At 69.1% G+C, this 55,825-nt stretch carries 53 protein-coding genes (1 of these 53 cut by a window edge); 22 read left to right on the top strand and 31 right to left on the bottom strand.

The window, feature by feature from the left end; genetic code table 11:
- Positions 1–220: the 3' end of a TetR/AcrR family transcriptional regulator gene (locus tag M8A51_RS22065; protein ID WP_251780700.1), read on the top strand. Its footprint begins 500 nt before the window's first position; 220 of the gene's 720 nt are visible here — the last part of the coding sequence; the start codon falls outside the window, past its left edge; the stop codon is at positions 218–220.
- On the opposite strand, the gene leuE is transcribed toward M8A51_RS22065, so the two are convergent.
- The 3 genes from leuE to M8A51_RS22050 form a co-directional block, all read right to left on the bottom strand.
- Positions 179–823: a leucine efflux protein LeuE gene (gene leuE / locus M8A51_RS22060; RefSeq protein ID WP_251780699.1), complete on the bottom strand. Its 645-nt coding sequence runs from the start codon at positions 821–823 to the stop codon at positions 179–181. The two genes, M8A51_RS22065 and leuE, sit on opposite strands and share 42 nt — an antisense overlap.
- A gap of 164 nt (positions 824–987) precedes the next feature.
- Positions 988–1,899, bottom strand: coding sequence for a fructosamine kinase family protein (locus tag M8A51_RS22055; protein WP_251780698.1), 912 nt, complete (start codon positions 1,897–1,899; stop codon positions 988–990).
- A 39-nt stretch (positions 1,900–1,938) separates the two neighbouring features.
- Positions 1,939–2,853, bottom strand: coding sequence for a LysR family transcriptional regulator (locus M8A51_RS22050; protein ID WP_251780697.1), 915 nt, complete (start codon positions 2,851–2,853; stop codon positions 1,939–1,941).
- A 70-nt stretch (positions 2,854–2,923) separates the two neighbouring features.
- On the opposite strand from M8A51_RS22050, the gene M8A51_RS22045 reads away from it, so the two are divergent.
- The 6 genes from M8A51_RS22045 to M8A51_RS22020 all read left to right on the top strand — a co-directional run bounded on the left by M8A51_RS22045 (position 2,924) and on the right by M8A51_RS22020 (position 8,325).
- Positions 2,924–3,766 carry an amidohydrolase family protein gene (locus tag M8A51_RS22045; RefSeq protein WP_251780696.1) on the top strand — a complete coding sequence of 281 codons (843 nt, stop codon included), beginning with the start codon at positions 2,924–2,926 and terminating at the stop codon, positions 3,764–3,766.
- Positions 3,763–4,557 (top strand): SDR family NAD(P)-dependent oxidoreductase, encoded by a 795-nt coding sequence (locus tag M8A51_RS22040; RefSeq protein WP_251780695.1) that lies wholly within the window; start codon positions 3,763–3,765, stop codon positions 4,555–4,557. The genes M8A51_RS22045 and M8A51_RS22040 overlap by 4 nt, the downstream gene beginning before the upstream one ends.
- A gap of 25 nt (positions 4,558–4,582) precedes the next feature.
- Positions 4,583–5,539: a Bug family tripartite tricarboxylate transporter substrate binding protein gene (locus tag M8A51_RS22035; RefSeq protein WP_251780694.1), complete on the top strand. Its 957-nt coding sequence runs from the start codon at positions 4,583–4,585 to the stop codon at positions 5,537–5,539.
- A complete protein-coding gene (locus tag M8A51_RS22030) occupies positions 5,536–6,057 on the top strand; it encodes a carboxymuconolactone decarboxylase family protein (protein ID WP_251780693.1) in 522 nt (173 codons plus the stop codon). The genes M8A51_RS22035 and M8A51_RS22030 overlap by 4 nt, the downstream gene beginning before the upstream one ends.
- A gap of 2 nt (positions 6,058–6,059) precedes the next feature.
- A complete protein-coding gene (locus M8A51_RS22025) occupies positions 6,060–6,581 on the top strand; it encodes a DUF4286 family protein (RefSeq protein ID WP_251780692.1) in 522 nt (173 codons plus the stop codon).
- Between the two features lie 115 nt (positions 6,582–6,696).
- Positions 6,697–8,325 (top strand): helicase-related protein, encoded by a 1,629-nt coding sequence (locus tag M8A51_RS22020; RefSeq protein WP_251780691.1) that lies wholly within the window; start codon positions 6,697–6,699, stop codon positions 8,323–8,325.
- A gap of 9 nt (positions 8,326–8,334) precedes the next feature.
- Here M8A51_RS22020 and M8A51_RS22015 read toward each other — a convergent pair whose 3' ends face one another.
- From M8A51_RS22015 to M8A51_RS22000, 4 genes are all read right to left on the bottom strand, one after another.
- The gene (locus M8A51_RS22015; protein ID WP_251780690.1) at positions 8,335–8,547 is read right to left on the bottom strand and encodes a SlyX family protein; all 213 of its coding nucleotides are present in this window, start codon (positions 8,545–8,547) and stop codon (positions 8,335–8,337) included.
- Between the two features lie 69 nt (positions 8,548–8,616).
- Positions 8,617–9,111 carry a DUF6152 family protein gene (locus M8A51_RS22010; RefSeq protein WP_251780689.1) on the bottom strand — a complete coding sequence of 165 codons (495 nt, stop codon included), beginning with the start codon at positions 9,109–9,111 and terminating at the stop codon, positions 8,617–8,619.
- Positions 9,112–9,124: 13 nt separating this feature from the next.
- Entirely contained in the window at positions 9,125–9,580 is a 456-nt protein-coding gene (locus M8A51_RS22005; protein WP_251780688.1) for a hypothetical protein, read from the bottom strand.
- A gap of 51 nt (positions 9,581–9,631) precedes the next feature.
- The gene (locus tag M8A51_RS22000; protein ID WP_251780687.1) at positions 9,632–10,732 is read right to left on the bottom strand and encodes a glutathione S-transferase; all 1,101 of its coding nucleotides are present in this window, start codon (positions 10,730–10,732) and stop codon (positions 9,632–9,634) included.
- A gap of 152 nt (positions 10,733–10,884) precedes the next feature.
- Between M8A51_RS22000 and M8A51_RS21995 the strand changes: the two genes are divergently transcribed.
- The 4 genes from M8A51_RS21995 (at position 10,885) to M8A51_RS21980 (ending at position 15,623) form a co-directional block, all read left to right on the top strand.
- Positions 10,885–11,760 carry an endo alpha-1,4 polygalactosaminidase gene (locus tag M8A51_RS21995; RefSeq protein WP_251780686.1) on the top strand — a complete coding sequence of 292 codons (876 nt, stop codon included), beginning with the start codon at positions 10,885–10,887 and terminating at the stop codon, positions 11,758–11,760.
- Between the two features lie 438 nt (positions 11,761–12,198).
- Positions 12,199–13,131: a porin gene (locus M8A51_RS21990; RefSeq protein WP_251780685.1), complete on the top strand. Its 933-nt coding sequence runs from the start codon at positions 12,199–12,201 to the stop codon at positions 13,129–13,131.
- A 378-nt stretch (positions 13,132–13,509) separates the two neighbouring features.
- Positions 13,510–15,075: a serine/threonine-protein kinase gene (locus M8A51_RS21985; RefSeq protein WP_251780684.1), complete on the top strand. Its 1,566-nt coding sequence runs from the start codon at positions 13,510–13,512 to the stop codon at positions 15,073–15,075.
- A gap of 101 nt (positions 15,076–15,176) precedes the next feature.
- Complete coding sequence (locus tag M8A51_RS21980; protein ID WP_251780683.1) at positions 15,177–15,623, top strand: SRPBCC family protein; 447 nt, start codon at positions 15,177–15,179, stop codon at positions 15,621–15,623.
- 24 nt (positions 15,624–15,647) lie between these two features.
- Here M8A51_RS21980 and M8A51_RS21975 read toward each other — a convergent pair whose 3' ends face one another.
- The 5 genes from M8A51_RS21975 to M8A51_RS21955 are packed head-to-tail and all read right to left on the bottom strand — an operon-like array spanning position 15,648 to position 23,146.
- Positions 15,648–16,664, bottom strand: a complete 1,017-nt coding sequence (locus M8A51_RS21975; RefSeq protein ID WP_251780682.1) for a porin — start codon at positions 16,662–16,664, stop codon at positions 15,648–15,650.
- A 29-nt stretch (positions 16,665–16,693) separates the two neighbouring features.
- Complete coding sequence (gene mrtJ, locus M8A51_RS21970; RefSeq protein WP_251780681.1) at positions 16,694–17,116, bottom strand: JDVT-CTERM system glutamic-type intramembrane protease MrtJ; 423 nt, start codon at positions 17,114–17,116, stop codon at positions 16,694–16,696.
- The gene (locus M8A51_RS21965; RefSeq protein ID WP_251780680.1) at positions 17,113–19,563 is read right to left on the bottom strand and encodes a choice-of-anchor D domain-containing protein; all 2,451 of its coding nucleotides are present in this window, start codon (positions 19,561–19,563) and stop codon (positions 17,113–17,115) included. Before M8A51_RS21965 ends, mrtJ begins: the two co-directional genes overlap by 4 nt.
- A gap of 30 nt (positions 19,564–19,593) precedes the next feature.
- Positions 19,594–20,874, bottom strand: a complete 1,281-nt coding sequence (locus M8A51_RS21960) for an OmpA family protein (RefSeq protein WP_251780679.1) — start codon at positions 20,872–20,874, stop codon at positions 19,594–19,596.
- Positions 20,875–20,917: 43 nt separating this feature from the next.
- The gene (locus M8A51_RS21955) at positions 20,918–23,146 is read right to left on the bottom strand and encodes a hypothetical protein (protein ID WP_251780678.1); all 2,229 of its coding nucleotides are present in this window, start codon (positions 23,144–23,146) and stop codon (positions 20,918–20,920) included.
- Between the two features lie 375 nt (positions 23,147–23,521).
- On the opposite strand from M8A51_RS21955, the gene M8A51_RS21950 reads away from it, so the two are divergent.
- Both M8A51_RS21950 and M8A51_RS21945 read left to right on the top strand, forming a co-directional pair.
- Positions 23,522–23,875: a DUF1428 domain-containing protein gene (locus M8A51_RS21950; protein WP_251780677.1), complete on the top strand. Its 354-nt coding sequence runs from the start codon at positions 23,522–23,524 to the stop codon at positions 23,873–23,875.
- A gap of 45 nt (positions 23,876–23,920) precedes the next feature.
- Positions 23,921–24,298: a VOC family protein gene (locus tag M8A51_RS21945; protein ID WP_251780676.1), complete on the top strand. Its 378-nt coding sequence runs from the start codon at positions 23,921–23,923 to the stop codon at positions 24,296–24,298.
- Here the strand turns inward: M8A51_RS21945 and M8A51_RS21940 are convergent.
- Genes M8A51_RS21940 through M8A51_RS21925 form a run of 4 tightly spaced genes read right to left on the bottom strand, consistent with a single transcriptional unit; the run spans position 24,273 to position 30,223 of the window.
- Complete coding sequence (locus M8A51_RS21940) at positions 24,273–27,455, bottom strand: type I restriction endonuclease subunit R (protein WP_251780675.1); 3,183 nt, start codon at positions 27,453–27,455, stop codon at positions 24,273–24,275. The genes M8A51_RS21945 and M8A51_RS21940 overlap by 26 nt on opposite strands.
- Entirely contained in the window at positions 27,455–28,120 is a 666-nt protein-coding gene (locus tag M8A51_RS21935) for a restriction endonuclease subunit S (RefSeq protein ID WP_251780674.1), read from the bottom strand. Before M8A51_RS21935 ends, M8A51_RS21940 begins: the two co-directional genes overlap by 1 nt.
- The gene (locus M8A51_RS21930; protein WP_251780673.1) at positions 28,113–29,624 is read right to left on the bottom strand and encodes a type I restriction-modification system subunit M; all 1,512 of its coding nucleotides are present in this window, start codon (positions 29,622–29,624) and stop codon (positions 28,113–28,115) included. Before M8A51_RS21930 ends, M8A51_RS21935 begins: the two co-directional genes overlap by 8 nt.
- The gene (locus M8A51_RS21925) at positions 29,621–30,223 is read right to left on the bottom strand and encodes a restriction endonuclease subunit S domain-containing protein (protein WP_251780672.1); all 603 of its coding nucleotides are present in this window, start codon (positions 30,221–30,223) and stop codon (positions 29,621–29,623) included. Before M8A51_RS21925 ends, M8A51_RS21930 begins: the two co-directional genes overlap by 4 nt.
- Positions 30,224–30,334: 111 nt before the next feature.
- Here M8A51_RS21925 and M8A51_RS21920 point away from each other — a divergent pair, with 111 nt between their 5' ends.
- On the top strand, positions 30,335–30,634 hold the full coding sequence (locus M8A51_RS21920) for a DUF3892 domain-containing protein (protein WP_251780671.1): 300 nt from the start codon (positions 30,335–30,337) through the stop codon (positions 30,632–30,634).
- An 18-nt stretch (positions 30,635–30,652) separates the two neighbouring features.
- On the opposite strand, the gene M8A51_RS21915 is transcribed toward M8A51_RS21920, so the two are convergent.
- On the bottom strand, positions 30,653–32,002 hold the full coding sequence (locus M8A51_RS21915) for a lactonase family protein (RefSeq protein ID WP_251780670.1): 1,350 nt from the start codon (positions 32,000–32,002) through the stop codon (positions 30,653–30,655).
- A gap of 117 nt (positions 32,003–32,119) precedes the next feature.
- On the opposite strand from M8A51_RS21915, the gene M8A51_RS21910 reads away from it, so the two are divergent.
- On the top strand, positions 32,120–33,022 hold the full coding sequence (locus M8A51_RS21910) for a LysR family transcriptional regulator (RefSeq protein ID WP_251780669.1): 903 nt from the start codon (positions 32,120–32,122) through the stop codon (positions 33,020–33,022).
- A gap of 44 nt (positions 33,023–33,066) precedes the next feature.
- On the opposite strand, the gene M8A51_RS21905 is transcribed toward M8A51_RS21910, so the two are convergent.
- A complete protein-coding gene (locus M8A51_RS21905; protein ID WP_407062259.1) occupies positions 33,067–34,197 on the bottom strand; it encodes a DJ-1/PfpI family protein in 1,131 nt (376 codons plus the stop codon).
- A 43-nt stretch (positions 34,198–34,240) separates the two neighbouring features.
- Here M8A51_RS21905 and M8A51_RS21900 point away from each other — a divergent pair, with 43 nt between their 5' ends.
- Positions 34,241–35,236, top strand: a complete 996-nt coding sequence (locus tag M8A51_RS21900; protein WP_251780667.1) for a GlxA family transcriptional regulator — start codon at positions 34,241–34,243, stop codon at positions 35,234–35,236.
- A 7-nt stretch (positions 35,237–35,243) separates the two neighbouring features.
- On the opposite strand, the gene M8A51_RS21895 is transcribed toward M8A51_RS21900, so the two are convergent.
- From M8A51_RS21895 to M8A51_RS21880, 4 genes are all read right to left on the bottom strand, one after another.
- Complete coding sequence (locus tag M8A51_RS21895; RefSeq protein ID WP_251780666.1) at positions 35,244–35,999, bottom strand: hypothetical protein; 756 nt, start codon at positions 35,997–35,999, stop codon at positions 35,244–35,246.
- Between the two features lie 427 nt (positions 36,000–36,426).
- Positions 36,427–37,077: a GNAT family N-acetyltransferase gene (locus tag M8A51_RS26625; RefSeq protein ID WP_251780665.1), complete on the bottom strand. Its 651-nt coding sequence runs from the start codon at positions 37,075–37,077 to the stop codon at positions 36,427–36,429.
- A 1,325-nt stretch (positions 37,078–38,402) separates the two neighbouring features.
- On the bottom strand, positions 38,403–39,584 hold the full coding sequence (locus M8A51_RS21885; RefSeq protein ID WP_251780664.1) for an MFS transporter: 1,182 nt from the start codon (positions 39,582–39,584) through the stop codon (positions 38,403–38,405).
- Positions 39,584–40,858: an SGNH/GDSL hydrolase family protein gene (locus M8A51_RS21880; RefSeq protein WP_251780663.1), complete on the bottom strand. Its 1,275-nt coding sequence runs from the start codon at positions 40,856–40,858 to the stop codon at positions 39,584–39,586. Before M8A51_RS21880 ends, M8A51_RS21885 begins: the two co-directional genes overlap by 1 nt.
- A gap of 71 nt (positions 40,859–40,929) precedes the next feature.
- Here M8A51_RS21880 and M8A51_RS21875 point away from each other — a divergent pair, with 71 nt between their 5' ends.
- Positions 40,930–41,823 (top strand): LysR family transcriptional regulator, encoded by an 894-nt coding sequence (locus M8A51_RS21875; protein ID WP_251780662.1) that lies wholly within the window; start codon positions 40,930–40,932, stop codon positions 41,821–41,823.
- Between the two features lie 117 nt (positions 41,824–41,940).
- On the opposite strand, the gene M8A51_RS21870 is transcribed toward M8A51_RS21875, so the two are convergent.
- The gene (locus M8A51_RS21870) at positions 41,941–42,888 is read right to left on the bottom strand and encodes a DMT family transporter (protein WP_251780661.1); all 948 of its coding nucleotides are present in this window, start codon (positions 42,886–42,888) and stop codon (positions 41,941–41,943) included.
- Between the two features lie 281 nt (positions 42,889–43,169).
- On the opposite strand from M8A51_RS21870, the gene M8A51_RS21865 reads away from it, so the two are divergent.
- The 3 genes from M8A51_RS21865 (at position 43,170) to M8A51_RS21855 (ending at position 44,766) form a co-directional block, all read left to right on the top strand.
- Positions 43,170–43,601: a RidA family protein gene (locus M8A51_RS21865; protein ID WP_251780660.1), complete on the top strand. Its 432-nt coding sequence runs from the start codon at positions 43,170–43,172 to the stop codon at positions 43,599–43,601.
- Positions 43,602–43,663: 62 nt separating this feature from the next.
- Positions 43,664–43,864 (top strand): Fic/DOC family N-terminal domain-containing protein, encoded by a 201-nt coding sequence (locus M8A51_RS21860; protein ID WP_455423532.1) that lies wholly within the window; start codon positions 43,664–43,666, stop codon positions 43,862–43,864.
- 302 nt (positions 43,865–44,166) lie between these two features.
- Complete coding sequence (locus M8A51_RS21855; protein WP_251780659.1) at positions 44,167–44,766, top strand: hypothetical protein; 600 nt, start codon at positions 44,167–44,169, stop codon at positions 44,764–44,766.
- Positions 44,767–44,885: 119 nt separating this feature from the next.
- On the opposite strand, the gene M8A51_RS21850 is transcribed toward M8A51_RS21855, so the two are convergent.
- The 8 genes from M8A51_RS21850 to M8A51_RS21815 form a co-directional block, all read right to left on the bottom strand.
- Positions 44,886–46,682 (bottom strand): DEAD/DEAH box helicase, encoded by a 1,797-nt coding sequence (locus M8A51_RS21850; RefSeq protein ID WP_251780768.1) that lies wholly within the window; start codon positions 46,680–46,682, stop codon positions 44,886–44,888.
- A 168-nt stretch (positions 46,683–46,850) separates the two neighbouring features.
- Positions 46,851–47,606, bottom strand: a complete 756-nt coding sequence (locus M8A51_RS21845) for a hypothetical protein (protein ID WP_251780658.1) — start codon at positions 47,604–47,606, stop codon at positions 46,851–46,853.
- Between the two features lie 94 nt (positions 47,607–47,700).
- Positions 47,701–48,162: a hypothetical protein gene (locus M8A51_RS21840; protein WP_251780657.1), complete on the bottom strand. Its 462-nt coding sequence runs from the start codon at positions 48,160–48,162 to the stop codon at positions 47,701–47,703.
- A 54-nt stretch (positions 48,163–48,216) separates the two neighbouring features.
- Positions 48,217–48,603, bottom strand: coding sequence for a hypothetical protein (locus M8A51_RS21835; protein WP_251780656.1), 387 nt, complete (start codon positions 48,601–48,603; stop codon positions 48,217–48,219).
- Between the two features lie 151 nt (positions 48,604–48,754).
- A complete protein-coding gene (locus tag M8A51_RS21830; RefSeq protein ID WP_251780655.1) occupies positions 48,755–49,042 on the bottom strand; it encodes a DNA polymerase III subunit beta in 288 nt (95 codons plus the stop codon).
- Positions 49,043–49,069: 27 nt separating this feature from the next.
- Positions 49,070–50,149 (bottom strand): DUF6708 domain-containing protein, encoded by a 1,080-nt coding sequence (locus tag M8A51_RS21825; protein WP_251780654.1) that lies wholly within the window; start codon positions 50,147–50,149, stop codon positions 49,070–49,072.
- Positions 50,146–53,613, bottom strand: a complete 3,468-nt coding sequence (locus M8A51_RS21820) for a T6SS effector BTH_I2691 family protein (RefSeq protein WP_251780653.1) — start codon at positions 53,611–53,613, stop codon at positions 50,146–50,148. Before M8A51_RS21820 ends, M8A51_RS21825 begins: the two co-directional genes overlap by 4 nt.
- A gap of 39 nt (positions 53,614–53,652) precedes the next feature.
- Positions 53,653–54,651, bottom strand: a complete 999-nt coding sequence (locus M8A51_RS21815) for a DUF4123 domain-containing protein (protein WP_251780652.1) — start codon at positions 54,649–54,651, stop codon at positions 53,653–53,655.
- Positions 54,652–55,198: 547 nt separating this feature from the next.
- Here M8A51_RS21815 and M8A51_RS21810 point away from each other — a divergent pair.
- The gene (locus M8A51_RS21810; protein ID WP_251780651.1) at positions 55,199–55,387 is read left to right on the top strand and encodes a hypothetical protein; all 189 of its coding nucleotides are present in this window, start codon (positions 55,199–55,201) and stop codon (positions 55,385–55,387) included.
- A gap of 31 nt (positions 55,388–55,418) precedes the next feature.
- Positions 55,419–55,658 carry a hypothetical protein gene (locus M8A51_RS21805; protein WP_251780650.1) on the top strand — a complete coding sequence of 80 codons (240 nt, stop codon included), beginning with the start codon at positions 55,419–55,421 and terminating at the stop codon, positions 55,656–55,658.
- Positions 55,659–55,825: the final 167 nt, after the last annotated feature.

Genomic DNA, 55,825 nt, shown 5'->3' with positions numbered 1-55,825 from the left:
GGTGCACCGGTGGCTCGAATCCCGGGCCGGCGCGCTCGGCATCGGCGATGCCGCGCTCGCGACCCGCACGCTGCTGACGGTGGGAGAGGGCCTGGTGCACCAGGCCGTGCTGAACCCGCCGCCGGGCGTCAGCGACACCGCGCTCGCGGATGAGATCGCCCGCGCCCTGTGCGGCTACTTAACCGAGGCTAGCACTCGCAAGCTTGGCCCCGAAGCCTAGGAACAGGCCGCCGACGCTGCCCGTGCCGGCGGCCGCCAGCCGGCGCCGGCGGCGGAACTGCTGGGCCAGATAGGCGCCGCCGAAAATCAGCAGCGACAGGTAGGCCGCGCTGCAGATCTGCACGATCGCACCCAGCAGCAGGAACGACAGCTCCGGGTGGGCATAGGCCGGGTCGACGAACTGGATGAAGAAGGACACGAAAAACAGGATGGCCTTCGGATTCATCAGGCTGATGACCAGCGCGGCGCGAAAAGGTCGGCTGGCGTCAGGCGCCGCCTCGGGAGCCAGTTCGCCGCGGCCGCGCCATGTCGCCACTGCCGAGCGCAGCAGGCCGATGCCGACCCACGTCAGGTAGGCGGCGCCGGCGTATTTGAGGGCCAGGAACAACGCAGGCGTGGTTTTCAGCAGCGACGCGGCACCGCCGGCCGACAGCAGCATCAGGATCGCGTCGCCGGCAAACACGCCGCAGGCGCCGCGGTAGCCGGCCGCCACCCCCCAGCGCGACGCGACCGACATCACATAGAGCGAGTTGGGGCCGGGCAGCAGCACGATGAAGACAGTGCCGAGGATGTAGGTGGTGAGGTCGGTGATGCCGTAAATCATGGCGCAGCTCGCGTGGCACAAGACAGGCGTCGATTCTTCCACGGCAGCGGCCGGCGCAGTGCCGCCCGGTGCATACGCCGGCGACGGGTTCTCGTGCTTCGCCGGTCCCGGCGCCACCGCTGGCGTGCCGTATCAGCGGCGCTGCTGCCGCATGAATTCCGCTTTCAACCGCTGCCCTTCAGCAGCCGGTGCGCACACGCCAACGCCTGCTGTTCGTACGAGCCGCCGAACAGCAGCACGTGATTGAGCAGGTGGTAGAGCTGGTACAGCGCGCGCCGGCGGGGGTAGCCCTCGTGCAGGCCTGCGGCCTGCCGGTAGGCCTGCCAGAAGCCCGATGGCGGGCCGCCGAACAGCTCCATCATCGCGAGTTCCGCCTCGGCGTCCGAGCACGAAACGGCCGGGTCGTAGACCACCGGCGTGCCGTCGGTCAGCATGGCCCAGTTGCCGGACCACAGGTCGCCGTGGACCAGGCTGGCGCGCGGCGCGTAGCCGTCGTCGAAGCAGCCGGGCAGGGCCGCGATCACCTGGTCGACCGCGGCCCGCAGTGCGGCCGGTGCGCCGCGATGGGCCAGCCGCGCGTTCAGGGCGCCGAGCCGCTCGTGCGCCACGAAGGCGATCCAGCCGTTGCGACCACCGTGCGCGCTCCACCGGTTGCGCTGCGGTGTGCCGCCGAGCATGTTGTCACGATGCCATCCGAAACATCCGCCCCCTGCGGGCGGCAGGGCCCGGTGCAAGGCACCGAGCGCCCGCCCGAAGCGTTCACCGAAGCCCGCGTCGGGCAGGCGCAGCGTCATCCACTGCATCGCCAGCACGGCGAGTCCGGCCTCTTCGTCGCACCAGCAGCCGTGCACCGCCGGCACTGCGACCGTGCGAGTGGCCGCCAGCGCGTCGAGCCCGTCCGCCTCGGCTTCGAGCACCGGCGCCGACGACATCGGCAGCGACTTCACGAACGCGTCCATGCCGCGACCGCGCGCGTGCCACGTCGAGCAGAAGCTGCTGGCGCGCAAGGGCTGTGCGGACCACCGGCCACCGAAGCGGCGCGTCAGTGACCGGGCCAGGGTCTCGGAGTCGTTCATCGCGCTTGCTTTCGCGGTTGCAGACGACAGCGGCCCAGACTACCGCGGTTGGCCGCCACGCGCACGGGTTCCGCCGAAATCCAGCTCGCACAGCAGTTGCGCGGTCTCTCGCGTCAGCCGCGTGGCCGGCCGGGCGCGCGGCACCGCAAGCACCAGGCTGTTGCGGATCACCGGCGGGCCGATGCGTGCGCATTGCAGTGCCGGCCGGCCGTCGGCCAGTTGCACCGCCGTCTCGGGCAGGAGGGTGCAGCCGACACCTTGCGCCACCAGCGACAGCACCGTCTGCACCGCCCCCACCTCGGCCACCACCTGCAACTCGACACGCCGCGGCCGCAATGCCGCGTCGACCAGGCTGCGGATCGCGTTGGGCGCGCTGGGCAGCACCAGCGGATAGTTCGACAGCGCCGCCAGCCCCACGCGGGCGGGCAGCCTCGGGTGCCCTGGGGGTGCCACCAGCACCAGCGGGTCGTGCGTCAGCACCCGGTAGTCGAGTTGCGGTGACGCCGGCGGATCGAACAGCAGCGCCAGGTCCAGTCGGCCGGCGACCAGCCATTCGCGCAGGTGCAGGCTCAGGCCCTCGGACACCGTGATCACGGCCCGCGGAAACTGCGCCCTGAAGCGCTGCACCAGCGGGGCGCTGACGCGCGAGGCCACGCGCGGCGGCAAGCCCACGACCACACGCCCACCGGGACTGGCATGCAGCTCGCGCAACTCGTCGCGCGCCCGCTGTGCGATGTCGAGCATCGCGCGGGCGTGCACCAGCAGCGCCTCGCCCGCCTCGGTCGGCGTGACGCCGCGGCCGGTGCGTGTCAGCAGCCGCTGGCCCAGGTCGGCCTCCAGCAAGGCGACCTGACGGCTCAGCGACGGCTGCGCGAGGTTCAGCGCCGCCGCCGCACGGCTGAAGCTGCCGGCGTCGACGATGCTGGCGAAGTACTGCAACTGCCTCAGGTCCATAGCCGGCAAGCATAGCTGCTATAGGCACCATGCCCTTACGCTCTGGCGCTGCGCTGCCCAGAATCTGCACATGACGTTCACCCTGCCTGCCGGCGCCTGCAATGCCCACTGCCATGTGTTCGGGCCGCGCGACCGGTTTCCCTACGCCGCCGAGGCCAGCTTCGTGCCCGCGGAAGATGCCCCCAAGGAGACGCTGTATGCGCTGAACGACCGCCTCGGGCTGCAGCGCTGCGTGGTCGTGCAATCGGCCTGCCACGGCTTCGACAACGCGGCCACCGAAGATGCGTTGGCCGGGCGCCCGGGCCGCTACCGCGGCGTCGCGCTGCTGCCGACCGAGGTGTCCGATGCCGAGTTGCGCCGGCTCGACGCGGCCGGCTTGCGCGGCGTGCGCTTCAACTACATGGGTCACCTCGGCCGCGCGACGCCCATCGACGATGTGCTGGCGCTCGGCGCGCGGCTGGGCCCGCTCGGCTGGCACCTGCAGCTGCACGGCGCACCGTCGATGCTCACCGAGCTGGGCCCCGCACTGCGGCGTTCGCCGGTGCCCGTGGTGATCGACCACATCGGCCGCATCGATGCCGGCCTGGGCCCGGACCAGCCTGCCTTTCGTGCCCTGCTGGCGCTGATGGAAGACCAGCGCTTCTGGGTCAAGGTCAGCGGCATCGACCGCATCAGCCGCGCCGGCCCGCCGTATGCCGACGCCTTGCCGTTCGCCCGGACGCTGGTGCGTGAGTTCGGCGACCGCGTGCTGTGGGGCAACGATTGGCCGCACCCCAACCACGCCGGCCCGGTGCCCGACGAGGCGCAGTTGGTCGCGCTGATCGCGCAGATTGCACCGGACGAACACGCGCGGCAACGCCTGCTGGTCGACAACCCGCAGCAGCTGTACCGCTTCGAGGAGCCTGCGGTATGAGATTCAAGGACAAGGTGGCCATCGTCACCGGCGCCGGCTGCGTCGGCGAAGGCTGGGGCAATGGCCGCGCGGTGGCGGTGCGGCTGGCGCAGGAAGGCGCCCGCGTGCTGGCGGTCGACCGCGAGCCGGCGCGGCTGGAAGAAACGCTGGCGCGCGCCGGCGAGGCCCGCACGTCGATCCGCAGCTTCAGCTGCGACGTGACCAGCAGCGACGGCGTCGCGGCGATGGCCGCGGCGTGTCTCGAGGCCTACGGCCGCATCGACGTGCTGGTCAACAACGTCGGCGGCTCGGCGCCGGGGGGCCCGGTCGAAATGAGCGAAGAGGTGTGGGACACGCAGGTCGACGTCAATCTCAAGAGCGTGTTCCTGACCTGCAAGCACGTGCTGCCGACCCTGCTGGCGCAGCGCTCGGGCGCGATCGTCAACGTCGCGTCGACCTCCGGGCTGCGCTGGACCGGCAGCGCGCAGGTGGCCTATGCGGCCACCAAGGCCGGCGTGATCCATTTGTCGCGCGTGGTGGCGGTGCAGCACGCACCGCACGGCGTGCGCGTCAACTGCGTGGTGCCCGGGCAGCTGCACACGCCGATGGTCGAGGCGCGGCTGGCGAAACAACGCACCGGCGGCGACGTCGACGCGCTGCTTGCACAACGGCAGCGGCGCATCCCGCTCGGCTTCATGGGCGACGGGCGCGACACCGCGAGCGCAGTGCTGTTCCTCGCCAGCGACGAGGCCCGTTTCATCACCGGCACCGAACTGGTCGTCGACGGCGGCATGACCGCACGCTGCGACTGACCCCCATCTACGACAGGAGACAACCATGATCAATCGCCGCACCTGGATCGCCGCGCTGGGCCTGGCCGCCTGCACGGCCGCCTCGGCACAGGCGCAGACCACCCGCATCGTCGTGTCCTTCCCGCCGGGCGGGCCGGTCGACTTCGTCGCCCGCGCGCTGGCCGAGCAGCTCGGCAAGGAGCTCGGGCACACGGTGGTGGTCGAGAACAAGGGCGGCGCCAACGGCGCACTCGGGGCGGCCGAAGTGGCGCGCTCGACGCCGGACGGCAGCACCTTGTGGATCACCAGTGTCGGCGCGGCCGCGATCAACCCGTCGCTGTACGGCAAGCTCGCCTACGACATGCAGCGCGACTTCACCCCGGTGTCGCTGGTGGTCAACAACGTCGAGCTGCTGGTCGTCAATGCCAAGGACCCGGCCCAGGACGCCGCCGCGTTCGTCGCCGGCAGCAAGCGGGCGGCAGAGCCTTACGCCATGGGCTCGTCCGGCATCGGCAGCATCCCGCACTTCGCGATCGAGCAGCTCGTCGACGCGACCGGCGCGAAGATCACGCACATCCCCTACCGCGGCGCCGCCCCCGCCATCACCGACCTGATGGGGGGACAGGTGCAGGGCTTCTTCGGCGACATCCCAGGCCTGATCGGGCATGTGCGGGGCGGCAAGCTCAAGGCCATCGGCCTGGCGTCGACCCAGCGGCACCCGGCGCTGCCCGACGTGAAGACGCTGGCCGAGCAGGGCATCCCCGGCGTCGACACCAACAACTGGTATGCGCTGTTCGCGCCGGCCAGGACGCCGCCCGCCACCATCGCCAGCCTGAACCAGGCGGTGCGTCGTGCGCTGAACGACCCGGGGCTGAAGGACAAGCTGCTCAACACCGGCGCCGAGCCGGCACCGTCCACGCCCCAGGAGCTGGCCAGGCTGCTGCGGCGTGACACCGAGAAGTGGGCCGCGCTGATCAAGGCCAAGAACATCAAGGCCGAATGATGAGCGTGCGTGTTCCCCTCGTGCAGCCCGGCACCCGGGCCGAACTGGCCGACACCGAGGCACGCATCCTCGCCGAGCGCGGCCGCGTCTCGCTGCTGTACCAGGTGCTGTTGAACAGCCCGCCGGTCGCGGCCGGCTGGGAACGCCTGCTGACCGCCGTGCGCAACCAGACCGGCGTGCCGGCCGACCTGCGCGAACTGATGATCCTGCGGGTGGCCGTGCTCAACCGCGCCGGCTTCGAGTTCGACGCGCACGTGCCGCATGCCGAGCGGGCCGGCCTGGGCGCCGACAAGATCGCGGCGGTGCGCGAGCCCGGCCTCTCGGCCGTCTACAGCCCGCTCGAGCGCCTGGCGCTCGAACTGACCGACGCGATGACGCGCGACGTCGAGGTGCCCGACGCCCTGTTCGCGCAATTGCAGGCGCATTTCGATGCACAGCGCCTGGTCGAACTGGTGGCCACCGTGGCGGCCTACAACATGGTCTCGCGCCTGCTGGTGGCACTGAAGGTGGAGCATTGAGCATGTCGAGTGCGCCCCCGCCGCTGTGGCTGCTCAAGTTCACCTGGAGCACGGCCGGCGAGGCCATGACGGCAGCGCTGCAGGGCCGAGCCGACGCCGTTCTGTGCCGCGCCCTCGACGCCGACCTCGGCCACGCCTATCTGCACGACACCGCCTCACCGGGTGCCGGCTGGCTGCCGCTGCACCCGCTGCTGCACCTGCGCGGCGCGGCGGCGGGCGGCGACGCGCGCTACCACTACGTCGTCGAGACCGACGTGCTGCCGGAGCAGGAAGCCGACTTCAACGACTGGTACGACACCGAACACCTGCCGGGGCTGGCCGCGGTGCCGGGCACCGTGCACGCCGCGCGCTACCGCTGCGACACCGCATCGCCCCGCTACTACGCCTGCTACGACCTGGCCGACCGCGCCACCTTCGGCAGCCCGGACTGGCTGGCCGTGCGCGGCACGGCATGGAGCAGCCGCGTACGCCCGGCATTTCGTCACACGCGCAGGACGATGTTCGAGCGGGTCGCGCTGGAATAGGGCACCGTCGCCATCGGCGGTTATGCTGCACGGCGTGCCCCGGTCTTGATTTCGAGGCACGCGCCCCCAGTTGTCAGCGTTTGACGAAGTAGCGGCGCCCACGAAGCGCCCCGTGATGAAGACACCCTCCCTGCTGCTCCCCCGAGACCCCGCCTCCGCCTCCATCCGACGCGTGCCGGCCCAGGCCGACACCGAAGAACACCGGGCCGTGCAACGCCGGAACCGCCGCGCCGCCGAACTGGCGCACCTCGACAGTCTCAACACCGAGCTCGCGTTCCACGGCTACCCGGACAGCTTTGCCACCGCGCGCCGCCTGGGCCGCCGCGTGACCCTGTTCGTCGGCCCGCCGAACAGCGGCAAGACGCACGCCGCCTTCGAGCGGCTGGCGCAAACGGAATCGGGTGCCTATCTCGCACCGCTGCGGCTGCTCGCGCTCGAAGGCCGCGACCGGCTCGAAGCGCGCGGCGTGCCGTGCTCGCTGCTGACCGGCGAGGAGCACGTGCCGTCCCCGGGTGCGCGGGCGGTGTCCAGCACCGTCGAGATGGCCAACACGCGCGAGATGGTCGACGTCGCGGTGATCGACGAAGCGCAGATGCTGTTCGACCCCGATCGCGGCTGGGCCTGGACGCAAGCCATCGTCGGCGTGCCGGCCTGCGAGCTGATCGTGATCTGCTCGGCCTATGCGGTCGACGCCATCCAGCGCCTGCTGGAGGTGTGCGGCGAGACCGCCGAGGTGCGCCACTTCGAGCGCAAGCAGCATGTGCAGCTGCTGAAGACGCCGGTGCCGCTGGCGTCGCTGAAAAAGGGCGACGCCGTGGTGGCCTTCAGCCGGCGCGACGTGCTGATGCTGCGCGACCGCATCGCCGAGAACGGCCACCCGGTCAGCGTGATCTACGGCGCGCTGCCGCCCGAGGTGCGACGCGGCGAGGCCGAGCGCTTCGCCAGCGGCGAGTCGCACGTGCTGGTGGCCACCGACGCGATCGGCATGGGCCTGAACCTGCCGATCCGGCGCGTGCTGTTCAGCACCGTCAACAAGTTCGACGGCGTCGCCGACCGCGACCTGACCGAGAGCGAAGTGCACCAGATCGCGGGCCGCGCCGGCCGCTTCGGGCTGCACGAGGAAGGCTTTGCCGGCGTGCTGCGCGAAGCCGACGGCAGCTCGCTGCGCGTGCTGCAGCACCTGCTGCAGCGCCAGCCCACGGCGCCCGCCGGTTTCAAGGCGCGCGTCGCACCCACCGCATGGCATGTGCAGACCATCGCCGAGCGGCTGGGACGCCAGCGCCTGCGCGACGTGCTGGGCGTGTTCATGGAGCAGCTCGAGCTCGACAACCAGCACTTCGAGGTTGCCGAGCTGGAGAACATGCTGCAGATCGCCGACCACCTCGACCGCATCGCCGGCACGCTGACGCTGCGCGAGCGCTTCGTCTATGCGCAGGCGCCGGTCGATCCGGACGCCGGCTACCAGCTCGACCACTACCTGGCCTGGGCCGCCCACCATGCCCGCAACGGCACGGCAGGCGAGCCGGGCTTCCTGTACGAAGTCGACGGCCAGAGCCGCCTCGACCGCATGGAACAGGCCCTGCGGCTGTGTTCGCTGTGGCTGTGGCTGGACCTGCGCTTCGAAGGCGTGTACGGGCACGTCGAGTCGGTCACCGCGCTGCGCGACGAACTGAACCGCGGCATCGAACGCCAGCTCAAGAGCCGGCGGCCGCTGTGGCAGGTGCGCCGCGGCAGGCGCAACTGAAGCACCGGTTCAATAGTGCGGCGGCAGCTCCTCGCGCAGGCTGCGCGGCGCCGCCCCGGTGCTGTCCTGCGTGCGCTGGCGCAGGCCGGTCAGCTCGCGTGCCAGCGTCTCGAGCTGCGCCTGCTGGCGCACCACCACCTCGTTGAGCCGGTCGATCATGTCCTCGGCATAGCTGGCCTTGATCTCGAGGTCGATCAGGCGCTGTTCGATGCGGTCTTCCATGGCCGCTATTGGACGCGAGTTTCGGGCGCGGGTTTTCGTCTCGGCGCCGGGCTCGCTCCGGCAGCCCGGTCAGGCGGGCGACGAACGCATGCCATAGGCCTTGCCGCCGACGAACACGTACTCTGCGCGGAGCACCGGCTCGCCCTTTTCGCCGTCGAAGCCGAAGCCCAGCACGGCCAGCGGCGTGCCAGGCTGGATCTCGGGCACCTGCCAGGCCTGCACCCGCGTCAGCGGCGCCAGCTCGATGGTCCAGCGCTTGTCGCGGCGGGTCGGCAGCTGCGCGGCGGCCAGCAATGCCGGGCCGTCGACCGGGGCGGTCTGTCGCGGCAGCACGCGCTGCTTCAGGTCGGCCGGCAGCTGCAGGTCGCCAGCCAGCTCGAGCACCAGTTCGACGTGGGGGTTGCGCCATTGCACGGTGGCGGCCCGGCCCTCGAGATAGAGCGGGCGGGTCTGGTCGAAGCTGCTCCAGCCGTGGTGCGCGCGGGCCGAGCCGGCCCACCAGGGCCACAACGCAGCGCTGCCGGCGGCGAGCACGCGCCGTCGTGAGACTGGGCAGGTCGTCATCGCAAACTCCTCTTCAGAGGTAGGCCATCCAACGCCCGCAGATGATGACAGCGAGCCATATCCCCAGCGACAGCACGGTCTGCGCCCGCGCCAGCGCATCGGCCCGGTGCACCCCGCCACGCAGGTGGAACATCGCCGCGTTGAGCCCGGCGAACGCCAGCAGGCCGATCTTCCAGACAAAGGCCCGGTTGGCCAGCAGCTCGCCGGGCTGGCTCGCGAACATCAGCAGGCCGCTGGCGGCGGCGAGCAGAAAGCCGGCCACGCTGAGACGCAGCGACAGCCGCGCAAGCGCCGCCGTCGGCAGCTCGCTCGCAAAGCCCCAGACACGCAACTCGAAGACCACCAGGCTGCCGAGCAGCAGCGCGATGCCGACGATGTGCACCACCTCGAGCGCCGGGTAGGCATCAGGGTGCGCGGCGACCCACGACAGCCCGTCGAACTCGGCCAAACGCTGCAATGCAGTGGACATGGAGGTGAACGGTAGCAAAACCGCGCGACCCCGGCGCCCGCGACCGCGAATTCACGCCGCGGGGGCGACGCTCAGCCCGTCGCGCCGCAGCCGCGGCGGATCGTCGAAATGGGCGAAGCGCTCGCCGCCGATGCGGGCCAGCAAGGCGTCGGCACGGCCGCGGTCGGCGGGTGCCAGCGCGCGATAGGCGTCGCGCGCACGCTGCAGCATCCACAGGCTGTAGGGCCGCACGATGCGCTGCCCTTGGCACCCTTCGAGTTCGAAAGCGTGCATGCCGAGCGTGCGCGGCAGCGGCTCGCCGGGGTGCCCCGCCATGCGCGCAGCGACACGGCGTGCCGAATCTTCCAGCACCGGCATCTGCTCGCGCATCATGCGGCGCAGCACCGGCAGCAGCGTGTCCGGAATCTCGTCGCCGGGCAGGAACGCGCCGCTCGCCGGCGGCGGCGGCCCGGGCCTTTGCATGCATTCCACCCAGCGCGCCACCCGGGGCGCCAGCCGCTTCATCAGCTCGCCGCTGGCCGGGTCGCGGTACTGGTGGGCATAGAGCGGCCCGACCAGGCCGAAGTCGCCGATCGACGGGCCTGTCCCCAGCAGATGGGAGTGCCGTGCGAAGTGCCGGTCCAGCTCGCCGAGCAGCGCTTCGTACGAGGCCTCGACCGCTGCATGCATCGACGGCTCGGCGCCCAGCAGCACCGCCGCCTGTGCGAACGGTTGCGCCAGCTTCGCGCCGATGCGGCGCTGCTCGTCGGGTGCGGCCGCCGGCGCATTGAGTTCGCCGAAGCCCTGCATCGCCCATTCGCGGTTGTGGTGCCAGCGGTAATGCATGGCCGGGATCACCAGCCACTCGTCGCCATAGAGTTCCAGCAGCAGTGACGCCAGGTGTTGCACGGGGCCGGGCGGGTACACCGGAGGCCCCGGGTGCCGGTGCTCCAGCGCATCGATGATGTCGGTGCTGTCCTGCAGCGTTTCGCCGGCGGGCGTCACGACGACCGGGATGACCGGAAAGCCCACGCGCGGCAGGATGACCTCGCGATAGACCTGCGCATCGGCCGGCACCTCGTCGTGCGGCAGCCCCTTCCAGCGCAGATAGGCGCGCACCTTGCCGGTGAAGTAGCTGATCTCGGCACCGTAGAGCGTGTAGCGGTTCGTCATGTCGGAGGGCTTTGCAGGGCGACAGGCCGCATCGTCGCTGCTGCGCGCGGTGCACGCTGTCCTGTGCATGACATGGCGGCCGGCACGGCCGGTTTCGCCGCCCGCACCGCTGCGCGTAGACTGCCCGCCGACCACAGGACAGAGGGCCGACCATGAAGCTGCCGACCTGGCAAGGACCGTTCTTTCGACGCTGCACCCGCGTGACCACGGCGTGGCTCGTCGCCACCGCGCTGGCGTCGTGCGGAGGCGGAGGCGGGGGCGGCAACAGCCACCCCGAGCCGCCGGCCGGCGTCTGGTGGCGGCCCGCCGTCGACACGACCTGGCAGTGGCAGCTGACCGGCACGCTGCAGACCGCGCACGACGTCGCGATGTACGACGTCGACCTGTTCGAAACCTCGGCAGCCGCCATCGCCGGGCTGCAGTCCGCGGGACGCAAGGTGGTGTGCTACTTCTCCGCCGGCAGCTCCGAAGACTGGCGCGACGACCACGCACAGTTCGAGGCCGCGGATCAAGGCAACCCGCTCGACGAGTGGCCCGGCGAGCGGTGGCTCGACGTGCGGTCGAGCAATGTGCGCCGCATCATGAGCGATCGCCTGGAGCTGGCGAAGACCAAGGGTTGCGACGGCGTCGAGCCCGACAACGTCGAGGGCTACACGCACGCGACCGGCTTTGCGTTCACCGCACAGGACCAGCTCGACTTCAATCGCTACCTCGCCGAGCAGGCCCACCAACGCGGCCTTGCGATCGGCCTGAAGAACGACATCGCCCAGTTGGCTGCGCTCGAGCCGCACTTCGACTTCGCCGTCAACGAACAGTGCCACGAGTACGACGAGTGCGGCAGCTATGCCGTGTTCACGTCCAACGGCAAGCCGGTCTTCAACGCCGAATACCTGGCGGTGTATCGCGACAACACCGGCGGCGCGCGCGACGCGTTGTGCACGGCCGCACGTGCCGCCGACCTGCGCACGCTGGTGCTGCCGCTCGCGCTCGACGGGTCGTTCCGTCACAGCTGCGACGCAACGCCGTAACGTCGACGGCGCATCGTTCACGCTGGCGGCAGCGGCGTCGAGCCGCGTGCGCATCGACGCGTTGCGCATTGCTTCGATGACGCGAGGCGCAGCCTAAAACCAGCTGAGAACGAGGCGCGTTTTTCGCACGCGCAGCATCGTTGCGATTTTCGGAATGGCTCTTTGCGGGCTTTGCAACGACGCTGTTTTCGACGTGTCGCAACAGCACATGCACCCCGCGCAAAGCCGCACCAGTGCTGGCTTTGCGGCGGGTGGCCCACATCTGCCGCGCGCACTGCACAGGCTGTGGCGTCGCAGATACAGCCAAACTTGACCAGGGGGATTCCACCTAGAAGTGTCATGCACGCATGGTCCACTCGCGCACGCCTACCGCTTCAAAAAGAGCAAGGGCTCGGCACCCGGTGCCGACTCATCAACATAACCCCTGAGGTTGAAGTCATGAAAAAGACGCTCATTGCCATGGCCGCGCTCGGCGCGCTGTCCGGCGCTGCACAAGCGCAGTCCAACGTCACGCTGTACGGCCGTGTGGACCTGGGCCTGGCTCGCAACATCGGCGAAGACCACTTCGTGATGCAAGAAGGTTCCGGCAGCCGTCTGGGCGTGCGCGGCGCCGAAGACCTGGGCGGCGGCCTGAAGGCGGTGTTCAATATCGAGCACCGCTTCAAGGCTGACACCGGCGTCGCCAACGACACCTTCTGGGCCGGCCGTTCGGTGGTCGGTCTGCAAGGCGGCTTCGGTGAAGTGCTGCTCGGCCGCGAATACGTGCCGGCCCGCAACATCGCCAACAAGACCGACCCCTGGGGCGGCGACACCGTGGCGAAGATGGAACCCATCCTGTTCGGCGGCATCCTGCCGGCACGCCAGCCCAACTCCATCACCTACTCGACGCCCGACTTCAGCGGCCTGAAGGCGCAAGCCCAGGTCTCCATCGACGAAGTGGCCGGCAACGACAACAAGGCCTTCTACAGCGTGAACGTCAGCTACGCCGCGGGTCCGGTGTGGGCCGGCTACGGCTACAGCAAGTCCGGTGTCGACGACAACACCTGGCACATCGTCAGCGGTTCGTATGACTTCGGCATGGCCAAGCTGATCGCGGCTTACGGCCAGGGCACGCCCGAAGGCGCCGGCGCCGCCGACAAGCACCGCAGCTACCTGATCGGCGCCACCGCCCCGATCGGCGGCGGCGACTTCCGCGTGGCCTACGGCAAGCTGGAAACCGTCGATCCCGACGAAGACGTGTCGAGCAAGTTCGGCATCGGCTACCACTACCCGCTGTCCAAGCGCACGACCGTCTACGTCGACGTCGCCAACGACAGCGAAGCCGACGAAGACAAGACCGGCGTCGACTTCGGTATCAAGCACAACTTCTGATGACCGCGGGCCTGCAAGGGCCCCCGTCATTTCGATTGCAACTGTCTCCTGGGTGCTAAACCATCCAGTGAGAATTTCGGCCCCCACCTGGGGGCCGTTTTTTTTCTGTTTCTGGCCCACCCCCTACTGGCTGCGCCGGCCCCCTCGAAGGGGCAACACCAGCGGACCGGCGAAGCCGGATCCGCGGTGTTCGCTGGGCCGGCACAAGCCGTGCGCGAGCGCGGAGGCTGCCGAGATGCCGCAGCGTGCCGGTCTCTTGCAGATCGGCAAGAGAGCTATTTCTGCCCGCAGCGTGGCATGCTTCGATCCTGGGCGCCTGTGAACAGGATGGAGGGCCGAGGGCGTGTCGACCACAGGCCACGACGAGAGGGATCGCCAATGACCTTGCCGATGGGCAGCCGGATCGCCGAATTCGAGGTGAACGAAATCCTGGGAGAAGGAGGCTTCGGCGTGGTCTATCTCGCCGCCGACACCCAGCTCGGCAGGCGCGTCGCGTTGAAGGAATACATGCCGGCCAGCCTGGCGGTGCGGCGGCCGGACCAGTCCATCGCGCCGCGCTCGCAACAATGCGAGGAAGCGTTCGAGCTGGGCCGGCGCAGTTTCGTCAACGAAGCGCGTCTGCTGGCGCAGTTCGAGCACCCGGCGCTGGCGAAGATCTACCGCTTCTGGGAAGAGCGTGGCACGGCGTTCATCGTGATGCCGTACTACGAAGGCGAGACGCTCAAGAGCTACCTGCGCGCCCATCCCTATCCGTCACAGGCATGGCTGCTCGGCATCCTGGCCCCGCTGATGGACGCGCTGGCCACCTTGCATGAGCGCCAGTGCTACCACCGCGACGTGGCGCCCGACAACATCCTGCTGCTGCCCAACGGCCGGCCGCTGCTGCTGGACTTCGGCGCGGCACGGCAGGTCATCGGCCAGGCGACGCAGGCGCTGACGGCCATCCTCAAGCCGGGCTTTGCACCGCTCGAACAATATGCCGACACGCCGGGCATGAAGCAGGGCCCGTGGACCGACGTCTACGCGCTGGCGGCCGTGCTCTACAGCGCCGTCACCGGCAAGGCGCCTCGCGCATCGGTCTCGCGCGTGCTGCACGACGACCTGGAGCCGGCCGCCCGCCTGGCCGGCTCGCAATATTCGCCGGGTTTTCTGGCCGCCATCGACGCCGGGCTCGCGCTGATGCCGGAAGCGAGGCCGCAGACGATGGCCGAGTTTTCGGCGCTGCTCAAGAGTTCGGCGCCGCCGCCCGACGAGCGCACCGTGGTGCTGCCCGCCACCGCCTCGCACGCGGCGGCGCCGGCCCCGCGCAGCCAGCCGGCCAGTGCACCGTGGACAGCCACCGCACCGGACACCGGTGCCACGGTGGTCGAACACCGGGCCCCTCGCAGCGAACGGCCCGCCGCCCCTGTTTCCGCGATGCCTGCCTCGGAGCCGCCGCACCGCCGCATCTGGCCGGCGGTGTCGATCGCCTTGGCACTGGCGGCAGCCGGGGGTGGCGGGTGGTGGTGGTCGGCTTCGCGCGGGCCGCAAGAGGCCGGCGCCCGGACGACCGCCGCACAGCCCCCTGCCGCAGCCCCTGCTGCGGCGCCATCGGCCCAACCCGCCGCGGCGGTGACCGTACCGCCCGCACCGGCAGAGGTCGATGCGCCGGCCAGCCGGCCTGCCGCGGAACCGGTCTCCGCCGCTCCCACCGCCATTCCAGCACCCGCCCCCGCACAAGAGGCCGCCGCACCGCCGCCCCCGGTGGCCGCGCCGAGAGCCGCCCCGGCGCCGCGCCCGGAAGCGCGCAAGCCAGCCGCTCCCAGCCGGGCCCCCGCGGCCGAAGCACCGGCCGGCCGGTCCACCGCCGACGCCGCCGCGTGCGCCGAAGTGCTGCAGCGCTTGTCGATGGGCGAGGACTCCCCCGCGCTGCGCCAGAAACTGCAGTCGCTCGATTGCGGTTGAGCCGGCTCGCGCCGGGATGGAACACGCGATGTCGATTTCGGCGGCGCTGGTTCGTCGTGAGCTTGTCATCCCTCAAAAACCTGATGAAAGGACCCCCCACCATGGCCACCGGTACCGTCAAGCTCCACCGCGTCCTGCGCGCCCCCCCCGATCGGGTCTATCGCGCTTTCCTCGAGGCCGATGCCGTCGCCAAATGGCTGCCTCCGTATGGCTTTACCTGCCAGGTCCACCACCTGGAGGCCAAGGTCGGCGGCACGCACCGGATGTCCTTCCGCAACTTCAGCACCGGCCACAGCCACTCCTTCGGCGGCGAGTACCTGGAACTGGTGCCGTCCGAGAAGATCCGCTACACCGACAGCTTCGACGACCCGAACCTGCCCGGGCAGATGAGCGTGACCGTCACGCTGCGCAAGGTGTCCTGCGGGACCGAGCTGAGCATCGTCCAGGAAGGCATCCCCGAGGCCATCCCCGCCGAGATGTGCTACCTCGGCTGGCAGGAATCGCTGGTGCAGCTGGCGCGGCTGGTCGACCCGGAGATCCCGGACTGACCGGCCAGCGCCGCGCAGGGGGGATCAGAACCGCGTGCGCACGCCGACCGCCACCGAGCGGCCCTTGTCCTGCCGACGCACGCGGTCTTCCATGCCGACGATGTAGAGCTCGGTCTCGCTGTCGTACGACCACAGCAGTGCACCGCTGAACGTCGTGTGCCTGCGGTCGACCGCCGCGCCTTCGCTGCGTGTCTGCGCCACCTGGCCCAGCAGCGTGAAGTCGCGCACCGGCACCGACAGGCCCGCCGAGCCGGTGCGCGTGCGCACCTCCAGCGTGTGGTCGCTGGTGCCGCCGAACTGACCGAAGGCCTTGAACAGCCCGAAGCTGTACGACGCGTTCAGCATCCATGCGGTTTCGTCGAGACCGTCGCGGTAGCCGTCGTCGACGGTTATCTTCTGGGCTGCCGCCGCCAGCGACAGCAGGCCGAAGGCGTAGTAGCCGTTGACGCCCCAGTAGTCGCCGCGCAAATCGCCCGGGCCGCGCGCGTAGGTCAGCGTGCCGGCGGCGCTGCTTTCCTCGAAACGGGGCAGCGTGTACGAGACGGCGCGGTCCCAGTAGAAGTCGCCCTGCACGCCGTCGAGCCCGCCGCTCGCGAACATGTGTCGCACGGCCGGCGAGAAGAACACCGAATTGCCGAGCGCATTGAAGCGGGTCACCGTCTCGAACAGCGGGGTCTGCACCCGCCCGGCACGCCACAGCCCCCAGGGCGAGCCGAGCGACGCGAAGGCGTTGCGCGAGAACAGCGGGTCTTCGTCGTTGCGGCCGGTCTTCAGGTCTTCGAGCCGCAGAAAGGTCTCGAGCGTGATGCCGGGCGCCAGGCCGTTCTCGAAGGTGTACTTGCCGGTCACGCCGGCGAACGAGGCCGTCATCGAGTTGCTGGCGAAGCGGTGCTCGCGCTCGGTGCCGGCCGGCTGGAATTCGCCGTACGAGAAGTCGATCACGCCGTAGTAGCTGCCGTCGGCCTGGGCGTGCGCCGCTGGGGCGCCGAAGGCCGCCAGCAGCACTGCCACCGCAGATGCTCGCGAGCGTTGTCGACTCATGCCTGTCCTCCTTCGGGGATCGATGTGTTTCATGCGAACGCTGCCGCCAGCGCCACCGCGTTCATCACGGCGTGCAGCGCGATGCACCGGCCCAGACGTCGGTCGCGCTGATAGACGATGCCGACCAGCAGCGCCGGCACCGCCACCCACCACCCGGCGGCGTGCTGCCAGGCCCAGGCGTGCGCCGCACCGAACGCTGCCGCCGTCAGCGCGTTCGCCACCCTCGGTGTCACGCGACGCCGCAGCAGTTCTTCGTGCAGGCCGGCCCGGAACACCGTCTCTTCGGCCAGCGGAGCCAGCAGCAGCCACACGGCCGCGCGTGTTGCATCGGCCGGCGACAGCACGGCGCCACCGGCGGCCAGCATCAGCAGCAGGGCACCGCCGCTGAGGGCCCGTGCCGTGGGCGCCGGCATCGAACGCTGCGTTGTCGCGCGGGCGAAGACGATGCTCATGCCCGTCTCGCGCGCTGCGCCTGCCATCGACGCCAGCCGAGCACCGCGGCCGCCAGTGCGACCAGCAGCCACAAGGTGGGGTCGCGCAGCGTCGTGCCGCGCGCCATCGAGCAGCCGCCGCCCGAGCCGCCGGAGGCCTCCTCGGGCCGGCCGCTCAGGCTCACCTCGGCCGGCTGCGCATTGCTCTCGACCAGCAGCGTGCCGCTGCCCGTGGCGGTGGAGGTCGGCACGAAGCTGACCGAGACCGAGCACTCCTGCCCCGGCGTCAGCGAGAACGGCCACTGCGAGCAGGTGCGCGGGCGCACCTCGAACGGCCCGTCGATGGCGATGCCGGTGACCTGCAGCGTGCCGGAGCCGGCGCTGCGCAGCGTGAGTTCGCGCGGGGTCGACTGCGAGCCGACCTCGCTGCGCCCGAAGTCAAGCGCCGTGGCCGACAGCTCGAGCCCTGGCGCCGGGCCGGCCAGCCCCGTGCCCGCCAAGGTCAGCGCCGCAGGAGCGGTGCCATTCGACGCCACCTGTACCTGGGCCGTGCGTGCACCGGCAGCGTTGGGCGAGAAGCTCACCCGCACATTGCAGCTGGCACCCTCGAGCAGCACGTCGTCGAGCGCACAGCCCGACAACGTGACCAGATAGTCGCTGCTGGCGGTACCGATCGCGTTGACCAACTGCAGCAGGGCGTCGCCCGGGCCCTGGTTGCGCAGCACTGCGGTCTGCACGCCGGAGCTGCTGCCCACCGCCACATCGCCGAAGTCCAGCGACGCGACCGCCGGTGACCACACCAGCGACGGCATCGACTGCGCGACGCCGCTGCCACTGAGCGCCGCCTGGTGCGGCGCGCCGGCGGCGTTGTTCTCGACCACCACGGCGCCGGTGTAGGGGGCGCCTGCGGCGGCCGCATGGAAGCGCACCGGGATGTCGCAGTGCGCCCCGGCCGCCAGCGAGCTGCCGCACGGCGAAGCCTGTGCCAGCGTGTAGCCGCTGCCTTCGACCCGCACCGCCGTGATCAGCATCGGCGCGTTGCCGGTGTTGCGCAGGCGCACGCTGCGCGCGGGGTAGTCCCAGCCCGCCGTCTGGGCGCCGAAGTCCAGTGCCACCGGGTCGAACTGTGCAATGGGCGCCGGCACCGGCACCCCAGCGCCGCGCACGAACACCGACGCCGTGCCGCCGACGGCGTTGGATGCGATCTGCAGCGTCTGCTGCGGCTTCACGCCCACCGTCGTGGGCTGGAAACGCACCGTGACCGAGCAGGTCTGGCCGTTGGCCAACGGCGAGCGCGTGGTGCAGTCTTCGACGACGCTGTAGCCGTGGGCCACCGCGTTCGTGACGCTGACGCTGCTGATCTGCAGCGGCTCGTTGCCGGTGCTGGTGACCACCCGCGCGGGCAGCGAGGCCTGTTCGTGGATCACGACCTCGCCGAACTCCAGCGGCGAGGTGTCGAGCACCAGGTTGGCGATCGCCGCCGACGTGGCGTCGATGTTGACCGTGTGCGGCGAGCCGGACGCGTTGTCGGTGATCTGCACCTGGGCCGTCCGCGCGTCGCCGTCGACCGGCGGCGTGTAGACCACCTGCAGCGTGCACGACTGGCCCAACCCGGAGGTCGCCAGCACCAGGCCGTTGCTGCAGGTGTTGGCCGGCCCGAAGGCGAAATGCGTGGTGTCGGTGAGCGCGAGGCTGGACAGCGTCATCGGTGCGGTGCCGACGTTGGAAATGGTCGACGCGCCGCTGACCGGCGTGGTGCCCACGGTCGCCAGCGGCAGCAGTGCCGGGTTGGCCTGGAACACCGGCACCGGCGTCACGCCGTTGCCCGACAGCGGCACCTGGCGCGGGTTGCCCGCGCCGGTGGCCGGCGACGGGTAGGTGCCGCCGATGGTGACCGACAAGGTGGCGTTGCGTGCGCCGGCAGCGGCCGGGTCGAAGGTCACGGTCAGTGTGCAGGTGCTCTGCGCCGGCACACTGCTGCCGCAGGTCGACGCGGTGACCTGGAACTCGTTGGGAGCTGCGTTGCCGCCGCCGATCGAGGTGCTGAAAGACGCCGCTTCTTCGCGCAGGTTGGCGATCTGCACCGAGCGGGTCGACGTGGCATTCGTCAGCGTGTCGGCAAAGCTCACCGACGAGGTCACCACCAGCTCGCGCACCGCGCGCAGGAACACCTGGGCCGCCTGCAGGTCGGCGGTGCTGAGCGCGCCGATCTGGGGCGCCATCGACGTGCCGGCCACAGCCGCCTCCATCGCGGCGCGGTCGGCGGCATAGAGAAAGGCAGTGTTGGTGACGAAGCTGCGGCTGGCCGTCAGCGAGCCGCCATGGCAGCTGGCGCACACGCTGTTGTAGGTGCTGGCGCTGGGCAAGCTGAGCTGAGCCTGCGCAGCGCCGGCCGCGGCCAAAGCCACGGCCGCCAGCCACGCCCGCGCCGCCCGGCCCAGCAGGCGGCCCGTGATCGATGCCCTCATGATCTCCCCCTCTTGTTGGTCTGTGGCGGCTCAGGTGCAGTGGTCCACCTTGAACTCCACCCGCCGGTCGAGCGCGTCGCGCGCGTCGTCGGTACCGATGCCGATCAGTGCCTCGCGCGAGCCCTTGCCCGCCGGGCGCAGCAGGCGCGCCGAGATGTTGGCGTGGCGCTTGAGCAGACGCTCGACCGCTTCGGCCCGCTGCAGCGACAGCGCCTGGTTGCGGCTGGCCGAACCGGTGCGGCTGGTGTGCCCTTCGACGCGAACGCAGCTCGGTGCCTGCCCGATCTCGCGCGCAACGGTGGCCAGCCATTGCTGGTATTGGTTGCCCAGTGGCTCGACGAACTCGGTGCCGCCCGGCTTGAAGAGGATCTTCAGCGGCAGGCGCCGGTGCTCGAGGCCGGAACTCACCAGCCGCGCGAACGCCTGGTTGGCGGCGTCGGGCTGCCGCAGCTTGAGGCTGGTGGTGTACAGGCCGTTGAGCACGCGCAAATCACCCGGCTCGGCCAGCGGCAACGCTTCCTTGTACAGGCGGTTGGCGCCGGCGTAGTCGCCCTGCTCGTAGGCGATGATCGCTTCGTTGACGGTGGCGGCGGCATGCAGGCGACTCAGATAGTCCGGGTCGGCCGGATCGCCGATCTCGGTCAGGCGCTGGCACGACTTGATGTAGGCGGCAACCGTCTTGTCCTTGCTCCAGGTCGGGCTGTCCTGGTAGACGGCGAGCGGCTCTGCGTTGACCGATTCCAGCGTCGAATACTGCTCGCGCTTGGCCACGATCTTGTTCGTCTTCAGGTCGATCAGCGTGACCCACAGCCGCACGCTGTCGGCCGGGCTGTCGGCCACCATGGCGCGCTTGGCCACCGGCGTGACGGTGCCGATCAGCAGCAGCGGGTCGGCGGCCAGGTTGGCGCGTGTCAGCGGCACGACCTTCCAGTTGGGGTACAGCGATGCCACCTGCGCAGCGAGCTGTTCGCCCATCGACACCGTGCTGCGCGTCTGCGAGCCGGTGTTGGCGTCGATCAGCGGGTCGATCACGACGGTGCGCGGCGAACGACCCAGCTCGGCGGCCGCATCGGTGAACAGGTGGTTGCCGGCCAGTCGCACGGCCTGGTCGAAAGGCTGCGGCGCGCTGTCCTCGGCGGACGCGGCAGCCGGTCGCGCGGCAGGCGCGGCGCCGGTTGCGGGTGCGGCAGGGGCGGGCGCCGATGCGGTCGGTGCCACGGCGGGCGCGGTACATCCGGCGCTCCACAGCGAGGCGGCCAGCAACGCCGCGATCGGCAGCGGCTGGCGGCGAGCGGGGGTGGGCAGGTTCATGGTCGGCTCCTTGGCTTTCAGGATCGGCGCGGACGGGCCAGCGTCAGCGCTTGGGATACACCGGGTCGTCGACCGGCGCGTCGCATCCCAGGAAGGTGCGCAGCAGCTGCGCCAGCGCCGGGTCGTCGCGCGTACGCTCCAGCAGGCGGTCGTACGACACCAGCGCGTTCGGCATCGAGGCGTTGACGCTCACGTCGGCGCTGCCGCCGCACACATGGGCCACCGGCGTGTCGGAATTCAACGCGCGCGGCAGGTTCAGGTCCCAGTTGGCGCTGTCCTTCATCGCGACGTGGCAGGTGCGGCACGAGGTGGCGATCACTTCGCGGTAGAAGGTTTCCGCGCCCTGGCCGCCGGGCTGGTTGGCGGCCTGGCGCCACACGTCGGGCACGTAGCCGTGGTTCTGGTCGTTGCCGCCATGCGCGTACCAGCCGGCGACCAGGTTCTGCGTGGCGGTGGTCGGCGAGGTGGCGAGCACGAGGTCGTTGAGGCGCTTGAGCGCCGCCGCCTGCGAAGCCTCGGTCAGGTTCGCTCGCTCCGAGAACAGGAAGTTCGCGGTATCGAATGGCAGGAAGGTCGAGCCCAGGTAGGGCGACGGGTTGCCGCGCTCCGGGAAACGCCCGCCGTAGCGCGCGCCGCCGTGGCAGGCCACGCAGGCGCCGGGCATGTATTTTTCGCCGCGACCGTCGAGGTTGACCGACGGCAGCAGGCGGCCGTCGGGGCCGAAGGTGAGGAACTTGGTATAGGGCTGATCACCATGGGTGCCGGGCGTGACCGACCATTCCATCGCCACGCAGGCCACCTCGTTCTCGTTGTCGAGCGCGACGCGGAGGGTGTCTTCCAGCTCGGCACGCGTGCGCCCTTCGGGACCGGGCGAGTTGCACACGTAGAACGCGACGTGGTCGTCGGCCACCTGCGTCGCGACCATGCGCCGCACCAGGTTCAGGTCCATCTTGTTGACGTAGGTCGCGCGGGCCTCGGTGTTGCCTTGCGCATGCGCGCCGAAGCGGTGCTGGCGTTTCCAGGTCTGGAACGAGATGGGGTCGACCATGTTGCCCTGGTCGTCGCAGTCGCGCACGGCGCCGAAGGCCCGGTAGTACATGCAGGCACTGCGGCGGGTGTCCTTGCCCTTGAAGGTCAGGAACTGCTCGGCGCCCGGCAGGCCAAGCGACGGTGCATCGTCTTCCACCTCGACCATCTGACCGCGGACATTGCCGTCGGGGCCGTTGGCGACCATCTTGCGGATGCGCGGGCGTCGGTTCGCGAAGCTGTGCGACAGCTCGACCGCCTGGCTGCTGATGTAGCCGGCGGGGTCGGGCGACGCCGGCACCGGCACCACCGCCTGCAGCGACTCGCACTGCACCCGCAGCTTCAGCGGCCCGTGCACCGGCGCGGCCGCCTCGAAGGCGTAGTCGCCATAGCGGTTGACGCGCACCGGCGCCGCCAGCGCCGTCTCGTCGTCCGCCAGCAGTTGCACGGTGGCGGCGGAACTCAGCCCGAACAGCTCGTCCTGGACGCCGCACACGCCGCCGTCGGAAAACCCGACGTGGCCGTACAGGCGCAGGTTCAGCGTGACCGGGATCTGGCGCACCGGGCGCACGATGCTCGAGGTGGCGGCCCCGCCCAGACTGCCGCACGGTGCGAACACCGGGGCGGTCGGCGTGGCGCAACGCAACTCGTAGTTGGCGCCGATCTCGAGTTCGGGCAGGTTGAGCTCGCCGCTGGCATCACTGGTGCCCGAGAACACCAGCTCCTGGCCCGGCAGCCTCAGCACCCGCACCTGAACGTCCGGCTGGAACACCGTGCGCGCCTGCGCGGTGCCCCCGTTGGGCGGCGTGAACCGGGTGTCGTCGCGGCTGAAGAAGACCAGCCGGGCAGTGCCGCCGGCGGCGGCGGCCGAGGCCGGCGCGGCATGCTCGACGTCCGGTCGCGCGGGCGCCGAGGTCTCGAGCGCGTCGGAGGAGACAGCGTATTGCTGCTCGACATAGCCGCCCTTGCCGTCGGACACCTTCACGTACGCGAAGTGCAGGCCCGGCCCGTCCGGCAGGCGCCATACGGTTTCGGGCGCATCCCGGTTCTCGATGGTGCCGGCGGTCGCGCGCCACTGGTAGTGCAGGCGATCGGCGTCGCCGTCCTGCGCCTCGACCGTCAGATAGGTCAACTCGGCCCCGGAGCGGGAGCCCGAGCCGCCTCCGCCGCCGCAGCCCGCCAGCAGGCTCGCGCCTGCCATCGCGGCAGCCAGCCAGCGCTTCGTGTGTATCGTTCTCGACGCCATCGCCGCAGCCTCCATGCCTCGCTTGACGCGGATCATGCTCGGGGACGGCGCGGTCGTCGTCCTCCAAATTAGGGGCCTCGCGTCCCTCTTTTGGAGGACAGGCCCCGTCCTCGGTCCTCGCCATGTAGCAAGCCGGCCGAGCCCCGGTCGGGCGGCCTGGGGCGAGTTGCTCCCGGTCACATCGCCGCGATGCTACGGAATTCCGGAGTCGCAAGATGCCCTGAAACTTAGGGGGGTGGGCCCGGCCCGGGCGGCCGGCGGCGCGCTGCGTCTTCTTGCAATTTCGTCGTGCCCCGGCTGTCGATCCGGGCGCCGCCCGTTCGTCGTGTTCTCGAGGCCGCTGCAATGTTGCAGGGCCGCAACCGGAGATCTCACATGACCTACGTCGATGGATTCGTCGCGGCCGTCCCCACGGCCAACCGTGAAACCTACCGCCGGCACGCCACCCTGGCCGCCGGCGTGTTCAAGGAGTACGGCGCGCTGAGCGTCGTCGAGTGCTGGGGCGACGACGTGCCCGAAGGCAAGCTCACGTCCTTCCCGATGGCGGTGAAGCGCCAGCCGGACGAGACCGTCATCTTCTCGTGGATCACCTGGCCGTCGAAGGCGGTGCGCGACGAGGGCATGAAGAAGTCCATGGAAGACCCGCGCCTGCAGCCCGAGACCAACCCGATGCCGTTCGACGGCAAGCGGCTGATCTACGGCGGATTCGAGGCCATCGTCGAAGCCTGAGACGGCCTGAACGCACGGTCCCCCGGGGCCGAACAGGAGACGCACATGCTGCAGTCCTACCCGATGTACGCCTACATCCCCGCGCGCGACCTGGCCCGCGCCCGCCAGTTCTACGAGCAGCGCATCGGCCTCGTGCCGAAGCAGGAGATCAACGGCGGCGTGGCCTACGAGTTCGCCGGCGGCACCGCCTGCTTTCTGTACCCGACGCCGAACGCCGGCACCTCGCAGGCCAGCCAGGCCTTCTGGTCGGTCGACGACGTCGACGCGCTGATCGAGCGCCTGAAAGCGCGAGGCGTCACCTTCGAAGACTACGACATGCCCGGCGAGCGCAGCCCGGCCGGTGCGGTGATCGCCGGCGGCGCGAAGGCCGCGTGGTTCAAGGACAGCGAAGGCAACATCATGGCGCTGGTGCAGAGCCTGTAGGCCGCCCCGGGTCGGTCCGCACCAGCCGCATCACCTGCTCGGTCACCTGCCGGGCCGCGTCGAGTCCGATCAGCGGGTACAGGCGGGGCAGCAGGGCTTGCCTGATCGCCGCGTCGACGTTCTGCAGGTTCAGCGAGTTCTCGGCGACCGCGCGGCCCACGACCGCGTCGATGTGGCGTGCCTCGTCCTGCAGACGGGCGGTGCCGAGGCGCTCGCATGCCGCTTCGCCGAGCACCAGCCGCAGGATGCCGAAGCAGGCCTGCGCGCGCGGCTGGCTGGCCAAGGCCTCCGGCAGGCCGGGCAGTGCGCGCTGGGCCACGCGCTGCTCGAGCTCGTGCAGCAGCGCATACTGCCGGCGCGGGTGCTCGAACATCGCGCGGGCCTTCGCGATGGCCTGCTGCAGCAACTCGCCGAACACCTGCTGCGCATACGGATCGCCGGCCAGCTCGACCCGTATCGCCCGCGTCAGGCGTGCCCGCGCCAACGCCGCCTCGGTGCGGGCCTGCTCGGCACTGCAGTCGTCGGGCAGTTCGGCCGGCCCGGCGAGCCGGTGCACGGCGTACACGGCACCCGGCTCGTGCACGGTCTGCGCGGTCACTTCCCGGTCGAGCAGGCGCGAGATCTGCGCTTCGCACTCCCGGTCGCCCCGCTCCTCCATCGCATCGCGCGACACGGTGGCGCACAGTTCGGTGAGCAACGCCAGGTCGGCCTTGTAGCGGGCGATGGTCGACGGCGGCACCTCCGGGTCCTGGTGAAAACCGCGCGAGGCGAGGGCCGTCTGCAGGCACCGTCCGAAGCGGCGCAACGCAGCGTAGAAGGCGGCACGCACCGGCCGATGGCGGTCGTGCGTGCCGCCATGTTCGTCGTCTTCGAGCAGCGGCACCAGCCGTTGCCGCAACTGCTCGCGGTCGGTCCGGTCCGGCACGCCGGCAAAGACGTCCCACAGTGCCTGGTGCAAGGCCGGCAGGCGCCGGTACTCGGCGCGCAGCGGCCGGTACAGCCCTTCGAGGTCGGCACCGTCATAGCCGCCCGGCGTGCCTGCTTCCAGCTGCTGGTACGCGCGCAGCGTGGTGTCCAGCGTTTTCAGAATGCCGCGGTAGTCGACCAGCACGCCGTGGCGCTTGGCCTCGTGCAGACGGTTCACCCGTGCGATCGCCTGCAGCAGGTTGTGCCCCGCAAGCGGCTTGTCGATGTAGAGCACCGCGTTGCGCGGCTCGTCGAAGCCGGTGAGCAGCCGGTCCACGACGATCAGCAGGTCCGGCTCGTCGTCGCTCGCAAAGCCGTCGAGCACGCGCCGTTCGTAGCCGGCGGCGTCCTGGCCGACGTGGTCGCGCCACCATTGCTGCACCTCGGGCAGCGCTCCCTCGTCGACATCGCCTTCGCGCGTTTGCGGCGCGGAGATCACGACGGCGCTCGTCACCAGACCCGTGTCGTCGAGGCAGCGCTTGTAGCGGATCGCGTCGAGCTTGCCGGCCGTCGCCACCTGGCCTTTCAGGCCCAGGCCGAGCGCCTTGACGTTCTGCTGGAAATGAGTGGCGATATCCCACGCGATCAGTTGGATGCGGGACACCGCGCCGCACACCGCGCGCCGGCTCGCGAACTTGCGCTTCAGCTCGTCGCTGCGAGCCGCGGGCAGCCCGGCGGTGATCTGGTCGAACCAGCGGTTCACCGCCGCGTCGTCGACGCTCAACGCGGGCACGCGCTCCTCGTAGAGCAGCGGCACCACGGTGCCGTCGTCGACGGCGCGCTGCATGGTGTAGGCGTGCACGATGGGACCGAACCGGTGCGCTGCCTTTTCGCGCTTCAACAAGGGGGTGCCGGTGAAGGCGATGCACGCCGCACGCGGCAGCGCGCGGCGCATGCGCTGGTGCAGTTCGCCGCCGTGGCTGCGGTGGCTTTCGTCGACCAGCACGACCAGGTCGGCCGACGGGTTGTAACACTCGGGCAAACGCGAGGCGGTCGCGAACTTGTGAATCAGCGAGAACACGATGCGCTCGGTGCCCTGCCCGATGCGGCGCGCCAGCTCCTTGCCCGAGGCGGCCCTGGCCTTCTCGCCTTCCTTGCGCGCTGCGCCGGTGACACCGAAGGCGCCGGCCTGCAGGAAGTTGCGGGCCAACTGGTCTTCGAGGTCCAGCCGGTCGGTCACCACCACAACGCGGCAGGCCTTCAGGCTGTCGTGCTGCAGCAAGGCCTTGGTCAGGAACACCATCGTGTAGCTCTTGCCCGAGCCGGCGGTGTGCCAGACGACACCGCCTTCGCGCCCCCCGTCGGGCCTTCGTTGTTGAATGCGCCGCACCAGCGTGCGCACCGCGAAGAACTGGTGGCTGCGGGCGACCACCTTGCCATGGCGGCGGTCGAACAACACGAAATGGCGCAGCAGCTCCAGCAGCCGCGACGGCTGCAGCAGCGAGGCGACGAGCCGGTCCTGTTCGGTGGGCGTCGACGGCTTTTGCGTGCCGTGCTGCCACGCCGCATGGTGCTGGTCGGTGAATTCCTCGTCCCGCCAGCGGGCCCACAGGCGCCCCGGCGTGCCGGTGGTGCCATAGCTCGCGCGTGCGCCGTCCACGGCGAGCAGCAACTGCGCATAGGCATGAATGGCCGGCACCTGGTCGGGCCGTTGATGGCCGATCTGCCGTGCCACCGCCGTGGGCCCGTCTTCCACGATGGCGAGCGGGATGCCGTTGACATAACACACCAGCCCGAGGCGGTGCTCGCCTTCGCCATGTGCCGCCGGCACCTCGACCGCGTCTGCCACCTCCCAGTGGTTGGCGGCCGGGTCGTTCCAGTCGACCAGCGCAATGGTCGGCTGGTGGCGCTTGCCGTCGGGCATGAACTCGGTGACCGTGATGCCGAGCACGAGCTTGCCGTAGAGACGCTGGTTGGCCGGCAGCAGCCCGTCGGCCAGGCTGATCGAGGACAGCTCGCGCAGGATCTGCTCGATGCCGGCCGGCGACAGCGGGCACGGCCGGCCCTTGTAGTCGAAGCGGCGCGTCTGCAGCACGTCCACCAGGCGCGGCTTGAGCAGCAGCTCGCGCGGGCTGCCGCGCCACTCGGCCACGGTCTGCCGGTCGGCATGGCGCCAGCCCAGCGCGCACAGCATGCGCAGGGCTTGCTGCAATGCGGCCGACGGTGCTGCCATGCCGGCGGGGACGGGCATCACGCGCCTGCGTGTTCTTCCAGCAGCATGCGGCCGGGCGGCACACGCCGCCGCCCGCTCATCAGGTCCTGCATCAGCGCGAGCTTTTCCTTGCGCAGGCGTTCCAGCTCGCGCTCGTGCAACGCGATGGCTTCGTCCCAGACGCCGAACATGCGCGACATTGCGCGCTGTTCCTCGATGGGCGGCAGCACCACCGGGAAGGCCTTGAGCTGCGTCGAGTTGATGCTCGCCAGATTGGTGCTGCGCTTGGCACACGCCATGAAATAGGCGCGGCCGTGCGCGCTGGCCGACAGCGCCGACAGGTAGTGCGCATCCAGCACGCCGGCCTTCGGCCGCACGACGAACAGGTGGTTCTGGTGCAGGCAGGGCGCGATCTGGCCGCCCCAGACGGCGCCGCGACCGAGCTTGTCGAAGTCGCCGCCCTCGGTCATCAGCACGTCGCCGGCCTTCAGCGAATAGCGCTCGACGTCGGCGCGCTCGACGGCGATGGTCTTCACTTCGTCGAGGTCGAAGTAGCCGTCCTGCACATTCGCCACCCGCAGGTAGGGCAGCGACACCGGGTCGCGCAGGCCCTGCTTGCCCTTGGCGATACCGGTGCGGATCTCCGCCACCTCGTGCAGGGGCACCTGCGTCCAGCCGTCGGGCAGGCCGCCGTGTTCACTCATAGCCCAGCTCCTTCAGGTAGCTCGCCATCTTCTCTTCCAGCACCAGCAGCTCGCCCTTGAGCTGCTCGCGCTCGGCGCGCACCGAGTTCAGGTCGACGCTCTGCTGCGGTTCGAAGCCGCTGACGTAGCGCGGGATGTTCAGGTTGTAGTCGTGCGCGGCGATCTGCTCGCGCGTGGCGAGGTGCGCGTACTTGTCGACGTCCTGCCGAGCGGTGCAGGCGGCGACGATGCGGTACAGGTCCTGCGCGCGCAGCTGGTTCTGGTTCTTGCCTTCCTGGTAGTCGCGGCTCGCGTCGACGAACAGCACCCGGTCGTCGCGCTTGTTTCGCCGGAACACCAGGATGGCCGCCGGGATGCCGGTGCCGTAGAACAGCTTCTCGGGCAGCCCGATCACCGTGTCGAGCAGGTTCTCGTCGACCAGCTGTTTGCGGATCTTGCCTTCGGCCGCGCCGCGGAACAGCACCCCGTGCGGCACCACCACCGCCATGCGGCCGGTGCCGGGTTTCATCGTCTCGACCATGTGCAGGATGAAGGCGTAGTCGGCCTTGGTGCGCGGCGGCACACCACGCTTGAAGCGCCGGTACTTGTCGGCAGCCGCTGCCTCGTGGCCCCACTTCTCGAGCGAAAAGGGCGGGTTGGCGACCACCACGTCGAAGTGTTTCAGCTGCCCCTGTGCGTCGAGCAGCTTGGGGTTGCGCAAGGTGTCGCCCCACTCGATGCGGTGGTTGTCCTCGCCGTGCAGGAACATGTTCATCTTCGCCAGCGCCCAGGTGCTGCCGATGGCTTCCTGCCCGTACAGCGCATAGCGCTTGCTGCCACCGCGCTCGCGGATCAGCTGCCCGCATTTCATCAGCAGCGAGCCCGAGCCGCAGGTCGGGTCGCAGATCTCGTCGCCTTCCTGCGGGTCGACCAGCCGCGCGGCGAGTTGCGAGACCTCGGGCGGCGTATAGAACTCACCGGCCTTCTTGCCGCTGGTGGAGGCGAAGTGCTTGATCAGGTATTCGTACGCATTGCCGATGATGTCGAGCGAGCCGACGCGGCTGGGGCGCAGGTTCAGCTCGGGCCTGGCGAAGTCTTCCAGCAGGTGGCGCAGGATGTCGTTCTTCTGCGCCTCGTCGCCGAGCTTGTTGGAGTTGAAGCTGATGTCCTGGAACACGCTGCCGAGCTTGGCGTAGTTGCTTTCCTCGATCAGGTGCAGTGCGCGGTCGATGCGCTCGCCGTTGCCGGGTTCGTGGCGGGCCTGGTACAGCGCATGGAAGCCGGCGGGCGGCGGCAGCACGAAACGCTCGCTCTTCAGCAGCTCGTCGATCAGCTCGGGGTGGTCGCCATGCTGCGCCTGGTACTGCTCGTGGTGGTCTTGCCAGAGGTCGGAGATGTACTTCAGGAACAGCATCGTCAGGACATAGTCCTTGTAGATGCTCGGGTCCACCACACCCCGGAAGGTGTCGCAGGCGGCCCAGACGGCGGCGTTGATGGTGTCCTGGTGGATCGGGGAAACGGTCATGCTTGGGGCCCGGCAGCCGCGGGCGCGTCGTGTTCGAACAACTCGAAGGCCAGGGCGTCGAGCTGCCGCTGGCGGTTGCGCGTCAGCGCCTCGAAGGCCTGCTTCTCGCGCAGTGCGGCGTCGGCCAACTCCACCGCCAGGCGCTGACGGGCCAGCGGTGGCACCACCAGCGGCAGCGCTTCCAGCACACCGCGGCGGATGCTGAGCTGGTCGGAGCCTTCGGCATTGGCCGCCAGGTAGCGTTGGGCCGGCGCCCGGTTGAGCTGCCAGGCCAGGAATTCCGGCAGCAGCGCGGCAGAGCGCACACGCAGCAGGAAGAAGTAGGGCGAGCACACCGCCCGCACCGGCACCTGCTGCAGACACACCGCCTGGTTGCGTGTGCCGCGCGCGACGAACAGCACGTCGCCCGGCTGCAACCACTGCGGGCGCTTGCGCTCGTCCACCTGCGTGGGGACGAGCCCGTCCCAGCCGACCAGCCCGTCGGACGTGAGGTCGCGCATCTGTAGCGCATGGGCGTTGCCGCCCTCGACCACCGGTACGCTGCCCCGGAAAGGGTGGCCCGCCCGCACGTCGACCAGCTCCGACAACCTCTGGATCACATTGCACCAATCGAAATGATGCGCGATTTTGTTTGCGCCCGACCGGGGCCGCAACTATCATCGTTCCTGCTTGCATCATTCGACTTGATGCAGCAATTCTAGGGAGCACGAATGAAAGAATACGAAGTGACCTGCGTCACCCTGGCCGCGCCCGGCACCCGCCACGAGCACGTCACCCACATCGGCGACAACCGCCGCCAATGGCGGCTCGAGGTCGATTCCGCGGTGTCGCGCATCGACTACCAGCTCGAAGTCTTCTACATCACCGACCCGGCCACCCGCGACCGGGCCTACCTGCGCATCGTGCGCGAAGAAGGCAAGCCGCCCTATCTGCGCGCCCGCTGCGGCGGCCAGTGGAACGACGGACTGATCAAGCTGCCGGCCTGCGACGAGCATTGCGTGCTGCTTTGAAGGCGCCGCCGGGCGGCGTCACCTCGTCACGTCGACGTGGTGCGCCCCGTGCGGCAGCGCCAGCCGGCCCAGGTGCCGCAGCCCGGCCTGCTCGCCTTCGCCGATGCCGAACACCTCCAACCCACCGCCCGCTTGCCGGCCCGCGGGGTACTGGAACACCGTCACCAACAAATGACGCGACGAGCGGTCGAAGCTGGCCCCTTCGGGCAGCACGCCTTCGAAACGGTGTTCGGCGGCTTTGACCAGGCGCCCGGCGACAGCGTCGAAGCGCAGCAGCGTGACGCTGGCTTCGCGGTCGAAGCGCGCGCTGTCGGCCGGCAAGGCGGTGCCGCGCATGTTGACGGTCGCCACCCAGCGGCCGTCGGGGCTGACCGCCAGCCCTTCCGACGACAGGTCGGTCGGCACGTGGCCCAGGCGCCGGTGTTGCGCCTCCGCGGGGCGGGCACCTGGCGCGGCCAGGCGGATCACGCTCACCGACGACGGCTGGGTGGGCAGGCGGCCTTCCAGCGTGGTAGCGGCAAAGTCGCGGCCCCAGTCGGCGGTGAGGTAGTGGCGCCCATCGGGCGTGAAGCGCCCCACGAAGGGGTCGCGGCCGGTCGACACCGCAGCGCCCCAGGGTTGCAGTTCGACGCGATCACCGTCCAGCGCGACGCGCACGAACAGCACGCGGTCCAGCGTGTTGAGGTTGACCGCCAGCGCTCGGCCCGAAGGGTGCCACTGCACATTGGTGGCGGTGATGCCGTTGCGCGGTGCGCCCAGCCGGCCCTCGACGCCCAGCGTGTCGACCCGGAAGCGCGACACGGCGGCAAAACGGGCGCCATCGAAGCGCACGATCTGCAGGTAGCTCGCCTCCGGCGTGTTGGACACCACCGCCACGTGACGGCCGTCCGGGCTCACGTCCAGCGCTTCCGGGTGGGGCTCGACCCACGCCGTGTCGAGCAGGCGCGGCTCGCCCTCCACCGCCACGGCAAACAGGCGCCGGCCCGGCGCCAGGTCGGCCGAGCGGGTGGCTTCGGCGGTGCGCGGCGCCAGCCGCTCGGTCACGAAGGCGACGCGGCCGTCCGGCGACAGGCGCAGCACCTCGGGCGCGGCCGTCACCGAGTTGGACACCTCGATGCTGCTGCGTGCCCAGCCCGAATCGCTGCGCTTCAGCACGGTCAGCGTGTCGCGCCAGCCGGCCGCCGGGTCGGCCAGGCGGCCGGTGGCATAGGTGTGCGCTTCGAAGTCGCCGTCCGACAGCACGGCGATCGTGCCGGCGTCGATGTGGCGCGCCCAGCCGGGCTCCTCTCGTGCGGCGGCAGGCGCGAGCGCCATCGTGGACGCGGCGATCAGCGCGATGGGCAGGCAGGCAAGCGCAGGCAGGTGCATGGCGGTGAACTCCCGGGGTGAAGGCGGTGAGGGCGATACGCTGCAGTCTGGTCACAATGCTGATCGCCATCCAATTCAAAATCACCCGTCTGTGATTTGAAGAACCGATCACCGCCCATGGACATCCGCAGCCTCGCCTGCTTCATCGCCGTGGCCGAGGAATTGCACTTCCGGCGCGCTGCCGAGCGGGTGTTCCTGTCGCAGCCTGCCTTCAGTGCGCGCGTGCGTGCGCTGGAAGACGAAGTCGGCGTCGCGCTGCTCGAGCGCGACCGCCGCCACGTGGCGCTGACATCCGCGGGCCTGGCCTTCCTGGAGCCTGCCCGCGCGGCGGTGCGGCATGCCGCCGAAGCGCGCTCCGCGGCGCAGCGCGCCGCGCGCGGCGACACCGGCCGCCTGCGGCTGGGTTTTTCGGTGGTGGCTTTTCACGGGGCGCTGCCGCAGATGCTGAACGAATTCCGCGGGCGGCACCCGGGCGTGGCACTCGAGCTGGTCGAGATGAACTCGCCCTCGCAGGAGCTGGCGCTGGCCGCCGGCGAGATCGACCTCGCGGTGCTGCACCCACCGCTCGACACACCGGGCTTGTCGACCCAGGCGCTGCCCGGCGAGCCGCTGGTGCTGGCGCTGCCCTCGGCTCACCCGCTGGCGCGACGCCGCACCGTCAAGCTGCGCGACCTGCACGGCGTGCCGCTGCTGGTGGCGCCGCGCAGCGTGGGGCCCCATGTGTACGACCGCCTGATCGGCGCCTTCCTGCAGGCCGGCGTCACGCCGCACATCGTGCAGGAGGCCACGCCGATGACCACGCTCATCGGGCTGGTGGCGGCAGGCGCCGGCGTCGGTTTCGTGGCCGGCAGCGTGGCGGCGGCGGGCCGCGCCGGCGTGGCGTTCCGGCCGGTGAGCCCGGCTGCGCCCGAGTTGCCGGTGGCCCTGGCGTGGCGCGAGGGGCGCCTGCCGCCGGCCGGCCAGTTGCTGCTGGCGCTGGCGAAGGCATCGAAAGCGGGCAAACGGCTCGCGTCGTCTTGAGACTGCGACGGTCGCGCCGCCGACGCGCGGCACGGCCGCCCGGGTCAGGACGGGCAGGCGCCGGGCATCGCCGGGTACTCCATTTCCTGCATCACCCACTCGCGCCGGGCGTCACCATACCGCTGCTCGATCTCGCACAGCGTGCGGTCCAGCTGCTGCACCGGCTTGAGCCCGGTGGCCAACGGCAGGCGGGGCCGCTCGCCGGAGGCAGGTTGCGTGGCCAGCACCAGCCCGCTGCGCAGGCTCACCGGCCCGGAGCTCGACACCGGCTCGACCTCGATGTGCCCGGTGCGCGACCAGGCGTCGACGGCCAGCGCCAGCGCGATGTCGTCCGTGCCGTCCTGCATGTCGACGTGCCAGCGCTGGTTGCGCCAGAAGGCCGCCTTGTTCAGCACGTACTCCCAGCCCCTGCCGGCCGTGAGGCCGAAGGGCGCGCTGTCGTGCGCCGGGCTCCATGACGCGACGCCCAGCTCGTCGGCCAGTGCGTGCGCTTTCGCGCGGCCACCGAGGGCCTCGACCAGCGCCAGCATGGTCGGCACCGATGCGGTGATGCCGGTGGTGGTGGCGACACCGCGGTCGACGACATAGCGCTGGTGCGGCACATGCGTGGCGCCGGGGTGCCGTTCGAGCAGCGTGCTGCGGTCGTACCAGTGGCCCGCGAAGCGCCGGCCGTCGAGCAGGCCGGCCTGGCCGACGACACGCGCGCCACTGCACACGCCGATGACCTTCGCGCCGCGCTGCGCCTGCTGTCGCAGCCAGCCCAGCACGGCGGGGTCGTTGTCGACCTCCATCGCCGGCACGACAACGTAGTCGGCCCCGCCGGGGTGCGCACGGTCGAAGCCGGCGAAGTCCTGCTCGGCCTCGACCTGCAGCGCCGGGTACAGCGCCACCGGGCCGCGACGCGGCGCGACCACCAGCACGTCGGCGACGTCGGCGCGTTGCAGCACCGCATGCGGCAGCAGCAGGTCGGTGATTTCAGTGCCTTCGTTGCGGGCCAGCACGGCAATCACCGGGCGGCCTTCGCGGTGCGGCTTCAGCGCGTCGACAAAGGCCTGCGCCTGCCGCTCCACGGCGGCCGCGTCGGGCGGCGGCGGCAGCGGCGCCCGCGAGCCGCAGGCCGCCAGCCCGAGGGCTAAGATCGCCGTGCCGATCAACGCGCTCATCTGCCGGGACATCTGCATTTCCGCTTCCTGGAATCTCGATGCCTTGAGCCTACAAATGCCCCGCCTGCCCCACAAGGACGAAGAAGCCGCAGTTCCTGCCAGCGACATCGTGCTGGTCGCGTTCGACGGCGTCGAGCCGATCGACGTGGCGGGGCCGGCCAGCGTGTTCAGCAAGGCCGAGTCGATGCGCCCCGGCAGCTACCGCCTGCACATCGCCTCGCCGACCGGCCACGCCGTGCTGACCAACGCCGGCCTCAGCCTGGCCGGCACCTGCAGCCTGCAGCAACTGCCCGCCACGCTGGACACCGTGATCGTCGCGGGCGGTGAAGAAGCCGGCGTGCGCGCCGCCATCTTCGAGCACGGCATGGCCGCCTGGCTGGCCGGCGTGGCGCCGCACACGCGCCGCATCACCAGCGTCTGCACCGGGGCTTTCGTGCTGGCTGCGGCCGGCCTGCTCGACGGCCGTCAGGCCACCACGCACTGGCGCGTGTGCGACCTGCTGCAGAGCATGCGCCCGCAGGTGAGCGTGCAGCACGAGCGCATCTATGTGCACGACGGCCCGGTGTGGACGTCTGCCGGCGTCACCACCGGCATCGAGCTGGCGCTCGCGCTGGTCGAAGACGACCTCGGCCACGAGGTGTCGATGGAGATCGCCCGCACGCTGGCACTGCCGATGCTGCGCGGCGCCGAACAGCCTCAGTTGAGCCAGACCCTGCAGGTGCAGGCCACCGCGAGCCACCGGCTGCGTGAGCTGGTGGCGTGGATCGCCACGCACCTGCAGGACGACCTGTCGGTCGAGGCGCTGGCGCAGCGGGTGCAGATGAGCCCGCGGCACTTCGCGCGGGCGTTCGCCGCGGAAACGGGCTGCACGCCGGCGCGCTTTGTCGAGCAGCAGCGTGTGGCGGCGGCCGAGCAGCTGCTGCGCCAGACGCAATGGACGCAAGAGCGCATCGCCAGCCGCAGCGGCTTCGGCTCGGTCGATGCGCTGCAGCGGGCGTTCGTGCGGCGGCACCGGCGCACGCCGCAGGCTTACCGCGATGGCGGCGCGTGAGCCGCCCCTAGGGGAGTTGCCTGAATGCGCTGGTCAGCGCCGCCGCCAGCGCATCACCGCTGCCGGCCTCCGCACCCGGCACGACCAGCAGCATGGCGCCGTTCTGGATGATGCGCTTGACCTGCGTGCTCTGCCGCATGTGGGCGCCGGCCAGGTCGCGGCAGCCCTGCACGGTGTCGCAGCGCAGCAGCGTCACCGAGAATTCCTTCGGGGCCGGCCGGGCGGCATCCGCCGCAGCAGCTTCCTGGGCCACCACCTGGGCCGCGTCGACCACACCCGCCGGCAGCTTGTTCGAGCCGACCTCGATGCGTGTGAGGCTGTGAGAAACACCTGCCTGGCGCAGGGCCGCCGAGTAGGCATCGATGGGGTCGGCCACCACGGCGGGCGCAGGGGCCGGCGCGGGGCTGCTCATGGCCGCCGGCTGAAGCTGCCCCGGGGGCGGCAGCCGGTCTGAGACGTCGACGTCCGAGTCCTCGTCTTCGGCCGCATAGGCCGCTTCCCGTTCCATCTGCTCCTGCCACATCGTTTTCACGACCTGCCAGCCGCTGAACATCAGCAGCAGGCAGAACACGAAGTTGGCGATGAACGGCACCGTGACGCTGGTCTCTTCGTCACCGTGGTGCGTGAACAGCGTGTACAGCGCGCCGATGGGGCCGAGGAAAAACGTGACGATGGCCAGCGCGACGCTCGAGCGCGCGACGCGAAAGCACAGCCACAGTTGCGAGGCACCCGCGAGCGCCAGCCACAGCAAGACGAGGCCCATGCTTTCCCTCACTCTTCATCGTTGTCTGATGGAGGGAAATTCTGGCATCAAAGAGGCGCGTCGGACGACGGCGAGAAGCTGCTCCCGACGTGCCGGAATTCACGGTCCATAGAACTGACGCGGCCGCCCTGGCCGGGCTGCAGTATTTGGCGGACGAGTGAGTCGTATCGCAAGCGACCGGGCATACCATCCTGAGCAGGCGCGAACGGAGCATCACGATGGCGTCCACCTGTTTTTCGATGGTGAGCATTGCGACCCGACACGGCGCCGGCGTCACAGCCCGGAGCTGAAGGCGACGGTCCTGACCGCCTTCGACGAGCCAGGGGCCTCAGTGGCTGCCATCGCACCGGCCCACGGTTTGAACGCCGACCTCGTGCACGAGTGGCGCGGGACAATGAACAAACGCGCGCCACGGCGCCTCGCTCGCTCAGGAAATGAAACGAGGCGAATTCCCGCTGGTATTCCTGAGAAATTCCTTGGCCTTGTTGGCGTCGAGCACCATGTGGGTCACGTATTTGCCGGCGTCGTTGAAGTATCCGCGTTCGACGAAGCCAGCCTTCGTGTAGAAAGCGCGCAAGTTCTCCGAATTCGAAGGCAGGTAATTCAGTTCGACACGACCGCCGCCGCCGACTTCCGTGGACTTCTCTATGGCCGCCCGGATCGCATGCACGCCGACACCCTTCGTGTCTGGAAGGCCGATGACACCGTTGATCTTGACGCCTCGGTTGTCAGGGAGCTCGGACATCGACAGCATGCCCGCGGGCTTTCCCCCGGCCTTCACGACGTAGTTCATGTGTCCGTCCATGTAGCCATTCATCACCTCCAGGCAGTGGTAGATGTGCTGCCGGCGAAGCGCGTCCTCCGGGGAGTCGCTTTTCGTTATCCCAAACCTGTTCTTCTTCTTCTCGGGCAACGAGGTCAGCAGGCTTTGTCGCATGTAGTATTTGTCGTTGCTGTATTCGCCGATCGGCTGCATCGCATCGAACGCAGAACGTCCGGCACCGGAAGCCTGCAAAGGGGTCGGACGCCAAGCCGCCGTGGTCGATGCCGTCGCCGGTTTGGCTTGCGCGGTGGTCACGGGGCGGTGCGAAGCGGGCCAGGTCGACGCAGGCTGAAGGGGCGGGCGCTGGGGACGGGCGGCAGCCTGTGCCAGGCTTCCCTCGCTGTGGCTGGGCCTCAATGGATGAGCGTACGGGCCTGTTGGCGGCCGGGCCGCATGGTGGCCTTGCGCCTGCGGGCTGAAATAGGCGGCCTGCGGCAGATTCCCGTGGCTATGGCTGTTCCTCAGGGGCTGAGCGGATGGACGTGCTTGCTGCCAAGCCGGGTAACTGCCTTGCCCTTGCAAGTTTGCGTGAGAAGGATAGGGTCGCGACGGGTTGAGGTAGGCGGCAGCCTGTGCCAGGTTCCCCTCGCTGCGGCTGGGCCTCAGCGGCGCAGCGTACGGGCGCACTTCTGGCCGGGCCGCGTAGTGGCCTTGCGCCAGCGGGTTGGCGTCGAGGGGATAGGGAAGCGATGACGGCTGGGGACCGGTGACATGCCGCAGGTTACCGAAGCTGAGGCTATGTTTCAGTGCCGGAGCGTAAGAGGGCCTTTGCGGAAAGACCGGTGGCTGCGCATAAGGCCGCGGCGGCATTGCATGGCTGGACGGCTGCCCCCACCCCTGCCGACCTTGTTGCTGTCGCCGATCATAGGGATTGGGCAGATGTGGCCTATCGTCAGGATAGGGCAAGGGCTGCGTGGAGGCGCTCTGTCTTTGCCCGTAGACCGGTGAATGGCTCGATGAGGCGGATCCCGGAGTCGTCCCTAAGAAGGCCGACAATCTGTCGTTGGACACGCGACGAGCCATCGACGCATTGCCGGAATGCGAGGGAGGCCGGCTGGCGAGCCCCGCCACGTTCTCCATCGAAGGACGGAGCGCCGCGGGTTTCGGAGGCAACGCCGGCCCCGCCGGCACTTGCGGCGCGGAAGCCGGCTGCCATCCTGGCACGAGAACGGCCGGCACATTGTTCAGTTTGTTGTTGAATCTCGCGTTCACGGCCAGGCTCCAAGGCATCACCCGATCACAGCGTGCGTTCAACCGGTGGCAAGCCTCCGCGACGGAGTGAAGATGGTGATGCTTCTGCGAAGTGCCGGCGGGCCGATGCGGCACATGCGTCTCTCCGCACCACTAGGCGAGCGGGTCGGCTACGGTTTGGGCAGCCGTATGACTCGTGTGGTATCGGCGTTGGCTGACTCGTCACCGAGCACCCGGCTGCGAAACGCCGGTGCGACATTCCACGGGTGCTGATCGTCGGTGAGGACGGTCACGGCTTGCCCGGCGTGAGCATCGCCACCGGGGTCTCGTCGGCGTGCAGCACCGGGCAGCGCAGCAAAGGTCGCTTTGATGCCTGCTGCCGCGCCGGGCTATGCCGGCCTCGCGTTCGGGCTGGCCGTGCGCACGCTCAGCCCGAACAGCAGCACCAGCGCCGCGCCGGTCAAGGCCGCCGACAGCAACGGCAAGCCTGACATCGGCATTCCTGCATCAATCGCGCGCGCGCCGATCCACGCGGCCACCGCATTGCCCAGGTTGAAGGCCGCGATGTTGAGCGTGGAGCCGAGCGCCGGGGCGTCGGCCGCCTCGTCGAGCACACGGCTTTGCAGCCCCGGTGCGGTGGCGAAGGCCGCCATGCCCCAGAGGAAGATGCCCGCCGTCACCAGCACCGGCAGGGCCAGCACGAAATGCAGCGCCACCTGCAACGCCGCCAGCGTGCCCAGGACCGCGAACATCGAGCGGCCGGGCCAACGGTCCGCGGCCCACCCGCCCAGCATGTTGCCGACCGTGAGGCCCAGGCCGAACAGCAGCAGCAGGGCGTTGACCTGGGCGGCGCTGAAACCGGCCTCGGTCTGCAGCAGCGGCGACAGGAAGGTGAGGGTGGTGAAGATGCCGCCGAAGCCCAGCGCGGTGAGCCCCAGCGCCCCCAGCAAGCGCGGCCGCAAGACGATGCGCCAGCCGGCCCCGCCGCGGCTGCCGTGCAGTTGCAGGGAGCGGGGCACCAGCACCAGCAGTGCCGCCAGCGCCACCACGCCGAGCCCGCTGACGCACCAGAAGGTCGCGCGCCAGCCGGCGTACTGGCCGATCCACGCGCCGGCCGGCACGCCCAGCACGTTGGCCAGCGTGAGGCCGCTGAACATCAGCGCGATCGCCGCGGAGCGGCGTTGCGGCTCCACCAGCGCGGCGGCCACCGTGGCGCCCAGCCCGAAGAACGCGCCGTGCGTGAGCGAAGCGACGATGCGCCCGGCCATCAACCAGCCGTAGTCGGGCGCCAGCGCGCACATCAGGTTGCCGACGATGAACAACACCATCAGCGCCGACAGCGCGCGGTAAGGCGTGGCGCGCGCGGTCAATGCCGCCAACGGCGGCGCGCCCAACGCCACGCCGAGCGCGTAGCCGGTCACCAGGAGCCCGGCACTGGGCAGGGTGACGCCGGTGTCGGCGGCCACCGCCGGCAGCAGCCCCACGATGACGAACTCGGTAGTGCCGATGGCAAAGGCCGCGAGCGCGAGCGCCAGCAGCGGCAAGGGAAACGCGGTGCTTCGGGTGTTCATCACTGCACCTCCGCGGCGGCGGCGGCGCCCAGCAGCGCACTCAGGTCGATGGCCTCGGCCATCGCCCGGTAGCCGGCATCCCCGGGGTGCAGGTGGTCGCCGGAATCGAAATCCGCGCGCAGCCGCGCCGGGTCGGCCGGGTCGCGCAGCACGGCATCGAAGTCCACCACCGCGTCGAACACTCCGGCCTCGCGGATCCAGCGGTTCAGGCGCTGTCGCAGCGCGTCTTTCTCGGGGCTGTAGTGGCCCTCCAGCGGCGTGCCTTTCAAGGCGTCCTTGAAGGGCGGCAGCGTGGCGCCCACCACGCGCACGCCGCGCGCACGGGCCTGCTCGACCAGCTGCCGCAGGCCGCGCTGCAACTCGGCCAGCGAGGGCAAGGGCTCGGTGCTGGCAAACGGGCCGCCGGGCCAGCCGATGTCGTTGGTGCCCAGCAGCACGACCACGGCGCGCACGCCGGGGCGGCCCAGCACATCGCGTTCGAAGCGGGCCAGCGCGCTGGCGCCCATGCCGTCGCGCAGCAACCGGTTGCCGGAGATGCCGGCGTTGAGCACCGCCACGCCCCGCGGCGCCAGGCGGCGCGACAAGTGGTCGGGCCAGCGCTGGTCCGCACCCGGCGTGGCGCCGTTGCCGTCGGTGATGGAGTCGCCGATCGCCACCACGGCGGCGGGCGGGCGGCCCGTTTCCACCAGCACCTCCGTGACAAACGCTCGCGCGGTGAGCGCCCGTGCCTGCGGTGTCGCGGGTTGCCCGGTGGCGTCGCCTTGCATCAGCAAGGCCGGCTCGCGCGCATCCCAGTGCATGCCCGCCACGGTGGCGGTACCGGGCAGGTGCAGATCGACCTGCAAACGGTCGCCGGCCTGTGTGGGCAAGGCCACGGCATCGCTCAACAACCGGGCGCCGGGCGGCACCAGTGCATCGTCGGCCCCCTGGAACCGCACCGCCAGCGCCGGCGCGGCGCCCGGGGCCCGCACCGTCATGCGGCCCACTTTCAGCGGCGCCGTACCGTATTCGTTGCTGACCACGAGGCGCAGGCGCTTGCCGCCCAGGCTGGCGCGCAGCGTCTGGCGCAGCGTGGCGTCTTGCAGCGTGCGCGGCATGCCGAGCGGCAGCACGAAGCCGTCGCCCCACACCGGTTGCGGGCTGGCGGCCCAGGCCGGCTGCCACACCGGGGGCGCGGCAGCGCCCTCGGGTGTTGAAACGGAAGACGGCGCGGCGCCCGCGAGCAGCGGCGCCAGCACGAAGGAAATGAGCAGGGTTTGGTGCAGCAGGTTCATGGCGTCACTGTGGCCAATTCCAACTGCGATGAGAAGACGGCAGAATGGAAGCCAGCTCATTCGAAACTGGAATGCCCACCATGGACCGGCTGCGCGCCATGAATTACTTCGTGAGGGCTGCCGAGCTGGGCAGCCTGTCGGCGGCAGCCCGCTCGCTGGCCACCACGCAACCCACCGTGAGCAAGCAGATCGCCGCGCTGGAGGCCGCCTTGCGCGTGCGCCTGCTCGAGCGCGGCCCGGCGCGCGTGGTGCTGACCGACGAGGGCGCGCGCTTTCTGGACAGCGCACGCCGCCTGCTCGAGGACTACGACGAAGCCGTCACCGCACTCGACGAACGCACCCGCCAGCCGCGCGGCCTGGTGCGCATCTCGGCGCCCGTGGCGCTGGGCGAGCTGCACCTGAACGCGTTGATGCTGCAGGCGCTGCAGCAATACCCGGAGCTGCGCATCGACCTGCTGCTCGAAGACCGCTTCGTCGACCCGATCGAGGAGCGCTTCGACCTGATGGTGCGCATCGGCCACACCCTGCCGCCCGACCTGGTAGCGCGCGAGCTGGCCACGTGGCCGCGCTACATCGTGGCCTCGCCCGACTACCTGCAGCGCCACGGCCGCCCGCGCCGCCCGCAAGACCTGGTGCGCCACCCCTTCCTGCGCTACCTGCTCGGCGCCGATGACACCGTGCAACTCACCGGCCCCGGCGGCACCGTCGACGTGCCGGTGACCGCACGCTACCGTCTGAACAGCGCCGTGGCATTGCTCGACGCCGTGCGCGACGGCGCCGGCATCGCCTTCCAGCCCTGCTGGATGGTCAACGAGTTGCTGCGCCGCAAGGAACTGGTGCGCCTGCTGCCGCAATGGACCGGCCCGTCGCAGACGGTGCACCTGGTCTACCCGCCGCGCCGGCGGCAGCCGATGCGTGTGCAGCTGATGCTCGACCTGCTGGCGGCGAAGCTCCGGGCGTTGTAGTGCGCTTTGCGAAGACGTTGTGCAGGAGCGGGCCCCCTGCTCGACGCGACGGCCCACGAGTGTGGCATCGTCGTGCAGCGGTATCGGCCCTGACCGCGTGGTCGCGCGGCCGAGCGTTCAACGCGATGGGGGGCGCTGCACCGTGACCAGCCAGATGCCGTAGCACACCAGCACCAGGGCCACCGCGTTCTTCCACTGCAGCACGCTTTCTTGCAGGAAAGCGGCCGACAACAACGCACCGAAAACCGGCACCAGGAAGTTGAACGCCGTGACCGTGCTGACGCGGTTGACCTTGAGCAGCGCGCTCCACAGCGCGAACGCCGCCGACGACAGCAGCACCAGATAGGCCAGCAGTGCGGTCGACGCCACCGTGAAACCCGACAGATGGCCGCCGGTGCCATAGCCGATGGCGAGCAACGCGACCCCACCGATGCCCAGCTGCCAGCCGGTCATCAACAGCGGGTCGAGCTGCTGCGACAGCCGCTTGCCATAGATGGCCGCCGCCGACAGCACGAACGCTGCGATCACCACGAAGCCCTCGCCCAGCAGCGTGAACTCGAACTGCAGCAGGTCACCGCTGAAGTTGACCGCCATCACGCCCGCCAGCCCCAGGCCGCAGCCCAGCAGCTTGCGGTGGCTGATGCGGTCGTTGTGATAGATGAAATGCGCCAGCAGCACGCTGAAGAAGGTGCCGGTGGCGTTCATGATCGACCCCTTCACGCCGGTGGTGTGCGACAGCCCAACGTAGAAAAAGAAGTACTGCAGCGTGGTCTGACTCAGGCCCAGCACCGCTGTGGCCCGCCAGTGGCCACGCATGGGCTGCAGCACCGCCGCGCCCCGGCAGGCCGCGAACGCACAGAGCACCAGCCCCGCGAACAGGAACCGGTAGCCCGCGAACACCAGCTGCGACGCCACGTCGGCCGGCGCGATGCCGAACAGCGCATAGCCGTTCTTGATGGCCGGGTAGGCACTGCCCCACAGCAGGCAGCACAGCGTGGCCAGCACCGCCACCATGCGGCGGTCGGTGAAGAGGGAGGCGCTGGGCACAGCGGCGGCAGGGGACATCGTGCGGCTCATGGCAGGGGCCGGGGGCAGGCGGAAAGGCGGCATTGTGTCGAGCGCGGGCAGCCGGCGTGCACGGCACGGCGCAAACCCCGCCGATGACTGGTGCGATGTGTGCAGCATTGCACCCCGCACATCGCACAGGGGTACTGCGGGCGGAGCGTGCAGCGCGTGGCGGCCACGTGCAGAGTCGCCCGTTCACCGGTGTCACAGCCACGCGAGCCGGCGCGTCTTAGGGGTGCAGCTCGCTCGAGAGCAGCGCTCAAAGCCCAAGGAGTCCATGCATGTCCACCCCCGTCAACCCGGCACGGCCCGCGTTCACCCTCACCAACCCCGCCGGCCTGTACGACCCGGCGCCCAACGGCTATTCGCACGTGGCGCTGCTGCAGCCCGGCGCCCGCCTGGTCTTCGTTGCCGGGCAGGGCGGCGAGAACGAGCACGGAGAGCTGCCCGCGGACTTCGGCGCGCAAGTGCGGCAGGGCTTGAGCAACCTGCGCATCGCGCTGGAGGCTGCAGGCGCCGGCCCCAGCGACGTGGCCAAGCTCACGGTGCTGATCGTCGACCACAGCGAAGCGCGGCTGCATGTGTTCGGCGAAGAACTGGTGCGTGCCTTCGGGCCGGGCCCGAAGCCGACGTGCACGCTGATCCCGGTGCCGCGGTTGGCGCTGGATGGGATGTTGTTCGAAGTGGAGGCGGTGGCCGTGTTGGCGGGGTAGCCGCTGAGGCCGAGGCCCAATGGCAGGAGCCCCCAGACCTTCCCTACAACCAGTTGCCCGCCTTGCCCCCGGGCGGCGAGCTGGAAAGCCGCGCCGTGCTCAAGGCTTGCATCGAAGCCCGGGCGGCGTTGGCGGAGCTGAAGCAGGCGGCCGAGCGCATCCCCAACCAGGCGATGCTCATCAACACCCTACCGTTGCTGGAAGCCAAGGACAGCGTGAAATGCCATTCGGCAAGGAGAAGCTTTTCATTCATCCCAAGCTGATGCAGCTGCTCAGCCGAGACAGCGACGAATTTCCGCCCTGCGCCTGGCCCGGACTCGGCCCCGCGTGCGTGGCGTCTGGCACTCATTCGCCCGCAAGCGAAGGCAACTTCTGCGCTGAAGCTGTGTCCGCTGCCCCGGCAGCCAAGGGGCTCCGGGGGTGGCCAGCCCGCTCGCCCCCGATGCGGGGGATGTCACGCCGGCGCGTGCAGTGGCAGCGTGCGGGCTTGAGCCGTCCCTGGCCACAGCGCCGCAGCGCCGGCGACCCTGAGCGCAAAAACCACCACGCATGACGAGGAGCACCGATGCACCCCCGCGCAGCCCGCCCCGTTGAAGCACCCTCATGGCGCCGCCAGTGGGCCCACACCCTCATCGACAAGGTCGTGCTGGCCGTCATCGTCTTCGTCGCGACCAGCGCCGCCAACCTGTGGTTCGACCAGCAGAAGGCAACGGCGGCCCTGCGCCTCACCGATTCGAACCTCATCACCGAGAGCGCCACCGCCCTGTGGAAAGACATCGGCGTCTTGCAAGGCCAGTACGGCGCGCTGCACCAGGCGCGGCGCGAACAGTGGTTCGCGAAGACGATGCTGAGGCAGCCCGGCAAGGAAGCCGACGCCGACATCCAGCAGCGGGCCGAGACGCTGCGCCAGCGCAAGGACGAACTGAGCCGCAAGGTGTGCGCCGAAGAGCACGTCATCGGCGAACCGATGGTGCGCCACCTGCTTCAGTATCTGTACCTGCTGGACGGGTACTACGAGTCGGAAGCGAAAGCGCTCGAAGCCTCGGACCCCGAGGCACAGAAGTTCAACCGTGAGATGGCGAAGGGCCTGGCCGACGTTCTGGCCACGCTGCGCCTGGATGTCGTGTCCACGCGCGAGTACGCGTTGCGCCAAGTGAGTCGCTGATGGATAGACGTCCCGGCAAGGCGGTCTTGTCGGCATGACGTCGCCCCATGTCGCAGCTTGTCAGAAATGTCGACACGTTCTGCGGACGCGTCGTCCGCAGCGACCTCAACCGAGGCGCCTCATGTTGAAGCGGTAGTGCCGGCGCGCAGCTTGCCGCCGAAATGCCCATCCCCGCCCAAACCCAGCATCAGGCGGTGCGTCGCCCGTGTGGCTGCGACATAGAGCACGCGCGCCGCTTCATGTTCCTCTTCGTCAGGAACGGGCATGTGTCCGACACCCGGCAGCGCCACCACGGGGAATTCAAGGCCTTTGCTGGCCTTCATCGTCATGACCTTGATCGTGTCGGCCTCGGGCCTGTAGTCGCCGGGGCGTTTGCGGACCGCGTGCGGCAGCTTCTGCTGGCGCAGCGCATGGGCGCACAGGTCCATGGTCTTCCAGTCGGCGCACAGCACCGCCATGTCGCCCCACGCAAAGCCGTCGTGGTGCGCCTGCTTCAGCTGTTCGGCGATGGCCCAGGCCTCTTCGCGCAGCGTCGGCAGGTTGATCAGCACCGGGGCCTCGCCGTCGCGCCCGCAACTGATGGGCTTGAGCACCGGGATGCCGTCTTCGTCGGTCTCGTCGGGGGTCAGCAGATCGGCTGCGACGGACGAAGCCACCTGCAGGATCTGCCGGGTGTTGCGGTAGTTGATCTTCAGGATGGTGGTGCGGCCTTGCGCCTGCACGCCCACGCTTTTGAAGCTGAACTGCCTGGTGCGCCCGCGTTCATAGATGCTCTGCGCGTCGTCGTACAGCAGCAGCAAGCTGTTGGTGGCCGGGTCGACCATCTGCGTGACCAGCTTCAGCCATTCCGGCGCAAAGTCATGCCCCTCGTCGATCAGCACCGCCTGGTATTGCCCGCTCGGAATCTGCTTGCGCTCGACGCCGCGGATCACGCCATCGACCAGGGCCTGCACGTACTGCGCCGACGACATCTGACCCGGCAACGGCTGGCCAAAAGCCACCAGCTGGTCGCGGCACCACTTGTGAAAGTGCCGCACGTGAACTCGTTCATCGGGCACCTTGGCCGCCATCGTGCTCGCCAGCTTGACGGCCAGCGGCTCGTTGAAGCACAGCACCAGGATGGGCTTGCTGCCCGGGCCCCCGGCACGTGCCAGCGCCTCGGCGCGGTAGCCCAGAATCATGGTCTTGCCCGAGCCCGCCACGCCGTGAATGATGCGATGGCCATCGCCGAGCGAGCGCGCCAGCTGCTCCTGCTGCAGGTCCATCACCCGCATGATGCTCGGCGGTTCTTCCGCCGCCGCGTCGGCGTCGTCCAACAGCGAGGCTTGCGCCTGCACGCGCACCTGCGGAAACATGATCCAACGCACCCGGTCCAGCTGCGGCAGGCTCATCGCGCCGCGCATCAGGTAGGGGAACATGCCCCACAAGCGGCTTTGCAGCGCTTCGGGTTCGACGCTTTCCAGCATCTCGTCCTGGCAGACCACCCGATGCGGCTCGATCGCATGGTGCAGCTCGGCTTCCTGGAACTGCTTGCGCGTGATGTTCGGGAACACCACGCCATAGCTCCACGGAAACGCCAGCTTGGCCTGGTGCGGCCCGTCAGCCTGCACCAGCTGCGGGTCGCGTTCCAGCGCGTTGACCACCTGATGCGCGTATTGACGGGCCTGCTCGAGCGGGTTGATCACATGCTTGGGCTGCCCGTCCACCAGGATCACCCACGTCTGCTTGTCAGCCTGACGGAGGGTCGAGAGCCGCCAGTCTTTCACTTCCAGGATGAGGATGCCGCGCCGCGGGTGCATGACGCAGAAGTCCGGGTGCGCGTTGCGCGGCCCCATCGGCACGTCGTACCAGATCAGGTAGTCGTCGTCCAGCTTGGCTTCCAGGCGCTCGGCCACGCGGCGTTCCCCGCCGGTCATGCGGGACGTGGAACTGCCGAGTGATGGAATGAGAGTCGCCACCGTGAGATCCCCCGCCGAAGCGAGCGACATGCTGGACTGCCCCCGATTATGTAAGCGTCAGCCCGCAGTGGCGCGCCACCTGGCAAAGGTGGCAGGTCGGATGGCGCAAGCGCCTGCCATACGTGCTCAACGAGCCGAGCCGGCCACCATGTTGCGCAGGCCCAGCACGTTCACCGCCGCCATGCGGGCATAGACGTGCAGTGTCGACAGATCGGTCGACAACTTGGCTTTCGCCGCTTCCTTCCACGCCGGGTGCGTCGGCGGGTAGGCCTGCGCGGTTGCCTGATACGCCTGCTCGACCGCCGCCTGCAGTTGCGGGAGCTGCTGCTTCACGGCTTCGCGGTTGGCAAGCAGCTGCGACACCGGCGTCTGCCGCAGGGCACGCCAGGTCTCGCGCACGTCCTGGAACGACGCCTGCACCTGCGGCGACGCGGCCTGCAGCCGCGGGTCGTTCCCTCGGGCGGCGTCCACCTGCTCGCCCAGGGCGTTGAAATGCGAGGTGTGCGACGCCGCCTGCTGCAAGACCTGGCCCAGCGGGGGCCGGTTCAGCAGGTGCGCCGAAAAGCCGAAGGTGCCCAGCACCTTGTCGGGCACGAACGCGGCGAGTTCGCGCCCCACCTGCCGCGCCAGTGCGGTCGACGCGCTCGGCCGGCTTTGCGGCAGCGGGCCGGCCCCGCCGGCCCATGGGTTGCGGCCAGGCGCGGCAGTGCTGGGCAGCAGCGCCCGTTGCTGCGGGGCTGGCCCGCCGGGCACACCGCGCGAAGCCAATGGGCTGGCGTGGGCCGCGCCATGGCTGCCGCCGCCTCTGTGGGGCTGCGGTGTCTGGGGCAGTGGGGTGTACGAGTAGCCTCGAAGCGGCCCTCGGGCGCCGTCGATCGCCATGCGGACTCCTGGAATGGCTGGAGCATCGGGCAGGGCGCGCCGGCAGCACAACGCCGATGCGAAGCGGGGGCAGCTGAGGCGAACCGCGTGGCGGTCAATGCAGCGTGTACGGCCAATGCCCACCCTGCGACTGCCGCACTCGCTTCACCTCGGCGATCAGGTCTTCGTCGGACTCATGCAGCGGCACCGAGGCGGCTCCCGTCATGGCGGCATGGCAATACACCTCGCCGAACAACTGTTGGCGCTGGAGTTTGCTCAACGGCGGGTGGGGCAGGTCGCCGGCGGGTTGTTCACCCCCGGCGTTCCGCCCCATGCCCAGCGATGTCAAGCCAAACAGAAGCTCGAGTTCCTGCCGGGCACTCGGCTCGGCGTTTCTGCAGGCCTCGACATTGCGGATCAGTTCTTCGTCGCTGGTCTCAGGGCTTAGCACCGGCAGGAAGGCTGCGCCGCACAGCGCTCCATGCAGATCGACTTCGAGCATCAGCGCATCGCGCTGCTCCTGGGTGAGGGGCAGGCTCAGGCTGGCCAGGTCGAGAGGGTCTTGCGGGTGGGTCATTCGAGGGCTCCCTGTTGTGGCGCATCGCTTGCGATGGCGCAGTGGTTGATGACTTCAGCGCTGCCTCGGCCGGGCCAGCCAAAGCCCCAGCATCACGACGAACCCGCCGACGGCAGCGTGCCAGACCACGATCAGCGTGGCTGCATCGATCAGGCGCAGGTGCGACAACTCCACCGCCACGGGTTGCCAGCCGGAGGACAGCTTCACGAAAGCCAGAAGGCGGAGCAGTTCCACCATCGACGCAAGCACCAGCACTTGAAACACAAAGCGCAAGGTTTGCGCAGGCGTGGCGGCTCTACCGGAATGCCAGGCCCGCCCGGCAAAGACACTGGCCAGCAGCAATGCGACCGGTGTCGATATAGAAAGCGATAGCACGTTGCCATCGAAGCCGCCAAGGTGCCAGGCAGCAATGACAAGGCCGTAGATGGCCAGGAATGTCAACAATGGCATTTGACGGCCCCCTCCCTTGGGCTACTCGCTGATGCACTGCGCCCCTTCGCACCTTCTGCCCCGATGTGGCTCTGCAGATGCACTGAGCAAGATGGACCCTCCCTTGTGAGAACGCTTTGGCGTCCCCACGCGATCGAGGCAATCAAGACAATCGACGCCGTTGTTTCTCGACCTGTGCCCGCAGGTATGGGTTCCGCACTGCTGCCTCGGTGAGCAAGTACACGGGTCGATCCAGCAGCGCTTCGAGCGCGTGGCTCAGGGCGAAGTAGGCCCGGGCAAATGCTGGCGGCACGAGGTCTTCGAACTCCACGACAAAGACCCATTGCTCAGCTGCACCCTTCGGGTCCGACTCCGGCACATCCAAACGGAGCACGTGGTTTTCGCGGCAGAGCGTGGCCAGTGTCTCCTGCTTCCCCAGGCGCAGATTCAACGGTCGAGCACTCCGCTGCACGGTTTTTCAGGCCAGCCCTTGCTTGCGACGCTTGTCGCGTGCCCGCTTCTCCTTGAGCGTGAACTGGGGGATTGGTTTGCCATAGTCGATGGCCGCATGAGACGCCCGGGGCCCTCCCATGGGTGGGTCAACCGAGCTGCCTACGCTGGCCTGGATTTCATCGGGCCACCGTGGCACGCCTTTGCCCTTGTGAGCCAACCACCTGATGAGGCTTGCGGGTACGGTCAGGGGCAGGAGAAACACGAGCATGAACAGGCCCACAGGAATGGTCAGGAACCATGCTCCTCTGAGCGCTTCACCCGTCCAGTAGGCCTTGCTGCCGGGACCGAGGAGTGGCTGTGCGAACGTCAGCGCGCCCCACCAGTTGCCCATGGACTCGTCGACGTAGAGCGCGTCCCCGTACGCGAGCGCAGGTCCCTCCCCACGCATGTAGCGGCGAATGTGTTCCCATCGCCCCATTTGGGTTGCCCCCCCGTCATAGCCCATGGTGAAGCCAACGCCGAACCTCGCGATGACGTTGGTGCCGCCGGGCCGATCCGTCACGGCCAGCATCAAGGCATATTCCTTCCGGGGCAGGTTCGTTCCGCCAAGGACCTGCAACTCGGCCACTTCGCCGCGCACGGATTCCCAATCGAACGAGTCAACCCGGAAAGAGGTGCGGCCGAACAACTTCCAGACCTCCCACCAGGGGGTGCCGAGGTCTGAGAAAAGGTGCACTTTTTGAGCTTGCTTGTCGAAAAGCACAGGCTGGTACCGATAACCAACAGAATCTATGCGGCCAACCGCAAGAGTAAGTACCAGGCCGAATACCCATAGCGCGTGGAGCGGGTACGCCGTCGGAGCGTCGAGCAGGGTCCAGATGCCCAGCGCGAGGCAGATCAGCGCCGCAGTTCCCATCCATGCAGCCATGTAGCCGTCGATAGATCCCATCTGGTCGATGAATTCGATTCCGTGCTCGTAGACAGCTCGGATCGAGCCACCGCCGGTCGCCGAGGAGTCGACTCGCTCATGCAAGGGAGGCAGCAACACGTGCGGCCAGGGGTTGGCCGGCTCCAGCTGCTCACCCGGCGGTGCCTTATCGTTCAAAGGAAGTCCTTTATCCATGCATACCCGCGAGCCAGCTTTGTCGCACCTGCCGTTCGATCCCATCGCTGCGCAGGGGTGGTCTTTGCCGCATGCGTCGTATCGTAGAGCACGAACGAACATCGGACTGCATTCACACCTTTCTCTGGTACTGCGTACCTCACGGTGACCACATGCATGCCTTGACGGTCGGGGCTTTCGGGCATCTGAATATCGCCGTCAGCAATCACTGCAACGGGTACAGCGTCGTCTGGGCTGCGATAGCCTTCCATTTTCAACGCGAGGCCGCGGCTGTCTGGGATCCAGTCCATGCTGGTGATGCGGGCCGTAATTTCGTCCGGGCCCACCAGCTCATCGTTCCATTCCAGCTCGATCTTCATACCTCTGGCGAGTGCACCGAGTTCATGCGTTTCCTCGTCTACCGACGAGAACTTCTTCATCAACGAATCCCCACCGATGCCGAAGTAGGTTCGGCGCAGAAATGACTCGCACTCGTCGTCTTCCAGAATGGTCGCGATGATGCCGATGGCGACGCCACCAATCCAAAGCATCAGCCCGATTCCTGACACAGTGAGGCCCAGGCCGGCGAGCGCCGAGACGCCCGTTGCCGGCAGCAGCGCAACACGCACGGCGCCTTGAAAGGCAACGCGAGACAGCAGAGCCGAACGCCAGGTCATGTATGAGCCAAGTGACATTCCGACGCCGCCGGATGCGTGGAAGGCTCCGCTCAGCGCGTGAACCGCCGTCGCATCCATGTCGCCTCGGTCAAATCTGGATCGAGCCTTGGCGAACGCGGACACCATGTCAAGGAAAGCGCCGCCTGCACCAAGCAGGCCCGCCCCGTACCGCAGAACGATGTGGCGAGGCACCCGTGAGGCGACTTCCGCCGCCCGCGGCGCAGCAACTCCTTCGGCTACCTTTGGCAACGCGAGTACATAACCCACTTCGAACGCCGCGCCCATGACGCCCAGCGCTGAGGAAAGCACGGCTGCTGCTGCGTCGACCTGCTCTACACCTCCCTTCTTGCTGAAATCATCGATCGCTTCGCTGAGGGCATAAGCCTGCAAGAACATAACTCCACCGCCCGTGAGCATGGGAAGCTTGTTCTTGCTCGCGCCGTCAACGAGCCGCTTCAACCACCCCTGTCTGAAAAGCGCCTGCTCACGCAAGACTTCGCGCGCAAATTCTTCAGGGAGCTCCGTAACCGCTTGCGGCATACCCAGCAAGTTCGGCCCCACCACCTGAAGCATCTTTGCATTCCTACGCTGTGCTGCATTCTTGATGGCCTCCTGGTCTAGCAGCAGCGGAACCAGCATGTCGTCGTGCATTCCCGCCAAACCTTGAAGCCTTCGCAGTTGGGCCGCTGAACTCGAAGCTGCTTTCGCTCTTGTTTGCTGCTGGCGGGCGCCTTTGGTGTTGAACTTCAGCTCAAACATCGGCGCTTTCAGCGCATCAATTGCCGCGTCCAACCATCGCCCGGCTTTCCATTTGACGAAGACGAAATACTGGCGCTCTGAGGTGCCGAGAAAGTGCAGCAACGCAGACGCCCGCACCCAAAGCACGCGCTTCTTTGATGCGTCCTCCGCAGTCAAAGCAAGTCCGTATCTCTTCGCCTTCTCGGCGTCGAGGGCCGCGGCCGTCATCACTGCGGTAGCTTGAACCGCCGCGCGGGCGAGCTGCTCGGCAAAAAGAGTTGCCGGCTCGCGCAGTCTTTGCCATGCCTGGTAGAACTCGCCCCAGTCTTCACGTTTGGCCATCAACACATCGTAAAGGTCCGCTCTCATTCCGTGGTCGGGCGGCTCTCCAAGGAGCCCTTCCGCTAAGTCAAACTCCGTCAGCAGCGCCTGCGCAATCCAGTGGGTTTTGTCCGATTCGTCCTTTCCGAACATCTTCACCATGTGGGTCAGCATCACCGGCGTCATCGCAGCCATGCCGTAAGCCCGCTCGGTGGCCGCCAACCGATCAAACGCTTCCTGCACCTGGATCCGCACCTCCATGTTCGGCCGCTGTTTTCCGCAGAGGGCTGGGGCGGCGTCGAACTGGTGTGTCATGCAGGTCATGATGGGTTGGCTTTCCAGCCACGCCACGCGGTCTGTCTCGGTGCTGACGAACCGGTCTTCCCAGTGGTCGTTCCAGCCCTTGTGCAGCTTCTCGAAATCTTCGACCGCCGCCATGTCGACCTTGCCCAGGTAGCGTTCGGAGCGGCCCTTCGCCTCTTCCTGGCCCATGGCCTGGGCGGCCCTTTCCACATGCGCCTGTGAATAGACCACGCGGCCCAGCCCTTCCGGGTGCGGCTGCGGCTGGCCGTCGACGGTGCGGGTCAGCGGCTTCCACACGGTGCCCGGCGGGTACAGGCCGTTGCGCTTGTTGGCTTCGAACGCTTCGCGCGTCATCGGCGCGTTCTGCGGGCCGTTGAGCCACTGCTGAGCCTTGGCTTCGACCTGCCTGCGCGCCACCTCGACCGCCCACGCCTGCACATACCGGACGTTCACGGTCGACTGGTGCTTCCAGGCCCAGTCGGGGTCGCGCTTGCCGAACCGCTTGGGCCCCAGCGCGGTGAACTCGGTGTATTCGGACTGCACCTGCCCCACCAGTGCCGCAAACTCTTCGGCCAGGCCGATGGGGTCGCGCACGTAGGCAATGATGGCCTTGTTCTCGGCCTTCGGGCCGGCGGTCTTTTCGATCAGGCGCACGCGATCGACCAAGGCCCGGGCCTGCCCGAAGCGCGCCTGCGGCAACGGAACCACCGCGTTCTGGAACACCGGCACCATCGGGTTGAACTTGGCGCCGCCCGGCGGCACCTCGTCATTGAAGTCGACGACGTTGTGTTTCAGCGCTTCCTCGTTGAGGGGCACACAGCCCTTGCCCGGCATGCTGCCGCCGTCCATCCAGGTCTGCGCCCAGATCAACGTCATCGACTCCAGGCGCTTGTTCGCGTCGTTGTGAAAACCCGCCAGCACCTGCGGCGTCCACAGGTGCGGCGAATAGCCCACCCAGATGGCCGGCTGGTTGCCCGCGCCGATCAGGGTGATCAGCCCCGCCGGCAGGTTGGAAGCCCCGCGCTGGCACACTGACTCGGCAGTTTCCGGCTGCACCGCTGCGCGCTTGCCTGCGTATTCGGCAGGGGTCACGTGTTCCAGCAGCTTCTTGTAGGTGCCGTCGCTGAAGCATTGCCACACGTCCCACACGCCACGCTTGTCGTAGAAGACGAACACGAAGCCCCTGGGCAGCAGGCGGATCACGGGCGCCGCGGCGCGCCACTCCATGCTCGCCAGAATCGGGTCCAGACCGGGCTGAAAGACGTAGCCCGCTTCTTTCAGCGCCTTGGCGTGCTGCTTGTCGACCACGCTGGCGGTGACCAGCATGGCAGGAAAGTCGAACCGTTCGCAGCGCTGGCAGTCGGCTTTCATGACATAGGCGGGCCTGCCGCCCGGCACTGCAGGCCGGGCGGTGGTGGGTGTGCTCATGGTGTTCCTCCCTCATGTTGTTGGTGGTGGCCGGGTCAGCTACCTTGGTTGGCGGTATCGCTCCCAGAACTCCTCGGGCAGCTCGGCAATGTGGTCGGACAGCGTCCCCGGGTTCAACCCGGCGTGGCGCACGGCGGTGACCAGCGCCGGGTCTTGCTGGAAGATGCCGTGCAAGCCCAACGCGATCAGCACAAAGGTCTGCAGGTCTCGGCCGTCCAGGCCCCAGGCGTCGGCCTGCACCACCAGGTGGTGCACCTTCTCGGTGGCGTTGCGCGGCAGCGGTTCGGCTTCGCGTTCACGCCAGGCTTCGACCAGGTGGTTCACCAGGCCGACGTGGTGCATGGAGGCCCACTGCGGTGGCGTGACGTGCAAGGCCGGCTGGGCCAGCAGGCGCTCTACCGGGTCGGCAGGTTGGGGCGCGGCGGCGTCGGGTGCCGGGGCTTCGAACTGCACCAGGTGGCCCGCGGCATCGACCGCCAGCCACAAGAGCTGGTTGCCCAGCAATGCAGTTTTCTGGTCGTGGCCCATGCTGGCCCACAGCACGGTCATCGTTCGCGGGTCATGCCAGCGCAGCCAGCGGCGTTGCCTGTCAGACGGGTCCGTGCGCTGGCTGCAGGTTGTGAAGCGCCGAGCGATGGTTGCCGCGTCGTCCGGGCTGACCAGCCAGCCGCAAATGGCGCGGCCGGTGCCTTCGTTGAGGTCGGGTTCGGGTGCCGGCGCATGCAGGTCTGCGTGCGAGCGGGTGATGGTGTCTTCCAGCAGCGGGTCGTCGAGTGCGGGGTCGGTTTCCAGCAGGTAGGCGGCCACCCGCCGGCAGTCGAGCTCGAAGACACGCGGGTAGTGCGCCTCTCCGTACCCCGCGCCGGCAGCCCAGCGCACCAGCGCTGTTCCGCGGCGCGGCGGTGTACCCGGCTGCGCCAGGCCGAGCGGGTCGTCGTAGCCGGGGGCGTAGAACAGAAAGATCTTCGACTCAGCCCAGCGGGCCTGTGCCGATTGCAGGGTGTCGAGCACCTGGCGGCGGAAGTCTGTGAGGTTCATGGGGCGCGATGTGCGGAGGCTGGGCCACCGGCACGTGCGCCAGCCGCTACAGCAAGGTGAGCCACGGAACTGCGGCAGGGTGGGGGGCCAGGATGGCGAAGGATGTGGGGCAGCGGCTCACGGCGCGCGCACGGAACGGCCATGCCCACGCGAGCAGCGCGCGTGGGCAGCATGGCGTTGGGGCCGAACTTCGCCCGAGGGTGGGCGCCTCGCAGGCGCTTGCGCGGCTTGGTGTCGTTCATTTCGTGCGCACCGTGTTGACATGCACGGTTGGAGGAGCAGCACGACTACCAACTGCTAGAGCAGCTCTCCCGGTGAGAAGTGGCGCAGTCTTGCACAGCAGGCAGATCATGGAACCCCGCATTTCGGGGAGGGGCGGCTGCGGCAGGCGGAGGAGCACCCGGGGCAGATACACATCGAACCAAATCGCGGCGCCAGCAGGACTTGGTGTGGCGCCGAGTCACCATTACGATCCGGTTTCGCCCATTCGACCCAGACGTACTCGGCCAAGAAGTAGCGCAATGGGCTTCATCAGAGGGAGAGTTCCATGAGTCAGTACGTCCACGAAACGGCCAAGCCGGAACTGCCGCATTGCGGCAAAGCACAGTTGTCGCTGCGCTTCAGCGGCTCGCACGTGGGCAGCGCGGTGTGCATCGAGCCATCACTGCAGATGGACGCGCTCGTGGAGGCGCTGCGTGAGGAACTGAATGAAGAGCGCCTTGCCATGTCCTGCTGACCGTCACGTACAGAACCCGGGAGCTGCTGCAATGAGCAAGCGCGTGGTGAATGGTGTTTGCGGAATGGCAGCCGTGATCGTCTTTGCACTCGCGGCTTATGTCACCACGATTAACCTGATCGAGGCCTATGGCAGCGGCCCGCCGTACTACGGCATGACGACCAACATGGACAAGTGGGAGCGCCCGGTGGGCTTTCTTGTGGGCCTGAATGTGGTGGCGCTCATTCTGATCGTCGTGCTCGGCCGCGTCGCTCGCAAGAACTGGCAATAGAACGACCCTCTCAGAACGGCAGCGGCAACTGCTGCTCCCTTGAATCGCCCCGGGATTTGAGGAGGCTCTTTTCTCTGAGAGGATGGAGCCATGAACAAGAAGTCGAACAAGTTCTCACCCGAGGTGCGCGAGCGCGCGGTGCGTATGGTGCAGGAGCACCGAGGCGA

Source organism: Caldimonas mangrovi, assembly GCF_023721835.1.
GTDB lineage: Bacteria > Pseudomonadota > Gammaproteobacteria > Burkholderiales > Burkholderiaceae_C > Caldimonas > Caldimonas mangrovi.
The sequence above is the reverse complement of the archived record's forward strand: the minus strand, read 5'-3'. Positions and strand labels throughout refer to the sequence as shown.

Coding starts and splice junctions, on each gene's coding strand:
- M8A51_RS21805 (WP_251780650.1), top strand. CDS start 55,419: ATGAGCAAGCGCGTGGTGAATGGTGTTTGCGGAATGGCAGCCGTGATC.
- M8A51_RS21910 (WP_251780669.1), top strand. CDS start 32,120: ATGGACATCCGCAGCCTCGCCTGCTTCATCGCCGTGGCCGAGGAATTG.
- M8A51_RS21935 (WP_251780674.1), bottom strand. CDS start 28,120: ATGAGTGAACACGGCGGCCTGCCCGACGGCTGGACGCAGGTGCCCCTG.
- M8A51_RS22005 (WP_251780688.1), bottom strand. CDS start 9,580: ATGTCCACTGCATTGCAGCGTTTGGCCGAGTTCGACGGGCTGTCGTGG.
- M8A51_RS21855 (WP_251780659.1), top strand. CDS start 44,167: ATGCACCCCCGCGCAGCCCGCCCCGTTGAAGCACCCTCATGGCGCCGC.
- mrtJ (WP_251780681.1), bottom strand. CDS start 17,116: ATGAGCATCGTCTTCGCCCGCGCGACAACGCAGCGTTCGATGCCGGCG.
- M8A51_RS21865 (WP_251780660.1), top strand. CDS start 43,170: ATGTCCACCCCCGTCAACCCGGCACGGCCCGCGTTCACCCTCACCAAC.
- M8A51_RS21875 (WP_251780662.1), top strand. CDS start 40,930: ATGCCCACCATGGACCGGCTGCGCGCCATGAATTACTTCGTGAGGGCT.
- M8A51_RS22030 (WP_251780693.1), top strand. CDS start 5,536: ATGATGAGCGTGCGTGTTCCCCTCGTGCAGCCCGGCACCCGGGCCGAA.
- M8A51_RS21915 (WP_251780670.1), bottom strand. CDS start 32,002: ATGCACCTGCCTGCGCTTGCCTGCCTGCCCATCGCGCTGATCGCCGCG.
- M8A51_RS21960 (WP_251780679.1), bottom strand. CDS start 20,874: ATGAACCTGCCCACCCCCGCTCGCCGCCAGCCGCTGCCGATCGCGGCG.
- M8A51_RS21815 (WP_251780652.1), bottom strand. CDS start 54,651: ATGAACCTCACAGACTTCCGCCGCCAGGTGCTCGACACCCTGCAATCG.
- M8A51_RS21930 (WP_251780673.1), bottom strand. CDS start 29,624: ATGACCGTTTCCCCGATCCACCAGGACACCATCAACGCCGCCGTCTGG.
- M8A51_RS21920 (WP_251780671.1), top strand. CDS start 30,335: ATGAAAGAATACGAAGTGACCTGCGTCACCCTGGCCGCGCCCGGCACC.
- M8A51_RS22045 (WP_251780696.1), top strand. CDS start 2,924: ATGACGTTCACCCTGCCTGCCGGCGCCTGCAATGCCCACTGCCATGTG.
- leuE (WP_251780699.1), bottom strand. CDS start 823: ATGATTTACGGCATCACCGACCTCACCACCTACATCCTCGGCACTGTC.
- M8A51_RS22055 (WP_251780698.1), bottom strand. CDS start 1,899: ATGAACGACTCCGAGACCCTGGCCCGGTCACTGACGCGCCGCTTCGGT.
- M8A51_RS22035 (WP_251780694.1), top strand. CDS start 4,583: ATGATCAATCGCCGCACCTGGATCGCCGCGCTGGGCCTGGCCGCCTGC.
- M8A51_RS21965 (WP_251780680.1), bottom strand. CDS start 19,563: ATGAGGGCATCGATCACGGGCCGCCTGCTGGGCCGGGCGGCGCGGGCG.
- M8A51_RS21940 (WP_251780675.1), bottom strand. CDS start 27,455: ATGCCCGTCCCCGCCGGCATGGCAGCACCGTCGGCCGCATTGCAGCAA.
- M8A51_RS22050 (WP_251780697.1), bottom strand. CDS start 2,853: ATGGACCTGAGGCAGTTGCAGTACTTCGCCAGCATCGTCGACGCCGGC.
- M8A51_RS22015 (WP_251780690.1), bottom strand. CDS start 8,547: ATGGAAGACCGCATCGAACAGCGCCTGATCGACCTCGAGATCAAGGCC.
- M8A51_RS21995 (WP_251780686.1), top strand. CDS start 10,885: ATGAAGCTGCCGACCTGGCAAGGACCGTTCTTTCGACGCTGCACCCGC.
- M8A51_RS21810 (WP_251780651.1), top strand. CDS start 55,199: ATGAGTCAGTACGTCCACGAAACGGCCAAGCCGGAACTGCCGCATTGC.
- M8A51_RS21850 (WP_251780768.1), bottom strand. CDS start 46,682: ATGACCGGCGGGGAACGCCGCGTGGCCGAGCGCCTGGAAGCCAAGCTG.
- M8A51_RS21885 (WP_251780664.1), bottom strand. CDS start 39,584: ATGAACACCCGAAGCACCGCGTTTCCCTTGCCGCTGCTGGCGCTCGCG.
- M8A51_RS21945 (WP_251780676.1), top strand. CDS start 23,921: ATGCTGCAGTCCTACCCGATGTACGCCTACATCCCCGCGCGCGACCTG.
- M8A51_RS22025 (WP_251780692.1), top strand. CDS start 6,060: ATGTCGAGTGCGCCCCCGCCGCTGTGGCTGCTCAAGTTCACCTGGAGC.
- M8A51_RS21955 (WP_251780678.1), bottom strand. CDS start 23,146: ATGGCGTCGAGAACGATACACACGAAGCGCTGGCTGGCTGCCGCGATG.
- M8A51_RS21895 (WP_251780666.1), bottom strand. CDS start 35,999: ATGGGCCTCGTCTTGCTGTGGCTGGCGCTCGCGGGTGCCTCGCAACTG.
- M8A51_RS21900 (WP_251780667.1), top strand. CDS start 34,241: ATGCCCCGCCTGCCCCACAAGGACGAAGAAGCCGCAGTTCCTGCCAGC.
- M8A51_RS21975 (WP_251780682.1), bottom strand. CDS start 16,664: ATGAGTCGACAACGCTCGCGAGCATCTGCGGTGGCAGTGCTGCTGGCG.
- M8A51_RS21880 (WP_251780663.1), bottom strand. CDS start 40,858: ATGAACCTGCTGCACCAAACCCTGCTCATTTCCTTCGTGCTGGCGCCG.
- M8A51_RS22040 (WP_251780695.1), top strand. CDS start 3,763: ATGAGATTCAAGGACAAGGTGGCCATCGTCACCGGCGCCGGCTGCGTC.
- M8A51_RS21980 (WP_251780683.1), top strand. CDS start 15,177: ATGGCCACCGGTACCGTCAAGCTCCACCGCGTCCTGCGCGCCCCCCCC.
- M8A51_RS21845 (WP_251780658.1), bottom strand. CDS start 47,606: ATGGCGATCGACGGCGCCCGAGGGCCGCTTCGAGGCTACTCGTACACC.
- M8A51_RS21820 (WP_251780653.1), bottom strand. CDS start 53,613: ATGAGCACACCCACCACCGCCCGGCCTGCAGTGCCGGGCGGCAGGCCC.
- M8A51_RS22010 (WP_251780689.1), bottom strand. CDS start 9,111: ATGACGACCTGCCCAGTCTCACGACGGCGCGTGCTCGCCGCCGGCAGC.
- M8A51_RS21990 (WP_251780685.1), top strand. CDS start 12,199: ATGAAAAAGACGCTCATTGCCATGGCCGCGCTCGGCGCGCTGTCCGGC.
- M8A51_RS21905 (WP_407062259.1), bottom strand. CDS start 34,197: ATGTCCCGGCAGATGAGCGCGTTGATCGGCACGGCGATCTTAGCCCTC.
- M8A51_RS21870 (WP_251780661.1), bottom strand. CDS start 42,888: ATGTCCCCTGCCGCCGCTGTGCCCAGCGCCTCCCTCTTCACCGACCGC.
- M8A51_RS21985 (WP_251780684.1), top strand. CDS start 13,510: ATGACCTTGCCGATGGGCAGCCGGATCGCCGAATTCGAGGTGAACGAA.
- M8A51_RS22020 (WP_251780691.1), top strand. CDS start 6,697: ATGAAGACACCCTCCCTGCTGCTCCCCCGAGACCCCGCCTCCGCCTCC.
- M8A51_RS21950 (WP_251780677.1), top strand. CDS start 23,522: ATGACCTACGTCGATGGATTCGTCGCGGCCGTCCCCACGGCCAACCGT.
- M8A51_RS22000 (WP_251780687.1), bottom strand. CDS start 10,732: ATGACGAACCGCTACACGCTCTACGGTGCCGAGATCAGCTACTTCACC.
- M8A51_RS21840 (WP_251780657.1), bottom strand. CDS start 48,162: ATGACCCACCCGCAAGACCCTCTCGACCTGGCCAGCCTGAGCCTGCCC.